Below are 55,471 nucleotides of genomic sequence, written 5' to 3' on the forward strand. Positions count from 1 at the left end.
GCGCGATTGAGCGCGCCCATGTCCGAGAACGGGTGGATGTGGTGCGCGGCGTCGAGCGCGCGGTATTCGGCGGTCGTGCGTGCCTGCGTCGTGCGGGGCGCGGCGGCCGGCGCGGCCGGCTGGATCCAGGCAGATTCGTTGCGGTACGTCATGTTTCCTCCGTATTTCCGTAGTACGTGCGTGCGCGCGCTTACACGTGCAGCAGCAGATGACGGCGTTCCCACGAGCTGATCACGCGGAAGAACGCTTCGTATTCGGTTTCCTTCAGCGCGAAATACGCCTTCAGGAACTTGTCGCCGAGAATGCCGGCTAGCGGCTCGCACGCGGCCATCAGCGTGAGCCCTTCCTCGAGATTGCGCGGCAGCTGGTACGGCAGGTTGTAGCCGTCGCTGACGAGCGGCTCGGTCGGCTCGAGGCGCTGCGTCATGCCGAGGTAGCCGGCCGCGAGCGTCGCCGCGAGCGCGAGGTACGGGTTGCAGTCGACGCCCGGGATCCGGTTCTCGATGCGGCGCGCGGCCGGGCCCGAGTGCGGGATGCGAAAGCCGACCGTGCGGTTGTCGTAGCCCCACTGCACGTTGATCGGCGCGGCCATGAAGCGCGACAGCCGGCGGTACGAGTTGATGTACGGCGCGAAGATCGGCATCAGCGCCGGCGTGTACTTCTGCAGCCCCGCGAGGTAGTTGTAGAACAGCGACGTCGCGCCGCCCGTCTCCGGCGACGTGAACAGGTTGCGGCCCGTTTCCTCGTCGACGATGCTCTGGTGCACGTGCATCGCGGAGCCCGGTTCGCCTTCCATCGGCTTGGCCATGAACGTCGCGTACATGTTGTGACGCAGCGCGGCTTCACGCACCGTGCGCTTGAACAGGAACACCTGGTCGGCCAGCGACAGCGCGTCGCCGTGCATGAAGTTGATCTCCATCTGCGCGGCGCCGACTTCGTGGATCAGCGTGTCGATGTCGAGGTTCTGCATTTCGCAGTACTCGTAGATATCCTCGAACAGCGGATCGAACTCGTTGACGGCCTCGATCGAATACGACTGGCGGCCCGTTTCGGGGCGGCCCGTGCGGCCGACCGGCGGACGCAGCGGCAGGTCCGGGTCCTTGTTCATGTCGACCAGGTAGAACTCGAGCTCCGGCGCGACGACGGGCTTCCAGCCCTTCGCCTTGTACAGGTCGAGCACGCGGCGCAGCACGTAGCGCGGCGAGATCTCGACCGGCGAGCCGTCGAAGTGCACGCAGTCGTGGATCACCTGCGCGGTCGGGTCGACGGCCCACGGGATCAGGCGGATGGTCGACGTGTCGGGCACGCACACCATGTCGGGATCGGTCACGCCGGTCAGCGAGCCGTCTTCCGGATACTCGCCGGTGACGGTCTGCACCATCACGGCCTGTGGCAGCCGCATCGATTCGCCGGACGTGAACTTGTTGCGCGGCGTGATCTTGCCGCGCGCGATGCCGGCCATGTCGGGAATGATCGCTTCGATCTCGGTGATCCGGTGCTGCTTCAGAAAGTCTTCGATGTCTTGCATGTCTGTTCTCGTTATGTGGGTCGGCGCGCTCAGGCGAGCGCGGCGGCGGCCGTGGCGCGCGTGCGGGCGTTGCGGCGCGCGCGGCAGGCGTCGCCGAACGCGCGGAAGATCGCGCTCGACAGCGGGTCATGCGCATGCCGCCATTCCGGATGCCATTGCACGGCGAGGGCGAAGGCCGGCGCGTCGACGACGCTGACGGCCTCGATCAGGCCGTCCGGCGCGACGGCTTCGACGGCGAGGCCGGAACCGAGTTGCGCGATGCCCTGCTTGTGCAGCGAGTTCACGTGCACGTCGTCGCGGCCGCCGGCGAGCGTGTGCAGCACGCCGCCGGGCGTCAGGCGCACGACGTGCGCGGGGCCGTATTGCGTGTCCGTCGGCGCGTCGTCGTCCTCGCGGTGATCGGCGAGGCCCGGCACTTCGTGCACGCGCTGATGCAACGTGCCGCCGCACACCACGTTCAGCTCCTGGAAGCCGCGGCACACGGCCAGCACGGGCACGCCCGCCGCGATCGCCGCGCGCAGCAGCGGCAGCGTCGTCGCGTCGCGTGCGGGATCGTGCTTCGTGCCGGGCGCGCTCGGCTCGCCGCCGTACCGATGCGGCTCGACGTTCGAGTAGCTGCCGGTAAACAGCAGGCCGTCGACCGTGCCGAGCACGTCGTCGACCGACTGGCGATCGCCGAGCGCGGGCAGCACCATCGCGAGCGCGTGTGCGCCGTCGACGATCGCCGCGACGTACTTGTCGCCGACCGTGTGCGACGCGTGGGCGCCGATCTGCGTGAAGTCGGCGGTGATGCCGACGAGGGGTTTCCTTTCCATGACGTCAATCAGTTGTCCGTAGGGCTGATGCGTGCGTCGTGCGGAAAAAGCGCAAAACGCGGGCGCGACACGGCCCCGCAGCCTGGCGAAACGCGCAAGGCCGCTGGTGAATGGGCGCAACGGGGTCGCATGGCGATCCGCGCTGCGCGCGACGGTCAGGCCATCGTCCGTTTCGTTGCGATGCGCGACGCGGCAATCGATGCGCGAACGCGTTCCGTCACCGCGCAGACGACGCGGCTGACGGACAGGCAGTTGAAACGAACGACGAGAAAAGGAGGAGAGGCGCTATGGCAGCAGCGACGCGACTTCGTCCGTGTCGACGGCCACGAACGCGCGTGCGGAAACGGCGTTGTGACGCCTGACGGAACGACGGGACAGGATGGTGTAGATCGACAGATGCAGCAGGCGAGGACTATGCCAGCCGCAACTGCCATCGGAAGCGGGGGCAGCGCTGCGCAAACTTCGCACATCGCCTCGATCCCACCTCACCAGAGGGCCACGGACTCTCACGATTACACTCGACTGGTTTGTTGAAAGTATTGAACACCTGATCGTTTCGGCGCGCTGGGCGTTTAAAATAATCGAGGTGCCGGGCCTGCGTCATTTACATCGATGGGCATCAATTTTTGCGTTGCGATAACGTTTTCTGGTGCCGATGAATGGCCAATGACGCTGACCTGAGAGCCAGCATATACGAGTCAAAAACGGCGTCAAATGTTTTTTGACGGTCCCGTGTCAGGGCTTTCCCGAAGCACTGCGAACAAAAGATTCGTAAATGGAATGACTCGCGGGGTGTTCATTATTTCGATCGCCTTTCAGGGTTTTCCCCGCTGATGCGCGGCATAAAGTGATTAGAATATTCAACGGCTGCCCAACACGCCGTTTCACTTTTTCACCGCACTACTATCGTGTCCGAAACCGAATCGATGTCCACCGAAGTCGCCGAGCGCCTGCGTTTCGTGCGCAACAAGCATGGCCTGTCGCAGCGCGAACTCGCGAAGCGGGCCGGCGTGACCAACGGCACGATCTCGTTGATCGAACAGGGCCGCGTGAGCCCGTCGGTCGGCTCGCTGAAGAAACTGCTCGAATGCATCCCGATGAGTCTCGCGGAGTTCTTCACGTTCGAGCTGGTCGAATCGCGCTCGGTCGTGTCGCGCCGTGACGAGATGCCGAACCTGGGCAACGACGCGCTCGCGTTTCACCTGGTCGGCGCGGGCGTGAAGGACCGCAACATGTGCATCATGCGCGAGGTCTACCAGCCGCTCGCCGATACGGGGCCCGAGATGCTCGTGCACGCGGGGCACGAGGGCGGCGTGGTCGTGTCGGGCCGGCTCGAGCTCACCGTCGACGGCGCGACCTGGCTGCTCGACCCCGGAGACGGCTACTACTTCGAAAGCCGCTTGCCGCACCGTTTTCGCAATCCCAGCGCGGAACAGCTCTGCGAGGTCGTGTCGGCCAATTCGCCGGCCACCTTCTGACCCGCCGCGCATCACCGCATTCGCCGCCGGCAGCGTTGCCGTTGCGCGGCGTGCCGCAGCGCGAATGCCACGACAATTGAGGCATCCTGATGAACAAGTTGACTTTGGCTGACTGGCAGGACAAGGCGGCGTCGCTCGAGATCGAAGGGCGCGCATTCATCGACGGCGCGTCGTGCGACGCGCACGGCGGCAGGACGTTCGACTGCGTGAGTCCGATCGACGGCCGCGTGCTCGCGAAGGTGGCCGATTGCGGCGAAGCCGACGTGAATGCCGCCGTCGCGGCCGCCCGCCGCGCGTTCGACGCCGGGGTGTGGGCCGGACTGAACCCGCGCGCGCGCAAGGCCGTGCTGCTGCGCTGGGCTGCGCTGATGCGCGAGCATCTCGATGAACTGTCGCTGCTCGAGACGCTCGACGCGGGCAAGCCGATCGGCGACACGACGACGGTCGACGTGCCGGGCGCCGCGTATTGCGTCGAATGGTTCGCCGAAGCGATCGACAAGGTCGGCGGCGAAGTCGCGCCGGCCGACCACCATCTCGTCGGTCTCGTCACGCGCGAGCCGGTCGGCGTGGTGGCGGCCGTCGTGCCGTGGAACTTCCCGATCCTGATGGCCGCATGGAAGTTCGGCCCGGCGCTGGCTGCCGGCAACAGCGTCGTGCTGAAGCCGTCGGAGAAGTCGCCGCTGACCGCGATCCGTGTCGCGCAGCTCGCATGCGAGGCCGGCATCCCGGCCGGCGTGTTCAACGTCGTGCCGGGCGCGGGCGAACCCGGCAAGCTGCTCGCGCTGCATCGCGACGTCGACTGCATCGCGTTCACCGGCTCCACCGCGGTCGGCAAGCTGATCATGCAGTACGCCGCGCAGTCGAACCTGAAGCGCGCGTGGCTCGAACTCGGCGGCAAGTCGCCGAACATCGTGCTGCCCGATTGTCCGGATCTCGACCGCGCCGCGCAGGCCGCGGCCGGCGCGATCTTCTACAACATGGGCGAGATGTGCACGGCCGGCTCGCGCCTGCTCGTGCATCGCGACATCAAGGATGCGTTCATCGGGAAGCTGGTCGCGGCCGCGCGCGCGTACGTGCCCGGCAACCCGCTCGACCCGTCGGTATCGATGGGCGCGATCGTCGACGGGATCCAGCTCGAGCGCGTGCTCGGCTACATCGACGCCGGGCGCAAGGAAGGCACGCTCGTCACGGGCGGCGCACGCGTGAAGCAGGAGTCGGGCGGCTTCTATGTGGAGCCGACGGTGTTCGAGGTGAAGCCCGATGCGAAGATCGCGCGCGAGGAGATTTTCGGTCCCGTGCTGTCGGTGATCGTGTTCGACGATGTCGACGAGGCGGTGCGGATCGCGAACGATACCGAGTACGGGCTCGCGGCGGCCGTGTGGACGTCGGACCTGGCGACCGCGCACGACGTGTCGCGCCGGCTGCGTGCGGGCACGGTGTGGGTGAACTGCTACGACGAAGGCGGCGACATGAACTTCCCGTTCGGCGGCTACAAGCAGTCAGGCAACGGCCGCGACAAGTCGCTGCACGCGCTGGAGAAGTACACCGAGCTGAAGTCGACGCTGATCCGGCTGCGCTGACGCGGCCGCTGCACGGGCGCGGTGCCGGGTGGCGCCGCGCCCGTGTGCGTCAGGCCGAGCGCAGCGCCGGGTGGAAGCCCGCGGCTTCGATGATCGATTGCACGCGTTCGGCGCCTTGCGCCGATTCGACCTTCACGGTCTTCGCGGCCACGTCGATGTCGAGCTTTGCGGCCGGGTCTGCTGCCGTCACCGCGCGCGTGATCGCGTTGGCACAGCCGCCGCAGGTCATGTCCTGGACTTCGAATTCCATCGTGTTCTCCTGAGTTGACGATTGACGAGTACGTTCAGCATGAAGCTTGCCATGGTGGGAAGGTCAAGCGCGCCCGCAGCGTTCGGTATCGCACAAGCTGTTTGTAAAGACGAGGTCAGACGAATCGCAACTCGTCGGCATGCGTCAGTCGGAATTTTTCCCGATTGACGGCCGCGCATTGTCGGCGAAATCTGGCGGAGCCTTGTGCGGCAAGGGCCACTTCATGTCGATGATGCTCGATCTCCCTGATTGCGGTAAGGGTACTCCGAGGTGAAAATGCGAATCGATCTTAGTATCAATCCCCTTCGATATTTCATTTCATTACGCACATGACTCGTTTCGCTATCGGTTTCGCACTGGCCCTGCTGGGCGCTTCGGCAACGTCCGCATTCGCGGCAGACGATGTCGTCAACCTGACCTTGAAGGACCACAAGTTTTCGCCCGACGGCGTGACGATCCCGGCCGGCAAGAAGGTGAAGTTCGTCGTGAAGAATCTCGATTCGACGCCCGCGGAATTCGAAAGCGACGACTTCAAGGCGGAGAAGGTCGTGCCGGCCGGCAAGTCGGTCGAGATCCTGGTCGGGCCGCTGAAGGCCGGCACCTACGAGTTCCACGACGAGTATCACGAAGCGCAGTCGAAGACGCACCTGAGCGTCAAGTAAGCGGACATCGCCATGCTGTCTACCGCCCTGATCGTCTTTCGTGAAGTGCTCGAGGCCGCGCTGGTGGTCTCGATCGTGATGGCCGCCACGAAGGGCGTGCCGCGGCGCGGCTGGTGGGTCGGCGGCGGGCTCGTCGGCGGCGTGATCGGCGCCGGCCTGATCGCGGCATTCGCGGACGTGATCTCGCAGTGGGCGTCCGGCATGGGCCAGGAAGTCTTCAACGCGGGCGTGATGTTCGTCGCGACGCTGATGCTCGCGTGGCACTGCATCTGGATGAGCAGCCACGGGCGCGAGATGGCGCTGCACATGGGCGAAGTCGGGCGGGCCGTCGCGGCCGGCAGCCGGCCGCTGACCGGGCTCGCGATCGTGGTCGGCGTCGCGGTATTGCGCGAGGGCTCCGAGGCCGTGCTGTTCCTGTACGGCATCGCCGCGGGCGATCCCGGGCAGACGCCGCAGATGATCGCAGGCGGGCTGCTCGGCGTGTTCGGCGGAGCCGGGCTCGGCTATGCGATGTACGCGGGCCTGTTGCAGATTCCGCTGAAGCGCCTGTTCTCCGTCACCAACGCGCTGATCGTGCTGCTCGCGGCGGGGATGGCGAGCCAGTGCGTCGGCTTCCTGCTCGCGGCCGGCCTCGTGCCGTCGTGGGGCGATGCGGTGTGGGACACGTCGTGGCTGCTCAAGGAATCGAGCATCGTCGGCAAGGCGCTGCATACGCTGATCGGCTATACCGCACGTCCGGCGGGGATCCAGATCGCCGCGTACGTCGTCACGCTGGTCGCGATCGTCGTGCTCACACGGCTCGTCGGCCGGCCCCGGACGGCCATGCGGCCGCCGCGGCCCGCAGCCTGAGTGTTTCCCGATTTTTTCCCGATTCGAACGAAACGAGGGGCGTCATCGACGCCCCTTGTCTTTTCATGCACGGTTCACGGTCGTTCAGCGATGACCGTCGATCCACGCGCGGGCCCATTCGAGCCCCGCTTCGCGCGCTTCGTCCTCGGTATCGAACACGCCGAGCACGCCCGACGCTTCGACGAGCCGGTTGTTCTGCGTGATCGTGCCGCTCGCCGCGAAGCGTTCGGGCTGCAGGATCTCGTCCTGTTGCAGGATCGCATGGCCCCAGATCTGGTAGCCGTGATAGGTCTGCGCTTCCATTATCGCGTCACCTCCGCGGAGCGGTTGCCCGTGCCGACTCGCAGCACGTTGCCGTCCGGCGTGAATTGCCTCGGAATGTCGGAGAAATTGAGCGCGTGCGGCGTGTCGGGCGCGGCCGGCTGCATCACCGTGAGCCGGCCCGGCGCGGGCTGCGCGACCGGGCGTGGCGCGACCGGCGCGTCGACCGTCGCGGCGGGCGGGCGATGCGGCGCGGCCTTCACGGCTTGCGCGACGCGGCGCTTGTGCGGCTTCACGGCGGCCTTCGGCTGCACGCTCGCATGCTTTTCCACGGCCTTGCTGCCGGCGTGCGCGTCGGCACCCGTGCGCGCGGCCGGCATATGGGCATCCGGCATACGGGCGCCCGGCGTACGCGCCGCCGGCAGCCGTGCTTCGGGCGGGTTCCAGACTTCGACGTAGTGCTCGGCCGCCCAGCCCGTCGACACGAACGTCAGCGCCAGCAATCCGCATCCAAACAGTCTTACCATGGTCTCTCCGTCATCTTGCTTGCGGCTCGCGTCGCGTTGCGGTGCCCGGTGCGGGATCGGCCGCCCGTGAGCATTCGGGGAAGGCGGTTCAGGAGAACACCTCGAGCCCGTGCTTCTCGACGATCTGCAGCATACGCGCGGCGATGCCGCTCGGACGCTTGTCGCCCTGTTCCCACTGGCGGATCGTCGATGTGGTCGTGTTCAGATAGAGCGCGAACACGCTCTGGCTGACGTTGACCGACTTGCGGATACGGGCGATCGCCTCCGGATCGAACTGCGGTGCAGCTTCGATGCAGAGCGCGTCGTATTCGCGCATCGTCTTCTTGTCGATCAATTGCGCGCGATAAAGGCCCGACGCGGCGCTGTGGACCGCCTCCGTCGCGTCGCTCTTGAATCGACTCTTAGCCATTGCAAATCTCCACCCACTCGTTCAGTGCGACCAGCGTCGCGATGTCGACGTCGGTGTGTCGACCGACATCCGCGGCGAGCTTCCTGAAGGCGCGCAGCTCGCGTGCATCGATGTTGTCGCGGTCACGTTTCGCGAACAGGAACACGAACACCCACGTATGCCCGACCTTGCCCAGCACGATGCCTCGCTGGCGATTGTCGTCCAGGCGCTTCTTCCAGACGTTCCCGCCGAGATCGATGCCCTGGCCCCGCGCCAGTTCCCGCACCGCCCGGCACAGTTCGCGATCGCCGATTCCCGCTTTTCCTGCTGCCTTGTGAAACCACTTCGTCTTGAACACGCGTCGTACGGAAGCAGACATGTCGAGCCAGTCGAGTTAGCACAGGATTATATACCACTACGTGGTACATATTTCGACCTGGCCGAACGGCCTGCTTCGTGCGCTGCTTCGTGCCGATACGTGGTCTGGACGGGGCGGCGACGGCCCGTCCAGGGGACCTGCGTTACTCCACCGTCACCGACTTCGCGAGATTCCGCGGCTTGTCGACGTCGGTGCCGCGCGCGCACGCGGTGTGATACGCGAGCAGCTGCAGCGGCACGACGTGCAGGATCGGCGACAGCGGCCCGTAGTGTTCCGGCATCCGGATCACGTGCAGGCCGTCGTCGTTGACGATCTGCGTGTCGGCATCCGCGAACACGTACAGCTCGCCGCCGCGCGCGCGCACTTCCTGCATGTTCGACTTCAGCTTCTCGAGCAGCGTGTCATTCGGCGCGACCGTGACGACGGGCATCGCTTCCGTGACGAGCGCGAGCGGCCCGTGCTTCAGCTCGCCGGCCGGATAGGCCTCCGCGTGGATGTACGAGATTTCCTTCAGCTTCAGCGCGCCTTCGAGCGCGATCGGGTAGTGCAGCCCACGGCCGAGGAACAGCGCGTTTTCCTTGCGTGCGAATTCCTCCGACCACGCGATGATCTGCGGCTCGAGCGCGAGCACGCTGTTCAGCGCGGCCGGCAGATGGCGCAGCTGCTTCAGGAATTCCGCTTCCTGCGCGGCGTCGACGTGCCCGCGCAGCTTGCCGAGCGTCGCCGCCAGCACGAACAGCGCGACGAGCTGGGTCGTGAACGCCTTCGTCGACGCGACGCCGATCTCGGTGCCCGCGTGCGTCAGGAACTGCATCTCGGTGAGGCGCACCATCGCGCTCGTCGCGACGTTGCACACCGCGAGCGTATGCGTGTGGCCGAGCGACTGCGCGTGCTTGAGCGCGGCGAGCGTGTCGGCCGTCTCGCCCGACTGCGAGATCACCAGCACGAGCTGGCGCGGGTTCGGCACCGACTCGCGGTAGCGGTATTCGCTCGCGATCTCGACCTGGGTCGGGATCTTCGCGATCGACTCGAGCCAGTACTTCGCGGTGAGGCCCGAGTAGTAGCTCGTGCCGCACGCGAGGATCAGCAGGCTGTCGATGTCCGCGAACGCGGCGGCTGCGGCGTCGCCGAACAGCGTCGCGTCGAATGCTTCGGTCTGCGGCACCGTGTCGCTGATCGCGCGCGGCTGCTCGAAGATTTCCTTCTGCATGAAGTGGCGATACGGGCCCAGCTCGACCGCGCCGCCGTACGCGCTGACGACGCGGATCTCGCGCTGCGCGAGCGCGCCGTGGCGGTCGACGATCTTCACGCCGTCGAGCGACAGTTCGCACACGTCGCCTTCCTCGAGGAACGTGAAGCGGTCGGTGCTGCCGGCCAGCGCCAGCGCGTCGGAGGCCAGGAAGTTCTCGCCGTCGCCGTGACCGACGACGAGCGGCGAACCCTGGCGCGCGCCGACGACGGTGTGCGGCTCGTCCTTGTGGGTCACCGCGATCGCATACGCGCCGTGCAGCTGCTGCACGGCTTCGCGCACGGCCTCGAACAGGTTGCCGCGATACAGGCTGTGCACGAGGTGTGCGATCACTTCGGTGTCGGTCTGCGACACGAATTCGTAGCCCTTCGCGCGCAGCGTGTCGCGTAGCGTCTCGAAGTTCTCGATGATGCCGTTGTGCACCAGCGCGAGCGCGTTCGACGAGAAGATCGGGTGCGCGTTGTGCGTGACGGGCGCGCCGTGCGTCGCCCAGCGCGTGTGCGCGACGCCGGTCGCGCCTTCCAGGTGCGATTCGCGCACCTGTGCGTCGAGATCGGCGACGCGCGCGACGCTGCGCGCGCGCTTCGGCGCGCCCGGCTCGAGCACGGCGACGCCGCACGAATCGTAGCCACGGTATTCGAGGCGCCGCAATCCTTCGATCAGCACCGGAACGATATTACGCTGCGCAACTGCGCCGACAATGCCGCACATGAAATCTACCCTCTATGTGGAAACGGGCGCCGTGCGGTGCCCGCAAGACGTTAATTTTTCTTCTTGACCGGGCGGACGTAGCCGCTCTTCGCGGTCTGCGTCTTCTCGTTCAATGCGAGGACGCCCTCGGCGACGTCCTTCCAGATCGTCGTGCCGGCCGCGATCGTCACGCCGCGGCCGATGCGCACCGGCGCGACGAGCTGCGTGTCCGAGCCGACGAACACGTCGTCCTCGATCACGGTGCGGAACTTGTTCGCGCCGTCGTAGTTGCAGGTGATCGTGCCCGCGCCGATGTTCACGCGCGCGCCGATGTCGGCGTCGCCGATGTACGTCAGGTGATTCGCCTTCGAGCCGTGGCCGATCACCGCGTTCTTCACCTCGACGAAGTTGCCGACGTGCGCTTCGTCCGCGAGCTGCGCGCCCGGGCGCAGCCGCGCGTACGGGCCGATCACGGTGTGCGCGCCGAGCTCGGCGCCGTCGATGTGCGTGAACGCGTCGATGCGCGTGCCGGCGCCGATCGACGCATTGCGGATCACGCAGTTCGCGCCGATCGTCACGTTGTCGGCGAGTGTCACGTTGCCTTCGAACACGCAGTTCACGTCGATCGACACGTCGCGGCCGCAGCGCAGCGTGCCGCGCACGTCGAGGCGCGCCGGATCGGCGAGCGTGACGCCGTCGGCGAGCAGCGTATCCGCGACGTTGTGCTGGTGGATGCGCTCGAGCTCCGCGAGCTGGGCCTTGCTGTTCACGCCGAGCGTTTCCCACTCTTCGTCGGGCTGCGACGTGACGATCTCGAAGCCGGCCTCGATCGCGAGCTCGACGACGTCGGTCAGGTAGTACTCGCCTTGCGCGTTCTCGTTCTTCAGCGCGCCGAGCCACATCGACAACTGGGCCGTGGGCGTGACGATGATGCCGGTGTTGATCTCGGCGATCTTCAGCTGCTCGGGCGACGCGTCCTTCTGCTCGACGATGCGCGTGACGAAGCCGGACGCGTCGCGCACGATGCGGCCGTAACCGGTCGGATCGTCGAGCGTGACGGTCAGAATCCCGTAGCGGCCCTCGCGCGCGGCGTCGACGAGGCGCCGCAGCGTCGATGCGCGGGTGAGCGGCACGTCGCCGTACAGCACCAGCGTCGGTTGCGCGGGATCGAGCAGCGGCAGCGCCTGGCGCACCGCATGGCCGGTGCCGAGCTGTTCGGCCTGTACCGCGAACTGGACGTCGGGCGCGGCGACGGCGGCCTGGACCTGCTCGGCGCCATGGCCGACGACGACGACGAGCCGCGACGGCTGCAGCGTGCGCGCCGTGGCGATGACGTGGGAGAGGAGCGGCCTGCCGGCCAGGGGATGGAGCACTTTCGGCAGCGCGGAACGCATGCGCTTGCCGGTGCCTGCCGCCAAAATCACGATATTCATGGCGAGCTTGTCAGAGGAGTTCGAAGCTGTTCATTTTAGCATGCGGCCCCTGGCGTTCCGGGCCTGTCGCGGCGGGGCGACAGCGCCGGAAAGAGGGGCTTGCGCCCCGTTCCGGCGGGTGTTGGGACCCTGCTTACAGGTCGTCGAACTGGACGATCGAGATCGGCCGGACCGCGTTCGGCCGGGCGGCGCCCGGAGCGGCGGTGTCGTCGCCGGACGCGCACGGCTCCTCGTCGAACGCGATGTCGCCCTGCGGATCGGCTTCGCCCGTCGCGCGCAGCGACGCGAACGGGAACTGGGCCGTGTCCATCAGGTGCGACGGCACGACGTTCGAGAGCGCGCTGAACATGTTGTCGACGCGGCCCGGGAAGCGCTTGTCCCATTCGCGGATCAGCGCCTTCATTTCCGCGCGCTTCAGGTTCGGCTGGCTGCCGCACAGGTTGCACGGGATGATCGGGAATTCGCGCAGCTCAGCGTATTTCTCGAGATCGGTTTCCTTCACGTACGCGAGCGGGCGGATCACGACGTTCTTGCCGTCGTCCGACTGCAGCTTCGGCGGCATCCCCTTCAGCTTGCCGCCGTAGAACATGTTGAGCAGCAAGGTCTGCAGGATGTCGTCGCGGTGGTGGCCGAGTGCGATCTTGGTCGCGCCGAGCTCGCCGGCCACGCGGTACAGGATTCCGCGGCGCAGCCGCGAGCACAGCGAGCAGGTCGTCTTGCCTTCGGGCACGAGCCGCTTGACGATGCTGTAGGTGTCCTGGTTCTCGATGTGGAACGGCACGCCGACCTGCGTCAGGTACTCGGGCAGCACGTGCTCGGGGAAGCCCGGCTGCTTCTGGTCGAGGTTGACCGCGACGATGTCGAAGTCGATCGGCGCGCGCTCGCGCAGGCGCAGCAGCACGTCGAGCATCGCGTAGCTGTCCTTGCCGCCCGACAGGCACACCATCACCTTGTCGCCCTGCTCGATCATGTTGTAGTCGCCGATCGCCTGGCCGACCTGGCGCACGATCCGCTTGAACAGCTTGTTGTTCTCGTACGCTTCCTTCTGCTCGCGGCGTGTCAGCGCGCGGCGGCCGGTGTCGGCGACGGTGGCTTCGATGGCGGCGCCGTCGGCCGCCGTGTCATTCATGTGGGGGGCGTTCATGCCTCGTCCTTGATGCGAAAGACTTCGACGCCGACGGCGTCGCAGTCCGGATAGGCGTCCGGTTTCTCGGTACAGACGCGTACCGCGCGCACGGCGTCGTGCGCCAGCAGGTTCGCGGCGATCGCGTCGCACAGCGTTTCCTGCAGGTGGATGTGGCCGCGCGCCACGCTCTGCGCGACGCTCTGCTTCATCAGGTCGTAGTCGACGACTTCATGCAGCCGGTCGTCGACAGGGGTGGACAGCGCGAGCGGCACGAACAGGTCGACGTTGATGACGACGCGCTGCTCGCCGCGCTTCTCGTGTTCGAAAGCCCCGATGTTGATGTGCACCTCGTAGTCGCGCAGGTAGAGCCTGCGGCAGTCCGCGAGGCGGGGGTGCAGGAGAGCGGAAAACATGGTCGTCCCAGTCAAATTGGCGTGCGTGCACGCAAAGCGGCGCGGGCGGCGGTATCAGGCCGCGCGATCCGCGCGTTCATTCAATTCAGGCCGGCGGCGGGCGGCACGAGGTGCTCGCCGCCGTCGACGGTCAGCGTCGCGCCCGTGACGCCGGGCGCGCTCGCGAGATAGCAGGCTGCCGCCGCGATGTCGTTCGCGTGCGGCGCGTGGCCGCGCACCAGCGCCGCGACGCGTACCTTCGGCGCGAGGGCGAGCGCCAGCGCCGAGGTCGCGCGGTTCAGCGCGGCCTGCATCAGCGCGTGCGACAACTGCGCGGGCGCCGGGTGAAACAGGGCCTGATCCAGCACGTGGATCGCGCACGCACGCAGCGATTCGTCGTCGCGCGCGGCGTCGGGCGTCGCATCGGCGAGCGCGCGGGCCAGCGCGAGCGGTGCCGTCACGTTGCGCGCGAGCGCGGCAGCGAGCGATGCGCCATCCACCGTATGCGCGTCGTCGGTGCCGGCGCATGCGCTCACGAACACCACGCACGCGGGCCGGCCGAGCGCGTCGCCGCACGCGGCGACGAGCGCGGCAGCGTCGGCTTCCAGGGCCAGATCGACGTCGAGCACGGCCGCGCGGCGGCCGCGTGCGGCGACTTCGGCGACGAGCGCGTCGGCGGCCGCGCGCGGCGCGCCGGGGCTGCGCTGCAGCGCGACGTCCCAGCCGCGCTGCGCGAATCCGGTCGCGAGCGCACGACCGAGCGACGCCGCGTCGGCCGCGCTGCCCAGCGCGCCTGCGACGAGCGCGATGCGCGCGGTCGACGTATCGGCTGAAACGGTCATTTACAATGCCGGGATGAACCCGAAAGCTCACGAATCCGCTAGTTTACCTGCTCCCGGCCCTGACGCGCTTGCGCAGTCCGAAACCCTCGCCGCGCAACTGCGCGACGAGATCGCGGCGGCCGGCGGCTGGCTGCCGTTCGACCGCTTCATGGAGCGCGCGCTGTACGCGCCCGGCCTCGGCTATTACAGCGGCGGCGCGCGCAAGTTCGGACGCCGCGCCGACGACGGCAGCGATTTCGTGACGGCCCCCGAGCTGTCGCCGCTGTTCGCGCAGACGCTCGCGAATCCCGTGGCGCAAGCGCTCGCGGCAAGCGGCACGCGCCGCGTGATGGAATTCGGCGCGGGCACGGGCAAGCTCGCGGCCGGGCTGCTCGCGGCGCTCGATGCGCTCGGCGTCGAGCTCGACGAATACCTGATCGTCGACCTGTCCGGCGAGTTGCGCGAACGGCAGCGCGACACGATCGCGGCCGCCGCGCCGGCGCTCGCCGCGAAGGTGCGCTGGCTCGACGCGCTGCCCGAGCGCTTCGACGGCGTCGTCGTCGGCAACGAGGTGCTCGACGCGATGCCGGTGCGCCTGTTCGCGAAGGCGGGCGGCGCGTGGCGCGAGCGCGGCGTCACGCTCGACGCGCGGCACGCGTTCGTGTTCGACGACCGGCCCGCCGGCGCCGCAGGCCTGCCGCCGGTGCTCGCGACGCTCGACGTCGACGACGGCTATGTGACCGAGACGCATGAAGCCGCGCTGGCGTTCACGCGCACCGTGTGCACGATGCTCGCGCGCGGCGCGGTGCTGCTGGTCGACTACGGCTTTCCCGCGCACGAGTACTACCATCCGCAGCGCGACCGCGGCACGCTCATGTGCCACTACCGCCACCACGCGCACGACGACGCGTTCCTGTACCCGGGGCTGCAGGACATCACCGCGCACGTCGAATTCACCGGCATCTACGACGCGGGCGTCGCTGCCGGCGCGGACCTGCTCGGCTACACGTCGCAGGCGCGCTTCCTGTTGAATGCGGGCATCACCGACGCGCTGGCCGCGATCGATCCGTCCGACATCCACCAGTTCCTGCCGGCCGCGAACGCGGTGCAGAAGCTGATCTCGGAAGCCGAGATGGGCGAGCTGTTCAAGGTGATCGCGTTCTCGCGCGGGATCGACGGCACGCTCGACGCGTTCGCGCGCGGCGACCGCTCGCACGCGCTCTGACGGGAGCCAGGGATGCTGCGCTGGCTGCTGACGTCATTCGTCGCGGTGATGATCCTGACGCGCTGCTGGCCGTGGCTCGGCAAGTTCGGCATCGGGCGGATGCCGGGCGACGTCACGCTGACGCTCGGCGGACGGCGCTACCCGTTCCCGTTCATGTCGACGCTGGTGCTGACGATGCTGGTGTCGATGGTGGCGCGGCTGCTCTGACGGCGGGTGTCGATGATGGCGCGGTTGTCTCGAACCGCGCCGAAGGCGGCGCGTCGCGCTCAGGCCGCGGCGCACGCGTGATGGTGCGGCGCACTACAGCTCGATTTCGCCGAGGATCCGGTGTGCGAGCGCCTTCGCCTCGTCGAACGCTTCCTCCTCGCTCGGACTCGTCGTGTGGACGTCGTAGCGCATGTTCTCCATCTCGTCGCCGTCGTCACGGGCGAGGATCACGTAGCCCTGGAACTGCCCGTTGGCGGCGTGCTGCGTATGCGCCTTGGCCGTGTAGATGCCTTTCGTGAACGTGTTCGTGTCCATCGTGCCTCTCCCGCAATAGGACTCTTCATCGTAGCACTGCGGCGCAGCATGTACAGCGCCGCTAATCGGCGACCGATCAGCGCGCCGTCGTCATCCCGTCATTGTTCGAGCAGCGCGACGACCTCGTCGAGCGTCGGCGCGTGCGCACCCGTGTGCCGGCATGCGGCGGCGCCCGCCGCCAGCGCGAACGCGAGATGCGCGCGCCACGACCGTTGCGGCGCGGCCATCAGGCTGAACAGCATGCCGCCGATCGACGCGTCGCCCGCGCCCACGGTGTCGACCACCTCGACGCGCGGCGGGCTGGCCTCGAGCACGTCGCCGTCCGCATAGAGCGTCGCCGCCTGCGCGCCGCGCGTGACGAGCACGGCCGCGCGCGGATTCAGCGCGCGCACCGCGGCCACCGCGTCGGGGCCGTCGCCGCCGAACAGGTGGCGCAGGTCTTCGTCGGACACCTTGATCAGGTCGGCGAGGCCGGCCATCTTCGCGAGCGTTGGCCGGTACGCGGCCGTCATCAGGTTCCGGTAGTTCGGATCGAAGCTGATCTTCACGCCGCGCGCGTGCAGGTCGGCCGCGAGCGCGACGAGCGTGCTCGCGAGCGGTTCGCGCACCAGGCTGATGCAGCCGAAGTGCGCCCATTTCACGTGTTCGGTCCAGCCGGCCGGCAGCCGGGCCGGGTCGAACGCGAGATCCGCGCTCGCGTCGCCGATGAAGAAGTACGCGGGCGGCCGCGTCTCGTGGACGATCGCGAGCAGCGGCGCACGCGGGACACGCTGCAGGAAGCGCAGGTCGAGCCCGGCCGCGTCGCTGGTGCGCCACAGCACGTCGGAGAAGCAATCCTCGCCGATCGCGCCCGCGAGCGCGCTCGGCATGCCGAGCCGCGCGACCGCGCGCGCGACGTTCCAGCCGGCGCCGCCCGGCACCGACGTCCACTGCGCGTCGCCCGCGCGCACCATGTCGGTCAGGATGTCGCCCGCCGACACGAATGCCGGAAACGTGCCGCCGCTCATTGCGTCGGCTCGCTGCGCGCCGCGCGAGCGAGGGTCGCGAGCACGTCGTAGCACGCGCCCATCGTGTGATAGTCGGTCTTGCCGGCCGGGCTCTTCTCGTCGCTGTACTTGCGGTTGTCGCAGGTGAGGATCCGGTACCACGCGCCGTAGCGGTGATCGACGAAATGCGCCCAGCTGTAGCGCCAGATCTCGTCGTACCAGTCCCAGAAGCGCTCGCTGCCGGTGCGCGCGCCGAGCATCGCGGCCGCCGCGAAGGTTTCCGCCTGCACCCAGAAATACTTGTTGTGGTCGCAGATCGTGAAGTCGGGGCCGAAGCCGTAGCAGAGGCCGCCGTGATCGGCGTCCCATGCGTGCGTGAGCGCCGCGTCGAACAGCTCGGCCGCGCGCGGCACGAGCCAGTCGAGCGGGCGGTGCCGCTCCAGGATCAGCAGCAGCTTCGCCCATTCGGTCTGGTGCCCGGGCTGGAAGCCCCACGGACGGAAGATGTTCGAGCTGTCTTCCTTGTTGTAGTCCCAGTCGACCGACCAGTCCGCATGGTAGTGCTCCCACACGAGGCCGCCCGACAGCTCGGCCTGGCGCTGCGTGACGTGGGTCGCGAGCTTCTCCGCGCGGTCGAGGTAGGTGAGGTGGCCGGTCGCCTCGTAGGCCGCGAGCAGCGCCTCCGTCATGTGCATGTTCGCGTTCTGGCCGCGGTACGACGATACGTTCCAGTTCGGCGTCGCGTCGTCCGCATAGAGGCCCGCGGCAGCATCCCAGAAGCGGTGCTCCGCGAGCTCGTAGGTCGATGCGATCAGCGCGCGGGCTTCGTCGATGCCGGCCATCGTCGCGTGCGCGGCGGCCAGCAGCACGAACGCGAGCCCGTAGCAGTGGCGCGTGCCGTCGAGCGTCGCGCGCTTCGCGCCGTCGCGCCAGTCGAGTTCCCAGTCGTAGCCTTGCAGCGCTTCATCCCAGTGCGCGTCGCGCAGGAAGCGCAGCCCGTGGCGCGCGTAGTCGAGATGGCGCGGATCGCCGAAATGCCGGTACGCCATCGCGTAGTTGAAGACGAACCGGCAGCTGCTCACCAGGTGCCGCGACGTGCGGTTGTAGATGCTGCCGTCGTCGCGGAAGTAGTGGTAGAAGCCGCCCGTCGGGTCGAACGCGTTGGCCGCGTAGAAGCGCAGCGTGTCCTCGACGTGCGACAGCAGGAACGATGGATCGCGGAAGCTCGCGACGAACGGTGCCGCTTGCGCGTGATTGGCCGGCGTGGCCGTGCGGGATTGGACCGGGGGCATGTTCATGATTCGGTGAGCGTGGCGGTATCGAATGCCGGCGAGCCGGCGGGCAGGCTGCTGGCCCGCACGATCAGCTCGACGGGCAGGGAGATCTCGGTGTGCTCGGGTGCTTCCGCGAGCAGCAGTTCGACGCCGCGGCGGCCGAGCGCTTCCTTGTCGACGGCGAGCGTCGTGAGCGGCGGGTTCGCGTGCGCGGCGGCCGGGATGTCGTCGAAGCCGACGATCGCGATGTCTTCCGGAATCCGCACGCCGCGCGCGATGCACACGCGCTGTGCGGCCAGCGCGGCGGCGTCGTTGTACGCGAACACGGCGTCGGGGCGCGGGCCCGGCGCGTCGAGCAGCTGCTGCATCGCGCGCGCGGCGCCGGTGTCGGGGTCGAGCCCGGCGTCGATCGTCACTTCGTACGCGGGATCGAACAGCCGCCCGGCCTCGAAGAACGCGCGCCGGTAGCCGATCGCGCGCTGCGCGATGCTGTAGTGGGCGGCCGATCCGCCGATGAACGCGATCCGCGAGCGGCCGGTGGCGAGCAGATGGCGCATCGCGAGCGCCGCACCCGTCGCGTTGTCGATGTTCACCGAGCGCAGGCCAGGCGCCCACAGGTCGATCAGCACGAGCGGCCGGCCGGTCGCGGCGAGCGCCTCGATCGTCTCGGGCTCGATGAAGCCGGCCACCGCGATCGCGTCGGGCGCGTGCGGGCGCATCTGGCGGAGCACGTCGTCGTTCGGGCCCACCGTGAGCAGCGTCGGCACGATGCCGCGCTCGCGGCACGCGTCCTCGACGCCGTGCAGCACGTGCGAGAAGAACGGGCTGGCGGGAAAGCGGTTGTGCTGGCGGTGCAGCAGGAAGGTGAGCCGGCGGATGCGCGGGCGCAACTGGGCCGGGTCGTAACCGAGCCGCTGCGCGATCTCGACGATGCGCGCGCGCGTGGCTTCGGACAGGCCCGGCTGGTTTTTCAGCGCGCGGGAGACGGTGCCGATCGAGACCTCTGCCGCCCGCGCTACGTCGCGAATGGTGGTGCCCATCGTTCGGGGTCCGGTTTGTTTAGGATGACAGCGATTGTATAGTAAAACACTGCGCCTAATTCGGGCCGGATTACCGGGGAATACCCGGAAATAACGCGTTTTTACGCGCTAATCTGCGAAAACGCCGTTACTAAAAATACTAAACAAAACGCGGAAAAGGCAAGGTGATCGCGCGGAACGGGGTGGCGTCGGGAGGCGGCGCGTCACATGCATCCGGATGTTCGATGCAAAGGGGCCGGGCGCTCGACGGGCCGTCACCGGGGATCGGGGCGGCAGGGGGCAGCACCGGCAATGACGTTCGGGCAGCCGACGGCCTGCCTGCGGCCGGCAACCCGCCTGCGGCCGCTGGCGGCCCGCCGTGTCAGCCTGCCGCCGCGTGCGGCGGCTCGCCGCGCTCGCGCAGCGCCGCGCGGCCTGCGTCGAGATCGACGATCGCGAGCCCGCCCGGCTGCTGTTTCGCGCGCCGTTTCGCGAGCGCCGCGACCGACGCAATCTCGTCGCTGCCATAGCGCATCGCGCCGTTCGCGCCGGCCGGCACGCCGACCGCGCCGATCGCCATCGTCACGAAGCCGAAGAACGCGGGGTTGCCGTGGCGGTCCTCGCCGCGCAGCCCGCCCGCCAGCCGGTCCGCCTGCGTGTAGAAGCGCCGTGCGCCGTCGTTGAAGCGTGCGATCGCGTCGGCCGCGCGCGTGCGCCAGTCGTCGCGCTGGAACAGCACGAGGAAATCGTCGCCGCCGACGTGCCCGAGAAAGTCGCGCTGCGGATCGCACACGCCGGCCAGCACCGTCGCCGCGAACTTCAGCACTTCGTCGCCCTGCCAGTAACCGTACTGGTCGTTGAATGGCTTGAACTGGTTCAGATCGACGTAGCACGCGTGGAAGCCGGCGTCGCGCGCCAGCAGTCGCTCGATATGCGCGCTGATCGGAATGTTGCCGGGCAGGAACGTCAGCGGATTCGCGTAGCGCGCGGCCTCGATGCGCATCTCGGTCACCGCGCGCACGAGGCTTTCGCCGGTGCCGAGCCCGACGTAGCGGCCGTGTTCGGTGATCACGAAACCGTCCGCGAGATAGCGCTGGTCGTGGCTCGCGAGCAGCATCGCGAGCTGTTCGACGGGCGTCGCGTTGTCGATCATCAGCGGCGCGTCGTTCGCGAACTGCAGGCACGGCTTCTTGCCGAACACCTCGCGGTGGTACGGCAGCGCGAAGCGGTCCATGAAGCCGCGCCGGTTCACGAGCGCGACCGGCCGCCCGCGTTCGACGAGCGCGACCGCGTGCAGGCCGGGCATCCGGTTGAACAGGTCGAGCACGTCGTTGCTGGTCGCATCGCGCGGCAGCGCCGGCGCGGGGACGAGCATCTTCGCCGCGATCGTGCCGGCCGGTCGCGCGGTGCGCGTCGCGCCGGGGAACACCGCGATGTGCGGGGTGCGGATCGCGTCGCGCGCGGCCGGCGCGACGACCGGCGACGGTTGCGCATCCGGCCGGCCGAGCAGGAAGCCCTGCACGCAGCAGATACCCATGTCGCGCACGACGATCAGGTCGCACTCGTTCTCGATCCCCTCCGCGATCAGCAGCGCACCGCTCGCGCGCGCGAAGTGCTGCATTGCCCTGACCGCCTCGAACTTGAGCGGGTCGCGCGCGATGTCGTGGATGAAGAAGCGGTCGATCTTCACGACATCGGGGTGCAGGCGCAGCCACAGGTTCATGCTCGCGTTCGCGGTGCCGTAGTCGTCGAGCGCGAACTGGACGCCCGCGTCGCGCAGCGACGCGACCGCCGGCTCGATGCGCGCGACGTCCGGCATCGCGGTCTGCTCGGTCAGCTCGATCACGATGCGCTCGGCGCCGACCCGCGCGCGGCCGAGCAGTTGCCGCGCGCGCTCGCGTTCGCGCGCGAGCTGCAGGATCGTGTCCGCGCTGAAGTTGAGGAACAGCTTGCCGTCGCAACCGAGTGCCGCGAACGCATCGAGGCACGTGAGCGCGGCCGCCTGTTCGAGCGCGACGGTCGCGTCGTCGCGGGCGGCCTGCGCGAACAGCGCGTCCGGCTGCTCGAGGTCGGTGCCGCTCGGGCCGCGGATCAGGCCTTCGTAACCGACGACCGTGCCCGACCCGAGGTCGACGATCGGCTGGAACACGGCCGCGAGCGCGTGCTCGGCGATCAGGCGCGTGGTGGGGGCGGCGGACGAGTCGGGATGGGGCGCGGGCATGGGTGAGGGCGGCCGAGGCGACGGGACGCCCGACTTTAACGGCACCGCACGCGGAGAATTGAATGAAGATTTCGTGACGCGATGCGCGTCGATGGTGCATGCGTCGCGTCGGGCTGAAGGGGCGCGGAAGGCGGAAGGCGGAAGGCGGAAGGCGGAAGGCGGAAGGCGGAAGGCGGAAGGCGGAAGGCGGAAGGCGGCGGGACCAGAACGGCGAATAGCCCCGCGCGGGCCAGCCATGCCGGCCGCGCCCGTCCCGCGTCAGCGCTTGCCCGCGTTCAGCGCACCCTGCGTGCGCGCGGCCCCGGCCGCGGCGCCTTCGCCGTCGCGCTCGCCGCTCATGTCGCGCGCGCCCCAGCGCTGCGCGAGCGCCGCGCACGCCATCAGCTGGATCTGGTGGAACAGCATCAGCGGCAGCACGATCGCGCCGACCGCCTGCGCGGAAAAGATCACCTTCGCCATCGGCACGCCGGCCGCGAGGCTCTTCTTCGATCCGCAGAAGATGATCGTGATCTGGTCGGCCCGGTTGAAGCCGAGCCGCTTGCTGACGACCGTGGTCAGCACCAGCGCGATCACGAGCAGCACGACGTTGACGACCAGCAGGCCGCCGAGCGCGCGCGCCGGAATCTGGTGCCACAGCCCCTGGTTCACGGCCTCGCTGAACGCGACGTAGACGACGAGCAGGATCGAGCCCTGGTCGACGAAGCGCAGCACGCCGCGGTTGCGTTCGATCCAGCCGCCGATCACGGGCCGCAGCAGCTGGCCCGCGATGAACGGCACGAGCAGCTGCATCACGATGCTGCCGACGGTGCTCCACGGCGATGCGGCCGCGGCCGACTGCGACGTGATCATCAGCCCGACGAGCGCGGGCGTCACGAAGATCCCGAGCAGGCTCGACGCGGACGCCGCGCACACGGCGGCCGGCACGTTGCCCTTCGCGATCGACGTGAACGCGATCGACGACTGGACCGTCGACGGCAGCGTGCACAGAAAGAGCACGCCCGCATAGAGCGTCGGCGTGACGAGCGGCTGCAGCACGGGCTTCAGCGCGAGGCCGAGCAGCGGGAACAGCGCGAACGTGCTGAGCAGCACGACTGCATGCAGCCGCCAGTGGGTCGCGCCCGCGACGACGGCTTCGCGCGACAGCTTCGCGCCATGCAGGAAGAACAGCAGGCCGACCGCGATGTTGGTCGCCCAGTTGAACGCATGGGCGGCCGGGCCGCGGCACGGTAGCAGGCTCGCGAGCACGACGGTGCCGACGAGCGCGAGCGTGAAGTTGTCGGGAAGGAAACGGGGGCGGGCCATCGGGAACTCGAGTCGGAAACGGCGGGCGCGCATGTCGCGCGCGCGAAGCCGATATTGTCCCGGTTGGTCATTCAATAAACAAATTCATTGTGGTAATCGATTGATGAGTCGATTGCATGCAACAGCGGGCATCCGCGAAGGCCCGCCGTTGCGCAAAACGGCAGAAGAATGTTCTGCCGCGATTGCGCCCTGAAGTGAAAAAACCTAGCAGTAACATGGTGTTACACCGGTGCCCGCGACCTAACACTTTTTGGCTCGACACCGTTTCGGACCGCTCATAAATTACTGCTGAAAGGCTGGCGTTGGCTGGAAACGGCCGGCGGCGAGCGGTAACAGGCACTGAATGATGACGGAACGGGTGAAACTGAAGGTCGGACGATGGGTGGCAGGCGTGCTCGGCGCGCTGCTGATGCCGCTCGCGCTCGCGCAACCGCCGCACGGCGGTCAGGCGTTCGGCGGCCACGGTTTCGGTCACGGTTTCGGCGGCGGCGACATGCGCGCTTACGGCCAGCCGGCCCGCAACGCGCAGGTCTGGCGCCGGGCGCTGCCGCAGGGCGGCGCGCGTGCCGGCGGCGTGAGCGGCTATGGTTCCCGCTGGGGCCTGCGGCCGACGCCGTCTTACGGCCATTACGCCGCGCAGAGCCCGTATCGCCCGATCAGCGCCGACTCCCGCCAGATGCCGCGGCCGCCAGGCGGCGGCAACGTGCCGCTGCGTGCCGGCTCGATCCGCGCCGACGTCGCGCGCTACAACGAGGAGCGCGGCGGCCGTCCGATGCCGCCGCCTCGCGCGCAGGAAGAACCTGGCCACTCGCCGTCTTTCTCCCCGTTCTACCGAAACTGAGCGCCCGACGCGTTCGCTGAGCGCCCCGCGCGTTCATCCTCCCGCCGGCTGTGATGCGAATTCGCCACAGTCGCGCACAGATTTCCGCTGATTTTCCCGTCGCATTGCGCTATCTTTCGCGCCCGGCACGCGCACCCCGCGGCCGTCCCGTCGCGTGCCCGCTCCGCGCGGGGCCGCTGACGCGCGCCCGGCCACGTGTCGATTCCGCGAAGTTAATGCCCCCGCTATACCCGCAATAAGCGCGCGCAATTTTGACCGGACAAATGATCCGTAAAGATGGCTGCGCCCCATACGACGCAAGCAATCGGCTCCCAAAAACAACGCTCGCGCCACATATCGACCATTCGACAAAACCTGGAGATCCCATGAAAGCATTCGCTCGCCGTGCGTCGCGCACGTCCGTCAAGCTGATCGCCGCGGCCGCCTGCGTGGCGGCAACCGCACCCGTCCACGCGCAGTCGAGCGTCTCGCTCTACGGTCAGGTCGACGAATGGGTCGGCGCAACCAAGTTCCCGGGCGGCAATCGCGCATGGAACGTGTCGGGCGGCGGGATGTCGACGTCGTACTGGGGCCTGCACGGCGCCGAGGATCTTGGCGGCGGCTACAAGGCGATCTTCACGATGGAAAGCTTCTTCCGCGCGCAGAACGGCCAGTTCGGCCGCTTCCAGGGCGACACGTTCTTCGCGCGCAACGCGTACGTCGGCGTCAGCTCGCCGTACGGCACGGTGACGGCAGGCCGCCTGACGACGCACCTGTTCCTGTCGACGATCCTGTTCAACCCGTTCTACGACTCGTACACGTTCTCGCCGATGGTGTACCACGTGTTCCTCGGCCTCGGCACGTTCCCGACCTATCCGAGCGACCAGGGCGCGGTCGGCGATTCGGGCTGGAACAACGCGCTGTCGTACACGTCGCCTTCGTTCGGCGGCCTGAATTTCGCGGCGATGTACGCGCTCGGCAACACGGCCGGCGACAACCGCTCGAAGAAGTGGAGCGCACAGTTCAACTACGCGAACGGGCCGTTCGCGGCGACCGCCGTCTACCAGTACGTGAACTTCAACAACGGCCCGCAAGACCTGAGCTCGCTCGTGACCGGCATGAAGAGCCAGGGCATCGGGCTGGTCGGCGCGACCTACGACCTGAAGTACGTGAAGCTGTTCGGCCAGTATATGTATACGAAGAACGACCAGGTCGCGGGCAGCTGGCACGTGAATACCGCGCAGGGCGGCGTGTCGGTGCCGCTCGGCGTCGGCAACGCGATGGCGTCGTACGCGTACTCGCGCGACGCGGGCGGCCTCGACCAGACGCGCCAGACCTGGGCCGTCGGCTACGACTACCCGCTGTCCAAGCGCACCGACGTCTACGCCGCTTACATGAACGACCACATCAGCGGCCTGTCGAGCGGCAACACGTTCGGCGCAGGCATCCGCGCGAAGTTCTGACGAATCATCGGCAGCACGCACCCGCACCGCGCGTCCTGCCTGCCGGCTTTCCGCCCCGAAACGGCGCTGCATTTTTCGCAGCGCCGTTTTGCCATTGTTGACCTTTTTGTATCCTCGCCTTTGTTACCCTATCTCGTAATTGCATGATTCCCAGGAATTGCGAGCTAGTTCGATGGATACCCTCGTCAGCATGAATGTGTTTCGCTACGTCGTCGAAGTGGGCAGCTTCGTCGGCGCGGCGGAGCGCATGCAGATGTCGGCCGCGATGGCGAGCAAGCACGTGATGCATCTCGAGCAGCAGCTCGGCGCGCGCCTGCTGCATCGCACGACACGACGTGTCGCGCCGACCGAGGCGGGGCGCGAATACTATGAGCGCCTCGTGCAGGCGCTGTCGGAACTCGACGAAGCCGGCCAGGCGGTCGGCGCCGCGAGCGTCGTGCCGCAGGGCCGTCTGCGCGTGACGTCGCTGTCCGCGTTCGGATTGCGGCACGTGATGCAGGCCGTCACCGATTATGCGGGGCGGTTCCCGGACGTGACCGTCGACATGACGCTGTCCGATCGCGTGGTCGACCTGATCGAGGAAGGCTACGACGTCGCGGTGCGCGCGGCGCCGAACGGACTGAAATCGTCGTCGCTGGTCGCGCGGCAGATCGCGACCGCGCACCTCCTGCTGGTCGCGTCGCCCGCATATCTCGAGAAGCACGGCACGCCTCAGACGATTGCCGACCTCGCGCACCACAACTACCTGCGCCGCGATTCGAATTCGTCGATGCTCGATTCGCTCGTGATCGACGCGGCCGCCGCGTCGCGCGTGAACCTGAACGGCAACCTGATCGTGAACCATCTCGAGGGGCTGCGCGCCGCCGTGCTCGCGGGCGCGGGCATCGCGCTGCTCGGCACCGAGGTGGTCGGCGACGACATCGAATCCGGCCGGCTCGTGCCGGTGCTGCTCGATTCGGTGCCGCCGCACGAGGCGCCGATCTATGCGGTGTACGCGAGCCGCCGCCACGTGTCGGCGAAGGTGCGCTCGTTCGTCGACTTCCTCGCCGCGCGATTCGAAGGGCAGTCGCTGTGCCCGTCGATCGAGTCGCGCCTGCGCGTGCTGCCGATCACGCGGATCAAGCGCGCGGGCTGACCGGCGCCGCCCGCCCGCGGGCGGACGTGAGAAAAGCGCGAGCCCGGTGCGGTTCGCGCTTTTTTGTTGGGTCCGGCATCATGCGCGGCGGTGGACCAACCCGCCGCCTGCTTCAGCGTGCGATGCCGAGCCGTGCCTTCGCGTCGTCGTACTCGCGCTTCAGCCGCTCGACGAGCGCGCCGACGCTCGGCAGGTCGTCCATCAGGCCGACCCCCTGGCCGGCACCCCAGATGTCCTTCCACGCCTTCGCCTTGTCGCCGCCGAAATTCATCTTCGACTTGTCCGATTCCGGCAGCGCGTCCGGATCGAGGCCGGCCTTCTCGATGCTCTCGCGGATGTAATTGCCGTGCACGCCGGTGAAGAGGTTCGTGTAGATGATGTCGGACGATTTCGCGTTGAGGATCGCGTGCTTGTAGTCCTCGACCGCGTGCGCCTCCTGCGTCGCGATGAAGCGCGTGCCCATGTACGCGAGGTCGGCGCCCATCGCCTGCGCGGCGAGGATCGAGCCGCCGTTCGCAATCGAGCCGGACAGCACGATCGGGCCGTCGAACATCTTGCGCACCTCGCCGACGAGCGCGAACGGCGAGGTCGTGCCCGCATGGCCGCCGGCGCCGGCCGCGACGAGGATCAGCCCGTCGACGCCGGCTTCGAGCGCCTTCTGCGCGTGGCGCAGGTTGATCACGTCGTGCAGCACGATGCCGCCGTAGCTGTGCACCGCGTCGACGATCTCGCGCGCCGGCGCGCGCAGGCTCGTGATGAAGATCGGCACCTGATGGTCGACGCACACGCGCACGTCGTGCTCGAGGCGCCCATTCGACTGGTGGACGATCTGGTTGACCGCGATCGGGCCGATCACCGCGTCCGGGTGCTTCGCCTTGTGGTCGGCGAGCTCGGACTGGATCTGCGTGAGCCACTCGTCGAGCAGTTCGGCCGGACGGGCGTTGAGCGCGGGGAATGATCCGACGATACCCGCCTTGCATTGCGCGAGCACGAGTTCGGGATAGCTGACGATGAACATCGGCGACGCGATGACGGGCAGCGTCAGGTTCTGCAGGACGGCGGGCAATGCCATGTGTTGTCTCCAGTCTCGAGGGGCGGCCGGACCCGGCGCGATCGCGCCGACGCCGGCATCCATGCTTGGCGGTCGAACGGTGCTTCGAGTGTAGCCGCGCATCGGCGTTTCATATTAATACGAACGGTCGTGCGATTCTACGCGAGCTTAGCAAACCGCGCGGCGTGGCGGCAATCGAGTGAGTGTTCTCTTTCTACACATTCGGGCATCTGCCGCGCGCAGCAGTCGGCCGGGCGCTCCTACAATACCCGCCATAACAAACCAACGAGAAACAAACCATGTCGTTTGAGGCGTTTGTACCGTTTCGCGTGACGGTGCAGGACACCGACATCTTCGGTGTCAAAGGAGGCGCGGGGCCGCCGCTTCTGCTGCTGCACGGCCATCCGCAGACCCACATGATCTGGCATCGCGTCGCCGCGACGCTGGCGAATCACTTCACGGTGATCGCGACCGACCTGCGCGGCTACGGCGCGTCGGGCAAGCCGCCGAGCGACGCACGGCATGCGCCGTATTCGAAACGCGCGATGGCGGCCGACCAGGTCGCCGTGATGCGGCATTTCGGTTTCGCGCAATTTCACGTCTGCGCGCACGATCGCGGCGCACGCGTCGCGCATCGGCTCGCGCTCGATCATCCGGCGGCCGTCGAGCGGATGATGCTGCTCGACATCGCGCCGACGCTCGCGATGTACGAGCAGACCGATCGTGCGTTCGCGACCGCGTATTTCCATTGGTTCTTCCTGATCCAGCCGGTGCCGCTGCCCGAAACGCTGATCGAAGGCCGCACCGATGCGTACATCGAGCGCGTGATGGGCAATCGTTCCGCCGGGCTCGCGCCGTTCGCGCCGGAAGCGCTCGCCGCGTATCGCGCCGCGCTCGCGCAGCCGGGCGCCGTGCATGCGATGTGCGAGGACTATCGCGCGTCGGCGACGATCGATCTCGAGCACGACCGCGCGGATCTCGAGCGCGGCAACAAGATCGCGTGCCCGCTGCGCGTGCTGTGGGGCGAGAACGGGATCGTCGGCCGCTGCTTCGATCCGCTCGACGAATGGCGGCGCGTCGCGCGCGACGTCAGCGGCCGCGCGCTCGATTGCGGGCACTACATCCCGGAAGAGGCGCCCGTCGCGCTGATCGACGAGCTGCTCGCGTTCTTCGAAGCGCGCGACGCGGCCGCGTGAGCGGCGCCGGCCGCGGCGGGTAGCGCGCCGGCGGTCAGCGGCGCGCGGCGTCGTCTTCGACGAGCGGCGGCAGGCGGCGCGGCACGGGCGTCGACTTCACGATCGCCGTGCTCGTTTCCGCGCGCTCCGTCACCTTCGACAGGATGTCGTCGAGATGCTCGATCGAGCGCAGGTAGAGCCGGCAGATGAAGCAGTCCTCGCCGGTCACCTTGTCGCATTCGACGAATTCCGGGATCCGCCGCAACACCTCCTCGACGAGATGCAACTGCCCCGGCAGCGGCTTCACGCGGACGATCGCCTGCAGCGTGTAGCCGAGCGCGCGCGGGTCGAGCTCGACGGTGAAGCCTGCGATCACGCCCTGTGCTTCGAGCCGCCGCACGCGGTCGGCGGTCGCGGGCGCCGACAGCCCGATCTGCCGTGCCAGTTCGCTGGTGGCGATGCGCGCGTCCTCGGCGAGCGCCGCGAGGATCGCGCGGTCGGTCGCGTCCAGTGACGCGACGGCGGGCGGGGAAAGGCGTTTCGACATGATCGCTTTGCTTTCGAAGGTGAATCGGTGGTTTCGCTTCAGTTTAGCCGTGGATGCACGGAAAGCAAGTTCCTAGAATCGAAGTCATTCCCTCTCGTCAAACGGAGTCCATGATGGCCTCGAACGAAATCCGCCGCGGTGCCGCCGAGATGGTCGTCGCGATGATGATGTCCGGCACGATCGGCTGGCTCGTGATGTCGTCGCAGCAACCGCTCACCAACGTCGTGTTCTTCCGCTGCCTGTTCGGCGCCGCGACGCTCGCGATCGTCTGCGCGGCGCTCGGCTTGCTGCGCCGCGCGCTGTTCTCGCCGCGCATGCTCGCGCTCGCGGCGCTCGGCAGCGTCGCGATCGTCGCGAACTGGCTGCTGCTGTTCGCCGCGTATTCGCGCGCGTCGATCTCGATGGCGACCGCCGTCTACAACACGCAGCCGTTCATGCTCGTCGCGCTCGGCGCGATCGTGTTCCGCGAACGGATCAGCGCGTCGACGATCGCGTGGCTCGCGCTCGCCTTCGTCGGGCTCGTGTGCGTGGTGCGGGTCGAGCCGGCCGTGCTCGCGGTGCCCGGCGAATATCTCGAAGGCGTCGCGCTGTCGCTCGGGGCGGCATTCCTGTACGCGGTGTCGTCGATCGTCACGAAGCACCTGAAGGGCACGCCGCCGCATCTGCTCGCATTGCTGCAGGCCGGCCTCGGCATCGTGCTGCTCGCGCCGTTCGCGCACTTCGGCACGTTGCCCGCGACGGCCGCGCAATGGCTCGATCTCGTCGTGCTCGGCGTCGTGAACACCGGCCTGATGTATGTGCTGCTGTACGGCGCGATCCAGAAGCTGCCGGTCGCGACGACGGGCGCGCTGTCGTTCGTCTATCCGGTCGTCGCGATCATCGTCGATCGCGTCGCGTTCGGGCAGACGCTCGCATGGACGCAGGTGCTCGGCGCGCTCCTGATCCTGCTTGCGGCGGCCGGCGTGAACCTCGGCTGGCGCATCGTGCCCGCGCGTCGCGCGGCGGTCGGCAACTGAAACGGTCGTGCGATCGTTCGCCGCTACGGCGCGTCGCCAACGCGCGTCGGCGCCGCGTCCGGGAACGAAGGTTGCGCGTGAAACATGCTGTAAGAAGCTGTAGGGAAACACCCGATGCGACGCTGCGGCGTCGCTCGTATGATGCGGGCTGTGACGTTGATCACGTTCACAGGATTCCGATCTCATGCCGTTCGCCAGACTGGTCGAACGGCATTTTTTTATGCGCCGCTCCTGGCGAGCAGGCGCCGCCGCGCGTCGAGCCGCGCGAGCAACGCGCGCCTCGCATCGTCGTCCGACGCGCGCCATCCCTTGATCTCGTCGCGCGTGCGCAGGCAGCCCGCGCACCAGTCGGTGCGCGGGTCGATCCTGCATACGTCGGTGCACGGCGATGCGACCGTGCCGACCGGCACCGGCACGCCGCTCATGCGTCGTTGCGCAGCGCGACGTCGGCGACGGGCGCGCCCGTCAGCGTGACGAGCTCCTGCGGAGACAGGTTGAACACCGCGTGCGGATGGCCGGCGGCCGCCCACAGGCTGTCGAGCTCGAGCAGGTCGGCATCGATCAGCGTGACCGGTTCGACGAGATGGCCGATCGGGCAGACGCCGCCGATCGCGTAGCCGGTGTGGTCGCGCACGAACTTCGCATCGGCGCGGCCGACCGCGCCGACCTGAGCGGCGACCTTCTGCTCGTCGACGCGGTTGACGCCGCTTGCGACGACGAGCACCGGCAACCCGTCCGATTCGCGGCGAAACAGGATCGACTTCGCGATCTGCGCGACCGAGCAGCCGAGCCCGGCCGCGGCCTCGGCGGAGGTCTTGCCGGTTTCGGCGAGCATCACGATCCCTTTCGCATGCCCGCGTTCGCGCAGCAGCAGCGCGACGCGTCGCGCGGAATCGGGGAGGGAGTCGAATGAAGCAGGTGTCGTCATGGGGAATCCGTGAGTGTCGGGGTCAGACGCAGCTCGGCGTGTCGGCCGCGCTCTGCGCCTTGGCGAGCAGCGCGCGGCCGGCGCGCGATGCGTTCGCGCGGCCGATCGCGGTCGAGATGAAGTCGCCGGCGGCGACCACCTGCGCGAGGTCGATGCCGGTGTCGATGCCGAGGCCCTGCATCAGGTACAGCACGTCCTCGGTCGCGACGTTGCCGGTCGCGCCCTTCGCGTACGGGCAGCCGCCGAGGCCGGCGACCGACGCGTGGAAGATCTCGATCCCTTCGAACAGCGCCGCGTAGATGTTCGCGAGCGCCTGGCCGTAGGTGTCGTGGAAGTGGCCCGACAGCCGTTCGCGCGGAAACACGCGCGTGACGGCCGCGAGCACTTCGCGCGTGCGCTTCGGCGTGCCGACGCCGATCGTGTCGGCGATGTCGATCTCGTCGCAGCCGAGCGCGGCGAAGCGCTCGACCACGTCGACGACCGATGCGACCGGCACGTCGCCCTGGTACGGGCAGCCGAGCGTGCACGACACGCTGCCGCGCAGCCGCAGGCCGGCATCCTTCGCGGCCTTCGCGACCGGCTCGAAGCGCGCGATGCTCTCGGCGATGCTGCAGTTGATGTTCCGCTGCGAGAACGCCTCGCTCGCCGCGCCGAAGATCACCACTTCGTCGGCGCGTGCGGCGAGCGCATTCTCGAAGCCTTTCAGGTTCGGCGTGAGCACCGAATACACGGTGCCCGCGCGACGCTCGATGCCGGCCATCACGTCGGCGCCGTCGGCCATCTGCGGCACCCATTTCGGCGACACGAACGACGCGGCCTCGACGTTGCGGAAGCCGGCGCGCGACAGCCGGTCGACGAGCGCGATCTTCACGTCGGTCGGCACGAAGGTCTGTTCGTTCTGCAGCCCGTCGCGCGGGCCGACTTCGACGATCTTGACGGCGGTGGGGAACGTCATGGTTGTCTCCAGTTTTGTGTAGGGCGGAATTCAGTAGCCGCGCGCGTAGTCGACGACGCCGCCGATACGCTCGCCGCGCTCGAGCGCGCGGATCTTGCCGGCGATCTGTTCGACGGCTTCGTCGCGCAGCGTCTCGGCCGAGCAGTGCGGCGTGATCGTGATGCGCGGCGCATGCCAGAACGGGTGGTCGACCGGCAGCGGCTCGTGCTGGAACACGTCGAGCGTCGCGGCGGCGACCTGGCCGCTCGCGAGCGCGTCGAGCAGGTCGGCTTCGACGAGATGCGCGCCGCGTGCGACGTTCACCAGGTACGCGCCCGGCGCCAGCTTTGCGAAGGTGCGCGCCGACAGGATCCCGTCGGTGTCGCGCGTGCTCGGCAGCAGGTTCACGAGTACTTTCGCGCCGTCGATGCAGGCGTCGAGTGCGTCGTCACCCGCGAAGGTCTCGATCCCGTCGAGCCGCTTCGGGCCGCGGCTGTAGCCGCGCACCGGCAGCCCGAGCGCCGCGAGCGCCTGCGCGACCTGTGCGCCGAGCACGCCGAGGCCGAGCACGGCGACGGTGAAGCGCGCGCGCGGATGCGGCTCGAGCACCTGCCAGCGGCGCTCGCGCTGCAGCGCCTCGTATTCGTCGAAGCGGCGCAGGTAGCGCAGCACCGCGTGCGTCACGTATTCGATCATCTGCCGCGCCATGCCCGAATCCTCGAGGCGCACCAGCGGCACGTCGCGCGGCAGCGTGCCGGGATGCGCGCGGTCGAGCGCGAGCAGCGCGTCGACGCCCGCGCCGAGATTGAAGATCGCACGCAGGCCGTCGCGCGGCGCGAACAGCTCGCGCGGCGCGCGCCACACGAGCGCGTAGTCGGCGGCGGCCGTGTCGCCCGGCTGCCACGCGCGCAGCTCCGCGTCGGGCAGTGCCTGCGCGATCGCGTCGCGCCACGCGCCGGCTTCCTGCTGCGGCGAGTAGAACAGGATCTTCATGCGCTTACTTGGCGAACAGCTGGCCGATGTCGGCGAACGCCTTGAACTCGAGCGCGTTGCCGCACGGATCGAGGAAGAACATCGTCGCCTGCTCGCCGACCTCGCCCTTGAAGCGGATGTGCGGCTCGATCACGAAGCGCGTGTGCGCGGCCTTCAGTTTGTCGGCGAGCGCATGCCATTCGTCCATCGACAGCACGACGCCGAAGTGGCGCACGGGCACGTCGTCGCCGTCGACCGGATTCACCGCGCTTTTGCCGGTTTCGTCCGGCGCGAGGTGCGCGACGAGCTGGTGGCCGAAGAAATCGAAGTCGACCCAGTGGTCCGAGCTGCGGCCCTCCGGGCAGCCGAGCAGGCCGCCGTAGAACGCGCGCGCGCCGGCGAGGCTCGACACGGGAAAGGCGAGATGGAACGGGCGCAGCGCGCCGGCGGGCGTAGCGGACATCGGACGTCTCCTGTCGATCGAACCCGGCGCGGCGGCGCCCGGTTCGATCCGATGCATGGCAAGCGGGAAGCCCACATTCTACGGTTTCGCGGCGCGTTGCGCCGCCGCGAGGCTGCCGGCCCGTGCCGCGCGGCCGTTCCCGGTGGCCGTCCCGCGCAAAAGCAAAGCACAAAATATTGGTTCGGCCGCCGCGCGCGGCGCGCCACAATCGAACCTCGTCTCCAAGCAAAGCAAGCGAGGGCAATCATGCGCGCATGCAGCAAATCGGCGTGGCCGCCGCGGCTCGTGACCGTTCCGGGCCTGCACGGGAGTGAAGGCGCCCACTGGCAGAGCTGGCTGGAGCGGCAGTTCCCGCGTTCGCTGCGGGTCGAGCAGGCCGACTGGGACGCCCCCGACCTCGCGCGCTGGGCGCAGTCCGTGCGCGCGCTGCTCGAGCGCGAGCGCGGCCCGTTCGTGCTGGCCGCGCACAGCTTCGGCTGCCTCGCGGCCGCGCATGCGCTCGCGCAATGGCCGCAGGCGGCCGACGTCGCGGGCGTGCTGCTCGTCGCCCCGGCCAGTCCGCAGAAATTCACGTTCGCGGGGCCGTTCGACGCGCGCCGGCTCGCGGTGCCGTCGATCGTGATCGGCAGCGAGACCGATCCGTGGATGCCGCTCGCCGATGCGCGCACGCTCGCGCAGCGGCTCGGCAGCGCGTTCGTGAACCTCGGCGACGCGGGACACATCAACACCGCGGCCGGCTTCGGGCCGTGGCCGCGCGCGAAGTACTTCATCGACACGCTGGTGCATTGCGCGGCGCCGCTGCGCTTTCGCGACGCGGACGACGGCTTCGACGCCGCGCTCGTCGACCGCGCGCTTGCGCACGCGATCTGACACCATCAGGCACGCGCTGCGCGGCGAGCGCCGCGCAACGTCGTGCCGCCGCGCTTACGACGCGGAGACGGGCCGCACCGCGGCCGGATCCGAGTAGCTCGACCGGCCGTTCTCGACGTGGCCCGCGAAGCGGCGCGAGAACGTGCCGTTCGCGCCGTCGCTCACCGTCACGTCATACCAGTGGTGGCTCGACGCGAGCGCCCATTGCTCGACGTGTTCGTCGCCGCCGTGCAGCGTCACCTGGCGCGCGGGCGTGCCGTACGCGTTGTCGGCCAGCGTCAGCGTGACGTGACCCGCGCCATGGTTGCGCAGCTTCAGGTACAGGTTGCCGTTCGCGATGTCGTAGCCGGCCTTGACCTCCGGTTGCGCCTGGTTGCGGCGGCGCGCGGTCGCGGCCGACACGTTGCCCGCGAACATCCGCACGAAGCCGTTCGGCCCGTACACCGAGAACGCGTACGCACCGTTCGTCTCCGCCAGGTCGAAGTCCGCGTGCAGCACGCGGCGTGCGCCGACCGTGTAGCGCCACGGGCCGTCGGTGCGGTTCGTCGCGTACACCTGGAAGTGCGCACCCTGGTTGCCGCGGTTCGCGAACTCGATGCGCAGCGTGTTGCCGCCATAGAGGCTCGCATTCACATGCAGTTCGTAGGGCAGCGCGCGTGCGGGCCGCACGCCGGGTTCCTGCGGGTCGATCGGCGACGGCGTCGCGGGCACGGTCGGCGCGGGCTGCGACGTGCATTGCTGGTCGGCGGTCGAACGGTACTGGCTCGTATCGGGCAGCGACGGGAACGTCGCGTCGGATGAGCGGAAGTCGAATGCGGCGGTGAGGTCGCCGCAGACGGTCCGGCGCCACGGCGTGATGTTCGGCTCGTCGACGCCGAAGCGCTCGCCGATGAAGCGGATCACCGACGTGTGGTCGAACACCTGCGAGCACACGAAGCCGCCTTTCGACCACGGCGACACGATCGTCATCGGCACGCGCGGCCCGAGGCCGTACGGCAGCCCGTCGGCGGTGTAGCTGCCGCCGCGGCCGGGGTTCACGACGGTATGCAGCTCGCCGTCGGTCGTCACGGTCGAGGCGCCCTGCGCGGCCGACGTCGGCGGCTGCGGCGGCACGACGTGATCGAAGAAGCCGTCGTTCTCGTCGTACATGATGAACAGCACGGTCTTCGCCCACACGTCCGGATTCGACGTCAGCGCGTCGAGGATCTGCGACGTGTAGTTCGCGCCGTACGCGGGCGTGTATTTCGGATGCTCGGAGAACACGGCGGGCGGCAGCAGCCACGACACCTGCGGCAGCCGGTCGTTGATCACGTCGTCCTTCAGGTTGTCGAGCGTGCGCACCGTCTGCGCACGCTGGTACAGCGACGAGCCCGGCTTCGCGTTGATGAAGTTCGTGAAGTTCTGCAGGATGTTCGTGCCGTAGTTGCCGTTGTACGGATCGGCCCAGGTGAGCCCCTGCTGGTAGATCTGCCACGACACGCCGCGCGCCTCGAGCCGTTCGGGGAAGGTCGTCCACGACAGCAGCTGGTACGCGGGCGGCAGGTCGCCGTCGACGTAGTCGGCGTTGTCGAGCAGCGGGCCGCCGAACTTGCCGGTCGGATCGACCGTGCCCGTCATCAGGTACGAGCGGTTCGGGTGCGTCGGCCCCGGCAGCGAGCAGAAGTAGTTGTCGCACACGGTGAACGCATCGGCGAGCGCGTAGTGGAACGGGATGTCCTCGCGCACGTGATAGCCCATCGTCATGTCGGTCTTGTTCGCGGGCCACTGGTCGTAGCGGCCGCCGTCGATCGCCGCGTGGGTCTTCGCCCACGAGTGGTCGAGCGCGCCGAGGCACTGTGCGCTGGTCGTCTTCGTGTCGAGCCGGAACGGCAGCACGGGTTTCGCCGGGTCTTCCTTCGACGGCTGGTACCACACCGGCTTGCCGTCCGGCAGCGGGATCGGGAAGCGGTCGTTGTAGCCGCGCACGCCGCGCAGGTGACCGAAGTAATGGTCGAACGAGCGATTTTCCTGCATGAACACGACGATGTGCTGGACATCGCGGATCGTGCCGGTGCCGCGCGCGGCCGGAATCGCGAGCGCGCGGCGGATCGATTCGGGGAACGCGTTGAGCGCGACGGCCGCGCCCGCGGATTGTGCGACGGTATGCAGGAAACGCCGGCGGCTGGATGACGTCATGTTATTTCACCTCGGTTCTGCGATCGGGGACAGGAACAGGTGCGGCGGGATCAGTGCGGCGATGATGCGGCGACGCCGGACGCGCCCGCGTTCGTCGCGGGCTTGGCGTCGTCGTCGTCGTCGGGCGGGTAGTGGACGACGGGCGGCGCGAGCGGCGCGGCCTCGGACGCGGCGGCGTTCGGGTTCGCGCTTGCGTCGCTGTTGAACGCACTCGCGGAACCGGACGATGCGCCAGCCTGCTGCGAGGCGTCGGCCGTATGCGCGTCGTGCGGCGCGTCGTCGCTGCAGGCGGCGACGAAGGTGGCGGCACACAGAACGACGACGAGGGCAACGCGACGCATGACTTCTCTCCTGGCAGGCGGATCGGGAAACGTTTTCGAGTATGCCGCTGCGATGCGACGATTCGGTGAATCGTTTGCGACCGGAGCATGATCGCGAATGGCTTTCGTCGAGCCGACCAAATGCTTTCGCGCGCTTCGACGCGCATGCGAGTGCCGTGTCTCAGCGTCGCGGCGTCCTGCGCCGCACTTCGCTGCGCAGCCAGTCGAGCCACGTGCGGATCGCCGCTTCGTGCGGATGACCGTGACGCCACGCGACGTAGTGCGCCTACTCGTCGGGCACGCGCGCGGTCGACACGCGCACGAGCGTGCCGGCCGCGAGTTCGGGTTCGATCCGCGAGCGGCGCGCGAGCGCGACGCCGCGTCCTTTCAGTGTCGCGTCGATCAACGCGTTCGCAGCGGTGAAGCGCGGCGCGCGCGCCGACCCGGTGAGGTCGAGCCGCGCGGCCTGGAACCACGGTTCTCACCGCTGCGCGGGATGACGCAGCAGCGTCGCGCGCACGAGACCGGCCGGCGCGCGTTGGCGCGCGAGGGCGGCTGACGCGGCGGTCCGGCGGCATGGCCGTTTCGTTCGGCGGTTCGTTCGGATCACGAAGTTCGGACGTGTCCAATTGCCATGTCGAGCCCATTCCATTTGAATGAGAATCATTCTCATTAATGGAGTGGAGTGAACATGAGTCGTTGCATTCTGTCGAGCGCGACGCCGCCGCGCCGCGCGACCGCGTCCGTCGCATTCGCGATGATGACCTGTGCGGCCGGCACGGCATGCGCGGAAGAGGGCGATCCGCGGCAAGCGCCGCACCTGAGCCCGATCTTCGTTCACGGCGATCGCGACGCCGGTTCGCGCGTCGACCGGTCGGGCTCCGCGAAATACGCGACGCCGCTGCTCGACGTGCCGCAGACCATCACCGTCGTGCCGCGCGCGGTGCTCGACGAACAGCAGGCGCTGAGCCTGCGCGAAGCGCTGTCGAATGTCGCGGGCATCACGTTCAACGCGGGGGAGGGCGGCGGCGGGTCGGGCGACATGTTCAACATCCGCGGCTTCGGCGCGAGCGCGAACCTGCAGCTCGACGGCCTGCGCGACAGCGCGCAGAACAATCGCAGCGACCTGTTCAACATCGAGGCGGTCGAGGTGATCAAGGGGCCGAACTCGGTGTTCGGCGGCGCGGGCACGACGGGCGGCTCGGTGAACCTGGTCAGCAAGGCGCCGAAGGCCGCTGCATTCACCGAGGCCGGCACGATGCTCGGCACGTCCGACTATCGGCGCGTGACGCTCGATGCGAACCGGCCGCTGCCGGGCACCGACGGCAGGGCCGCGTTCCGCCTGAACGCGATGGCGCACGTCAACGACGTGCCGGGCCGCGACGACATCCGCAAGCGGCGCTGGGGCGTCGCGCCGTCGCTCGCGTTCGGCCTGGGTACGCCGACGCGCGTCACGCTCGGGTATTTTCACCAATACGACAACAACCTGCCCGACTACGGGCTGCCCGCGCGCAATGGCCGGGTGCTGGCCGGCGTCGCACGCGACAGCTATTTCGGCTGGCGCAACCTCGACCGCGAACGCATCACGGCCGATGCGTTCACCGTGAAGGCCGAACACGACGTATTGTCGAACCTGAAGCTGCAGAACCTGAGCCGCTATGCGCACCTGAATCGCGACACGGTGATCTCCGCATCGCACGTGAACCTGCAGGGGCTGCCGCCCGGGCGCTACAAGCCGGCCGGGCCGCAGGGCTACGGCCGCGATGCATCGACGGCGATGTGGGCGAACCAGACGAACCTCACGAGTACGTTCGGCACGTTCGGGATCGGGCACACGCTCGTCGCCGGCTTCGAGATCTCGCGGGAAACGTACGGCCGCACGACCTATTCGTACGGGCTCAACCGGTTCTATCCGGCCGGTGGCTTCCCGCTCGCCGCGCCGCCCGGCGAGTGGCGCGGCCCCGCGCGGCGCCAGGACAGCGCGCGCAACGATACGGCGCTCATCGTGAAGGCGCTCTACGCGTTCGACACGATCGCGCTCGGCCGATACTGGGATGTCGACGTCGGGCTGCGGCACGACTGGATCGACGGCCGCTCGGAAGGCACGCCGGCCGGCAAGCCCACCGAGCGCGCGGACAGCGCCGACCGGCACCTGAGCACGCGCGCGGGGCTCGTGTTCAAGCCGACCGACAACAGCCGCGCGTATTTCGCGTACGGCACGTCGTTCAATCCGTCCGCCGAGTTTCTCGTGACCACGGGCTCCGGTGTGAGTGCGGCGACGGGCGCGCTCGCGCCGGAGAAGAACGAGAGCTTCGAACTCGGCGCGAAATGGGAGGGGCTCGCGGGCGTCGCGCTGAACGGCGCGCTGTTCCAGACCGAAAAGAAGAACGCGCGCGAACGGATGGCCGACGGCAGCTACGCGCTCGCGGGCCGGCAGCGCGTGCGCGGCGTCGAGTTCGGCGCGGCCGGCAAGGTGACGCCACGCTGGGACGTGTTCGCGAACTACACGTATCTGGCGAGCGTCACGCTGAGTTCGCCGTCTTCGCCGCGCCGCGACGGGCAGGCGCTCGGCAACACGCCGCGGCACGCGTTCAATCTATGGACGACCTATCGGTTGCCGGCCGGCTGGACGGTGGGCTACGGCTCGCACTTCGTCGGCCGGCGCAACGTGACGTCGCAAGGCGACGGCAAGCTCGGCGCGTACTGGGTGCACAACCTGATGGCCGGCTACGACGTGAACCGCCGGCTGCGTTTCCAGTTGAATCTCGACAACCTGTTCGACCGCGCGTATGTCGAGCGTGTGCGACAAGTGTCGGGAAGCGAATCGCGATCGTCGGCCGTCGAGTTCGGCGACGGCCGCTCGGCGATGCTGTCGGCCGTGTACAAGTTCTGACCGTGTCGCGCGGCTACGGCAATCGGCAGAAGTGCTCGCGCGTCATCGCGCAAACAGCGGGTAGGTCGCGGCGGCGATCAGCGCGGTCGCGAGCCATACCACGCTCCACGAACTGACGGCAAGCAGCGGCGGAATCGCGAGCGGCGTGGCGAACAGCCCGAGATAGACGACCGTGTTCGCCATCCCGAGCGCGGTGCCCGCGTGGTTCGTGCCGGCGAGCGTCGCGAGTTCGGTGTACGCGACGCCGTGCCATGCCGATACGCAGACGCCGGCGAACACGAGAATCGCGACGATCGCGGCGAGCGGCACGTGCGGGCTGCCGGCGGTGGCGGCCGCGAGCAGCGCGAACGATCCGGCCGCAACGCAGACCGACCCGCGCAGGTATGCACGGCGGTTGCCGTGCCGGTCGGTATGGCGGCCGCTCCAGACCCGCATCACCATTGCGCCGAGTTGCAGCGCGACCATCGCCGCGCTGATGCCGGCGAGACCGAGCCGGCCGAAATCGTGCAGGAATACGGTCGCGAACGTGAGTACCGCGAACTGCGGCGCGCATAGCGCGCCGATGCCGAGCACGATGCGCCAGACGCGGCCGCTCGCAAGGGGGCTGCGCGTGGGCGCGGCAGGCGGTTGCTGTCCGGACAGGCGGCTCGCGGTGGCAGTGGCGGTGGCGGTGGCGGGGGCGGGGGCGGGAGCGGGAGCGGGAGCGGGAGCGGGAGCGGGAGCGGCGGCCGGCGCGTCGGGCGGTTCGTGCAGCCAGCGCCACGTCAGCGCGGCAGAGCCGGCGCATAGCAGCATCAGCGCGCCATACACGGCCGCGAAGCCCGCATGCGACGCGAGCGACGGCAGCAACGCCGCGCCGACGCCGCCGCCGAGCGGCACGGCCGTCTGGCGGATGCTCATCGCGAGCCCGCGTTCGCGCTCGCCGAACCAGCGCATCACCGCGCGTCCGCTCGATCCGTTTACGCTGCCGCCGAGCAGGCCGACGCAGCACATCGCCGCGACGACGCGCATGAGCGGCGGCGCCGCATGCGCGGTCGGGACGATCGTGGCCACCATCAGCGCCAGCATCGCGGCCGTCGCGACGAGGCCGGTGAGCAGCACGCGGCGATCGCCGAAGCGGTCGGCGGCGATCCCCCACGGCAGCTCGGATAGCGCGACACCGAAGCCGAGCGCACCGAGCACGAGGCCGAGCGTGCCGTTGTCGAGGTGATAGGAAGCGCGCATCCACACGGCGGTGGTCGGAATGCCGGCCGCGGCCGCGGAAAAGCTCATGTTCGCGGCGACGCCGGCCGCGAGCACGCGCCAGCGATGGGCCGGGCCGCGCGCGTCGCGCGCGGGCGAGGACGGGGAAGCGAGGCAGGAGGTATCCATGACGACAGAGCCCGTTCGGAAATTGACATCGTCAGTGTGCGGACCTACATTCATCCTGAAAATCGGAAAGTTTTTGATAAATCGTTCGATAAAACGGGATGATCGAGATGTCCGGACAAGACAATGCCCATGGCGCGGCGCCCGACGCCACACTGGCCCGGCCGAACTTCGACGTTGCGGCGTTGCGCAGTCTGGTCGCGGGCGTGGATCTCGGCAGCTTCGCGAAGGCGGCCGATCGCGTCGCGCGTTCGTCGTCGGCGGTGAGCGCGCAGATCCGCAAGCTCGAGGAGCAGGCCGGCACGCCGCTGTTCGTGAAGTCCGGGCGCGGACTCGCGCTGACCGACGCCGGCGACGCGATGCTGCGCTATGCGCGGCGGATGATCGAGCTGAACGACGAAGCGGCCGCGGCCGTGCGCGGCGTGAATCTCGACGGCTGGGTGCGGGTCGGCCTGCAGGAGGATTTTGGCGAAGCAATCCTGCCCGGCGTGCTCGGGCGTTTCGCGCGTGCGCATCCGAAGGTGAGGATCGAGGCGCGCGTCGCACGCAATGCCGAGTTGCTCGAGCGGCTCGACGCGAACCAGCTCGATCTCGCGCTCGTCTGGGGCGACCCGGCGTCGGCGACGCTGGTGTCGCGCGCGGGCATCGACAGCGACGCGATCGCGCAGGTGCCGATGCAGTGGATCGCGGCGGTGGGCGCGGGCGGCTTTGGCATGCCGGACGGCGGCGAACAGGCGGAGGCGGCCGACGACCGCGACGCGGGCATGCAGGCGGCGCGCGCGTCCGGCGAGCCGCTGCCGCTCGTGGTGTTCGACCGGCCGTGCCGGTTCTTCGGCGCGGCGACCGACGCGCTCGACCGCGCGGGCGTGCCGTGGCGCGTCGCGTTCACGACGCCGAGCCTGGCCGGGCTGTGGGCCGCGGCGGCGGCCGGCCTCGGGCTGACCGTGCGCTCGCACTACGGGTTGCCCGCGTCGGTGCGCGTGCTCGACGCGGCGTCGTTTGGGCTGCCGGCATTGCCGAGCCTGCCGCTGATGCTGCTGCGGCGTACGTCGTCGGCGACGCCGACCGTCGAGCGGCTCGCGCGGATCGTCACGCAGGCGGTGCGGGACGCGACGGCGGGGGAGGTGGCGGGGCTGGCGGCGTGATATCGATCGACACGCGTGCGGTTGGCTGGACGTTCGGCCTATTGGAGGGATGGGGCGAATGTCGTGACAATGGTGGATCACTCAATGGAGGCCATCATGCAAGTTGCCACTGTGCCCGAAGCCACGCTCGATCTTCAGCGGCTTCTCGACGCCGCGATCGCCGGCGAACGCGTCGTGATTACGCAGCATGGCAAGCAGTCGGTCCGGCTCGTTCCGCTCAGGCCGATTCATCCGTACGGCGCGCTTGAGGGGCAGATATGGATTGCGGATGATTTCGACGCACCGCTTTCTGCCGAGGAACTCGCCGAATTCGAAGGGAAGTCATGCGGCTTTTGTTCGATACGCACATCTTTCTCTGGATGGTTGCGAATAATCCGAAGCTGAGCGCTCGCGCTCGCAGGCTGATTGATTCGGCTGACGAAGTGTTCGTCAGCAGCGCAAGCATATGGGAAGTGGCGATCAAGGCCGGGAAGGGGAAGCTGGACGTCGATGTGGACCGGTTGGTCGACAAGATCAACGCGAGCCAATATCGCGAACTGCCGGTTCGGGCCGCACATGGTGCGGCCGTACGTCATCTTCCCCATTACCATGGCGACCCGTTCGACCGCCTGCTGGTCGCGCAGGCCTGGAGCGAACCGATGCTGCTCGTCACCGCCGACGGCCATCTTGCTCAGTATGGCTCGTCGAGAATTTTGACGGTCTGAAACAGTTTCGGGAGCGAAATCCTACGCTGCCGCGACAACGTGCGCGGACGCCTCCAGCGCCGCACACAGCTTGCCCAGCCGCTCCCGCAGCCCCTCGCTCGCCGGCACGAACGGCAACCGCAACCCGTCCTCGCACCACCCCTGCGCAGCCAGCACCGCCTTCACCGGTGCCGGATTCGGCTCCGCGAACAGCGCTGCAACCAGCGGCTGCAGCGCGACCGACAGCCGTCGCGCGTCGGCGAGCCGGCCGTCGCGCAGCAGCGCGTGGATGCGCACATGCCATTCGGGCAGCACGTGCGCGCTGCTGGCGATCGCGCCATGCGCGCCGGCACACAGCGCGGCGAAGTTCTGGTTGTCGTCGCCGGAGAGAATCGCGAGCGGCGTGTCGTGCACGAGCCGGCTCATCCGCTCGAGCGTGCCGCCGCATTCCTTGATGCCTGCAACGCGCGGGTCGCGCGCGAGCGCCTGCAGCGTTTCCAGCTCGACGTTCACGCCGGTGCGATACGGGATGTTGTAGACGAGGACCGGCAGGTCGGCCGCGTCGGCGATCGCCTCGACGTGGCGGCGGATGCCGTCCTGCGTCGGCCGAACGTAGACGGGCGGCGTGACGAGCAGCCCGTCGGGTCGCAGCGCGGCGAGTTCGCGTGCGCGGGCGGCCGCGAAGTGCGTCGCGCTCGCGGTGAGGCCGACGACGATCGGCAGGCCGGGCACCGCATCGCGCAGCGTCGCGAACACGGCGTCCTGTTCGCGCGCGTCGAGCAGCACGCCTTCACCGGTCGTCGCGCCCGCGACGAAACCCGCGATGCCGGCCGCCGCATAGTGACGCGCGAGTCGCGCGAGTGCGCCGTGGTCGACCTCGCCGTCGTGGAACGGCGTGATGAGCGGCAGCCAGATACCTTCGAAACGTGTGTGCATGCAAAGCCTCATGGTGGAAACGGAGTGGGAAGGAACCGTTCCGCCGGCGGAGTGCCGGAGCGAGGCGTGCGAGCAAGGAGAAAGAAACGACCTGCGGGCATCCCGTCCGGCATTCGCCTGACGGGACGCGACGTCCCCGTCAGTCGAGGAGTCGTTTTTTCAGTTTCAGCCCGGCCGCGCGCGCACCTGCCGCGATGGCGGCAAGGATCGAGGGCGAGCGCAGGGCAGCGGACATGGATGAACCGTGGAAAGGGCTGAGCGGCGATCTTAACACCGGATCCGGCGCGCACGCGAGCGATGCGCGCCGTTTAGCAGGATTCGAGATTTGCTTTGCACGACAGATTGGAAAGCGTGCCGCGCCCGGCCGCTAGAATGCCCGCTTACGTTTCGATGACAGCGCGTACGCGTGCCGTCACGCACATTCACCACCACTGGAAACGGGGCATATCACGATGGCAAGCATCAAGGGGATCGGCCGCTGGCTTCACACGGGCGCGGCGGCGGCGCTGGTCGTGGCGGCAACGGCCGCGCACGCGGACACGTCGATCCTGAACGTGTCGTACGACGTCACGCGCGAGCTGTACAAGGACATCAACGCGAGCTTCGCCGCCGCGTACAAGCAGCAGACCGGCGAAACGGTGACGATCAAGCAGTCGCACGGCGCGTCGAGCGCGCAGGCGCTGTCGGTGCTGCAAGGGCTGCAGGCCGACGTCGTGACGATGAACCAGCCGAACGACATCGACCTGCTCGCCGAGCGCGGCCAGTTGCTGCCGAAGGACTGGCGCACGCGCTTCCCCGACAGCAGCTCGCCGTACTCGACGACGATGGTGTTCCTCGTGCGCAAGGGCAACCCGAAGGCGATCAAGGACTGGAGCGATCTCGCGAGGCCGGGCGTGCAGGTGATCATCGCGAACCCGAAGACGTCGGGCAACGGCCGCTACGCGTATCTCGCCGCGTGGGGCTACCAGAAGCAGAAGGGCGCGACCGACCAGCAGGCGCTCGACTTCGAGAAGGCGGTGTTCCGCAACGTGCCGGTGCTGGACTCGGGCGGCCGCGGCGCGACGACGACCTTCACGCAGCGCGGCATCGGCGACGTGCTCGTCACGTTCGAGAACGAAGTCGCGCTGATGGACACCGGCGCGTCGGGCGCGGAATTCGACGCCGTGTACCCGTCGGCGAGCATCCTCGCGGAGCCGCCCGTCGCCGTGATCGACAAGGTCGCCGACAAGAAAGGCACGCGCAAGGTCGCGCAGGCGTATCTCGACTACCTGTACACGCCCCAGGCGCAGGAGATCGTCGCGCAGCACCATCTGCGCCCGCGCGACGCGAACGTGCTGAAGAAGCATGCGGCCGAGTTCAAGCCGCTGAAGACGTTCAGCGTCGAGCAGGTATTCGGCAGCTGGGCGAACGCGCAGAAGACCCACTTCGCCGACGGCGGCACGTTCGACCGCGTGATCGTCGACCGCAAGTAGGCACGGCGCCCGCCGCGGGCCGGCAGGATGACCGCGAGGCCGGCCCATGCGGTCGGCTTCCGGTTTCCGGTTTCACGCCGCGCGGCGGAGGTTCGCATCGCGGCGTGAAAACGGCCGCCGCCTCCGCGTGCTACGCTCATCGCCTCCCTGCTTCCGGCCTCGCGCGATGAACGTCGATTCGTCCTCCCCCGTCTCCCGTGGCCGCGGCCGCAAGCTCTGGTCGGGCACCCGCCCCGTGATCGCGTACGGGATGCCGCCGCTCGGCTGGCGCGATCTCTATCATCGTGCGCTGACGGTGAGCTGGCCCGTGTTCTTCCTGTCGCTCGCGGTGCTGTTCCTGCTGCTCAACGGCGGCTTCGCGGCGCTTTACCTGCTCGGCGACGCGCCGATCGCGAACCAGTCGCCGGCCGGGTTCGGCGGTGCGTTCTTCTTCAGCGTCGAGACGCTCGCGACGGTCGGCTACGGCGACATGCATCCGCGCACCGTCTACGCGCACCTCGTCTCGACCTTCGAGATCTTCATCGGGATGTCGGGCATCGCGCTGGCCACCGGCCTCGTGTTCGCGCGGTTCTCGCGGCCGCAGGCGAAGATCCTGTTCGCGCGCTATGCGATCGTGCGCCCGCTGAACGGGCGGATGACGCTGATGGTGCGCGCCGCGAACGCACGCCAGAACGTGATCGCCGAAGCACAGGCGAAACTGCGGCTGATGCGCGTCGAAGGCACGCACGAGGGCTATACGCTGCGCAAGATCCACGACCTGCCGCTCGTGCGCAACGAGCATCCGATCTTCCTGCTCGGCTGGAACCTGATGCACGTGATCGACGAAACGAGCCCGCTGTTCGGCGAGACGGCCGAATCGCTCGCCGCGCGCGACGCGTCGCTGCTGATCACGATCGAGGGTTCCGACGAGACGACCGCACAGGTCATGCAGGCGCGCTACTCATGGGCGCATGCGGAGATTCGCTGGCGTCACCGCTACGTCGACCTGATGCACGACGAAGGCGGCATTACGCACATCGACTACACGCATTTTCACGAGGTCGTGCCGGTCGACGCCGATACCGACGAACGCGGTTCGCCGGGCGTGGTGGTCGACGCCGGCCCGGCCGCGCAGGCGCCCGGGCCGGCTGCATGATGTGGGCGACCGGCTGCGGGCGACCGGCGCGAACGGGCGCCGGCAATCGGGCGCGACCGCCGCCACCGGCTGCCGCGCCGTTCACGCATCACGCATGCAGCAGACGCGCCGCTTCGCGCTGTTCGACGGCAACCGCGCGGCGGTAGCCGTCGCGGTCCTCGGCGCGCGCGACATAGTCGCCGAGCACGCCTTCGTGCGGCAGCAGGTGCGCGTCGAACGCGATCTTCAGCGTGCTGGCGAGCAGCAGGTCGGCCGCGGTGAAGCGGTCGCCGACGAGCCAGCGGCTGTGGGCCAGCGTCTGCGCGAGTGCACGCTGCACGCGCGTGATGTTGCCCCAGCCGAATGCGACCGGATTGCCCGACGCACCGGTGAATTTCTCGGCCATCGCGGGCTCGAGGCAGGAGGGCGTGAAGAACATCCACTGCAGGAAGCGACCGCGCAGCGGATCGTCCGGGGCGATGCCGAGCCCGGCGCCCGGGCAGCAGTCGGCGAGATAGAGCAGCACGGCGCCGGATTCGGCGAACGGTTCGCTGCCGTCGTCGAGCGCGGGCAGCTTGGCCATCGGATTGACCTGGATGAACGCGTCGCTGCCCTGTTCGTGCGAACGCAGGTCGATCGGCACGAGCTCGTAGACGGCGCCGATTTCCTCCAGCATCCACAGCGCCCGGAAGGCCCGGGTCTTCGGCCAGTAGTAGAGCTTCATCGCGCCTCCGCGTAGGGGTGTGCGTGTCGGTTCGGTGGATGCTCAAGCGTACCCGAGCGGGAGAGGTTCGGACAGGGGCGCGCGGCGAAAGCGGCGAATCGTGGCACGGTGACGGGCGGCGCGTAGCGTGTGTTCGGCCGGATGCGGAGGGAGCGTTTCCCGCCAAGCCAGGCGCGACGGATGTTCATTACCTTACTAGTTATATGCTAACTAGTTTGAAATCGATGTATGAATGCTCGGCTGAAGCGGACACGACGACACTGTTCCGCCGACTGTGCGGCAGCGTCGCCGGCCGGCTGCCAGGGTCCCGGACGATGGTCGTCGACGGGCCGCGAGACGCGGAAACCGGGTTGCCCCGCGCGGGTCGCCCGAATGATTGAATTCAAGGCGATGCGATCGCATGCGGCGAACCAGGCGCTGCCGTCATGCGCCGCGTGCCGGTTCGATCGCGCACGGAGAACAGCAACGAATGGCGAACGACGAACGCACCACGATCATTCCCCGGCGCACGCCGGAATCGGCCGCGATGCGCGCCGAGCTCAAGCGGGCGATGGCGATCACCGCGCGGCTCAACCGCCTGACGTTCGACGATGCGGATGAAGTCCGGACCTTGTTCGGAGAACTGATCGGCAAGCCGATGGACGACGGCTTTCTGCTGATCCCGCCGTTCCATGCGACGGGCGGCGCCGATACGCGGATCGGCCGCAACGTGTTCGTCAACCAGAACTGCACGTTTTATGACCTCGGCGGCCTCGACATCGGCGACGACGTGATGATCGGGCCGAACGTCAGCCTCATCACGTCAGGCCATCCGGTCGAGCCGTCCCGTCGCCGCGACGCCGTCGTCGGCCGCCCGATCGCGATCGGGAACAACGTCTGGATCGGCGCGGGCGCGACGATCATCGGCGGCGTGACGGTCGGCGAGAACGCGGTCGTTGGCGCGGGTTCCGTCGTGACGCGGGACGTTCCGCCCAATACGCTGGTCGGCGGAAATCCGGCGCGGATCATCCGTTCGATTGCCGAGTGAGGGCGCTTGCAGGCGCCGCCCGCTGCGGAGCGGATGTGGACAACCGGCCCTCGCACCCACTCGAAACGCTGTGAATGCGAACGGTGAGTGTGCGGCCGGAGGCCGAATCTACGGGGCTTCCCGGCATTGGACACCGGTTGGGGCAGGCGCATGCACCGAGGTTGCCGACGCGCTGGCGGTGAATTTCCGCGCGGCGCCGGTTGTGGATATCCCGGCCCCAAATCACTCGGCGCGCTGTGCCTTGCACCGGTGAGCGTGACCGCATGCGGCCGGATGCGCGATGCAGCGTGTGGACAACCGGGGCCGGCAACGACGAAAAATGCTGTGCCTTCGAAGGGTGAGCCGCCGACGTCCGGTTGCGCGCGGGGCTTGCCTGGCGCGGACTTCCGGGCATCGCGCGAGATTCGCGGCGCCGCGCATTCTAACGGCACGCGCGGATCGGCGATAGATCGGCACGCGTATCGCGATGTGGATATCTTGCAACCGAATGCACTCGAAGCGCTGTGTCTTTCAATGGTGAGCGTCGGCGGCCGCTCGACCCGTGTGCCGGCTCGCGTGCCCGTTCCCGGTCTTCGATCGCGGCTTCGAGGGTCGCGCATTCTAACCGCACTTGCGATGGTGCGTTCCGTTCGAGTCCGTGCACCGATGTGGATATCCGGTCGCCGAAACCAGTCGACGTGCTGTGTATTCCAGCGGTGAGAGCGCGTGCATGCTGCCCGGCTGCGTCTGCGCGAATCCAGCTGCACGAGGCGCCGGGCGGTTGCGGGCGCCTGCCGTTCACGCCGAATCGGTGTCTTCGTGCGATGGCACACCCACGCTCACCGTTGAGTTTCACAGTGTCTTGAGTGGTCGTGGGTTGCGTTATCCACACCCGCATCAGCGCCCTCGTCCGATCGCCGTTCCGTCGCTCACCGTTGGCATTCACAGTGTTTTGAGTCGTCGTGGGTCGAGCGATTCGTACCCGGGTCGGGGCGCATTCGTTTGACCGCATGCCATCGCTCACCGTCGAAATTCACAGGGTTTCGAGTCGTCGTGGGTCGCGCTGTCCACACCCGAATCGGCATCCTGGTTCGATCGCGGGCCGGTGCTCACCGCCGGAATTCACAGGGTTTCGAGTGTCTGCGGGCGGCGATATCCACACCCGTGCCGGCGCTCCGGAACGTCGCGAAGGCGGGCAGGGATGTGGATATCGTGCTGCCGGATCGACTCACAATCCTGTGCATCCGCAAGGTGAGTGCGAACGTCGCATCGGTGAGGCAGCGATCCGGCGGTGTGGATATCTCCCGCCGACATTGACTCTTCGCGCTGTGGATTTCAACGGTGAGTGCCGGAATCCGCTAAAACGGCGGACCGGTTGCGGTGTGGACATCCCGCGTCCGATGCCACTCGAAACCCTGTGCAATCGAACGGTGAGTGCGTCGGCCCGCCCGGCCGGCAGCCCCCGGCATTGTGGACATCCCCCGCCCGCAACCAATCCGAACGCTGTGTATTCCATGGGTGAGCACGCGCCGTTTCCCCGCCCAAACCCTTGTCGCACGGGCCGCGAGCGCCTGCCGCCGCGCCCGCGGTTCGCCTTCCGCTCATCCCCGCCTGTTCGACGCGGCGCGCCCGCCCATCCCGACACGCGCCGACAGCTGCCCACCACCCCGCGCGAAAACTCTCTCAATTCCCGGCCAAAACCTGCGCAGTTTTGCTCACTCCGGTGCGGTCTCAGCAAGATGAGAAAAAACTTTCTCGTCTCCCCGCGAAAAAATAGAGCCATCCAGCCGCCCCGGCCGGCGTCGCCCGACGCCCCGGTGTGCGGCCCAGAACAGCACAATCAGGAGACATCCCCATGACTGCCCGCCTGCCCGTCGACGGCACGCCCGCTCTATCCGACTACCGCCTGACCGACAACCTGACCGCCACGCGCGGCCGGATCTTTCTGACCGGCACGCAGGCGCTGGTCCGCCTGCTGCTGATGCAACGCGCGTCCGATACCGCGCAGGGCCTGAACACGGCCGGCTTCGTCAGCGGCTACCGCGGCTCGCCGCTCGGGATGGTCGACCAGCAGCTGTGGAAGGCGAAGAAACTGCTCGACGGCAGCGGCGTGCGCTTCCTGCCCGCGATCAACGAGGAACTCGGCGGCACCGCGGTGCTCGGCACGCAGCGCGTCGAGGCCGACCCGGAGCGCACCGTCGATGGCGTGTACGCGATGTGGTACGGCAAGGGGCCCGGCGTCGACCGCGCCGGCGACGCGCTGAAGCACGGCAACGCGTACGGTTCGTCGCCGCACGGCGGCGTGCTGGTGGTGGCGGGCGACGACCATGGCTGCGTGTCGTCGTCGATGCCGCACCAGAGCGACTTCGCGATGATCGCGTGGCACATGCCGGTCGTGAACCCGTCGAACATCGCCGACATGCTCGAGTTCGGGCTGTACGGCTGGGCGCTGTCGCGCTTCTCGGGCGCCTGGGTCGGCTTCAAGGCGATCTCGGAGACCGTCGAGTCGGGCTCGACCGTCGATCTCGACGCGCTGCAGACGCAATGGCCGGCGCCGGCGGGCTTCACGCCGCCGGCGGGCGGCCTGCACAACCGCTGGCCCGACCTGCCGAGCCTCACGATCGAGGCGCGCCTCGCCGCGAAGCTGGACGCGGTGCGCCATTTCGCGCGCACCAACAGCATCGACAAGTGGATCGCGCCGAGCGCGCAGGCGAACGTCGGCATCGTCACCTGCGGCAAGGCGCACCTCGACCTGATGGAGGCGCTGCGCCGCCTCGACCTGACGGTCGCCGATCTCGACGCGGCCGGCGTGCGGATCTACAAGGTCGGCCTGTCGTATCCGCTCGAGATGACGCGCATCGAGACCTTCGTCGACGGGCTCGCCGAAGTGCTCGTGATCGAGGAGAAGGGCCCCGTCATCGAGCAGCAGATCAAGGACTACCTGTACAACCGCGCGGACGGCGCGCGCCCGCGCGTGTTCGGCAAGCACGACGGCGCCGGCGCCTGCCTGCTGTCCGAACTCGGCGAATTGCGGCCGTCGCGGATCCTGCCGGTGTTCGCCGAATGGCTCGCGCGGCACAAGCCGGCGCTCGATCGCCGCGAACGCGTCGTCGATCTCGTCGCGCCGCGGATCCTGTCGAACGAGGCGGACGCGGTGAAGCGCACGCCTTACTTCTGCTCGGGCTGCCCGCACAACACGTCGACCAAGGTGCCGGAAGGCTCGATCGCGCAGGCCGGCATCGGCTGCCACTTCATGGCGTCGTGGATGGAGCGCGACACGACGGGCCTGATCCAGATGGGCGGCGAGGGCGTCGACTGGGCCGCGCACGCGATGTTCACCAACACGAAGCACGTGTTCCAGAACCTCGGCGACGGCACCTACTTCCACTCGGGCATCCTCGCGATCCGCCAGGCGGTCGCCGCGAACACAAACATCACGTACAAGATCCTCTACAACGACGCGGTCGCGATGACGGGCGGCCAGCCGGTCGACGGCAGCATCTCGGTGCCGCAGATCGCGCGGCAGGTCGAGGCGGAAGGCGTGTCGCGCTTCGTCGTGGTGTCCGACGAACCGGAGAAGTACGACGGCCATCACGGGCAGTTCCCGCCGGGCACGACGTTCCATCACCGCAGCGAACTCGACACGGTGCAGCGCGAGCTGCGCGAGATACCGGGCGTCACCGTGCTGATCTACGACCAGACCTGCGCGGCCGAGAAGCGCCGCCGCCGCAAGAAAGGCGAATTCCCCGACCCGGACAAGCGCCTGTTCATCAACGACGCGGTGTGCGAAGGCTGCGGCGATTGCGGCGTGCAGTCGAACTGCCTGTCGGTCGAGCCGCTCGAGACGCCGCTCGGCCGCAAGCGCCGCATCGATCAGTCGTCGTGCAACAAGGACTACTCGTGCGTGAACGGCTTCTGCCCGAGCTTCGTGACGGTCGAAGGCGCGGCGCTGAAGAAGGCCGCGGGCGCGGCATTCGACGAAGCGGCGCTTGCCGTGCGCGTCGACGCGCTGCCGGTGCCCGCGACGCATCTCGATGCGGCGCCGTACGACATGCTCGTGACGGGTGTCGGCGGCACGGGCGTCGTGACGGTCGGCGCGCTGATCAGCATGGCCGCGCACCTCGAAGGCAAGAGCGCGTCGGTGCTCGACTTCATGGGCTTCGCGCAGAAGGGCGGCTCGGTGCTGTCGTTCGTGCGGATCGCGTCGAGCGACCGGTGGCTGAACCAGGTGCGCATCGACACGCAGCAGGCCGACGTGCTGCTCGCGTGCGACATGGTCGTCGGCGCGAGTGCCGAGGCGCTGCAGACGGTGCGTCACGAGCGTTCGCGGATCGTCGTCAACACGCACCGGATTCCGAACGCATCGTTCGTGCAGAACCCCGACGCGAACCTGCATGCGGATGCGCTGCTGGAGAAGATGCATCACGCGGCCGGCGACGGCTACCTGTCGAGCTGCGACGCGCAGGCGCTCGCCGCGAAGTTCCTCGGTGACCCGATCGGCGCGAACATCCTGATGCTCGGCTACGCGTGGCAGCTCGGTCTCGTGCCGGTATCGCTCGCCGCGATGATGCGCGCGATCGAGCTGAACAACGTCGCGGTGCCGATGAACAAGCTCGCGTTCTCGATCGGCCGGATGGCGGCCGGCGACGCCGCAGGCCTCGACGCATTGTGGAACGCGCGTCACGCGGTGGCCGCGCAGGTCGTGCCGGAGACGCTCGACGAGCTGATCGCCGATCGCGAGGCGCGCCTCGACGCATACGGCGGCACGCGTTACGTCGAGCGCTACCGTGCGCTGGTGAACGCGGCGCGCGCGAAGGGCGACGATGCGTTGACGCGCGCGGTCGCGACGACGTTCTACCGGCTGCTCGCGGTGAAGGACGAATACGAGGTCGCGCGGCTGTATGCGGACGGCGCGTTCCGCACGGCGCTCGAAGCGCAGTTCGAAGGCGTGCCGGGGCAGGACTATCGCGTGAAGTTCAACCTTGCACCGCCGACGGTCGCGAAGGCGGGCCGCGACGGCAGCGTGCCGAAGAAGCGCGTGTTCGGCCAGTGGATGTGGCCGGTGCTCGGCGCGCTCGCGCGCGTGCGCGGCCTGCGCGGCACGTGGCTCGATCCGTTTGGCCGCACGGCCGAGCGCGGGATGGAGCGCGCGCTCGCGGACGACTACGAGACGACGCTCACGCGCGCGCTCGCCGCGACGACCGCCGGCAATGCGGCGCAGGTCGCGCAGCTGGCCGACCTGCACGCCCGCGTGCGCGGCTTCGGTCACGTGAAGGTGCGCAACCTCGCGGGCGTGAAGCGTGCGGAGCGCGAGCTCGCGCTGCAACTCGGCATCGATGCGGCGACGAGCGCGGCCGTGCAGCACGCGCTCGACGAGATGAAGGGCGCGGGGATGCTGAAGGGGATTCCGGTCGTCGTCGCGAAGTAACGCGAACCCGCGCGGATGTGACAACGGCGACGCTCGCGCGTCGCCGTTTTTTTTGCGGGAAGCCGTGCCGCCGCGTCAGATGATCCCTTTCTTGCGCGTCGACAGCGCCGTTTCCGACAGGTCGATCTCGCGGATCAGCTTCGTCAGCGTCTCGTCGGAAATCTTGCTCTCGCCGCGCAGCCGGTACAGCACCGAACGCTCCGCGCGCACGGCCGCGATCCGCATCTGCAGTTCCATCGTCTCGGTCTGCTGCGCTTGCGCACGCGGTGTCGGGCCGTCCTCCGCGAGCGCGGCGAGGCGGCGGCGGTACTGGTCCATCACGCGTGCCGAGATGTCCGCGCAGCGCGCGGCGCCCGATTCGTCGAGATCGGCCGAGATCGCGTCGTGCGACGAGTCGATCGCGCGGATCGCGGCCTGCGCGGCGGCCGCGCGCGCGGTGCGCTCCTCGTCGGCGAGCGGGTTGCGTGTCGAGCGCACGCCGCGCAGCAGCAGCGGCAGGCCGATCACCGCGACGATCAGCGAACCGAGAATCACCGCCGACGCGACGAAGATCGCGGTGTCGCGCCCGGGCAGCGGCGCGCCGTCGGACAGCGCGACGGGGATCGACAGCACGCCCGCGAGCGTGACCGCGCCGCGCACGCCGCCCACCGTCATCACCGCGATCGTGCGCACGCCGGCCATCGTGCCCGCGAGGCCGTGGCGCGCGGCGCGGCGGCTCGCGATCCAGCGCAGCAGCCAGACCCACAGGAAGCGGATCGCATACAGCGCGAGCATCATCGCGCACACGTTGAAGATCATCCGGCCGACGAGCGCGTCGCTCGTGTGGTGCGCGTCGACGAGCGCGCGGCCGATGATGTGCGGCAGCTGCAGCCCGAGCATGATGAACACCATGCCGTTGAACACGAACTCGATCATCGCCCACGTGCTTTCGGCGCGCACGCGCGACGCGACGGTGCTTTTGCGGGAGAAGCTCGTGTAATTCATCATCATCCCGGCCGACACGGCCGCGAGCACGCCCGACAGTTCGAGGTGCTCGGCGAACAGATAGGCGGCGAACGGCACGAGCAGCGTCATCACGATGCCGGGGGCCGGGTCGCCTTCCTGCTCGGCGTTCAGGAAGCGCGTCGACAGCGCGCTGAACAGCCAGGCCACGATCGCGCCCGTGGCGAGCCCGCCGGCGGCGACGATCACGAACGTGATCGACGCGTCGCGCAGCGAGAACATGCCCGTGAGCGCGGCCGCGACCGCGAACTTCAGCGCGACGAGGCCCGACGCGTCGTTCATCAGCGCCTCGCCTTCGAGGATGTGCATCAGCTGCGGCGGAATCCTTCCCTTGCCGGCGATGCCCGACAGCGCGACCGCGTCGGTGGGCGACAGCACGGCCGCGAGCGCGAACGCGATCGGCAGCGGCAACTCGGGTATCAGCCAGTGCGCGAAGTAACCGACTGCGAGCACCGTCATGAACACGAGCCCGAACGCGAGCATCAGGATCGCGCGGCGCTGCAGGTACAGCTCGCGTTTCGGAATCCGCCAGCCGTCCGCGAACAGCAGCGGCGGAATGAACAGCAGCATGAAGATCTCGGGATCGAACGTGACGTGCAGGTTCAGCTTCGGCCACGCGAGCATCGCGCCGAACGCGATCTGCATCAGCGGCAGCGGAAGCCGCAACGGCAGCAGGCGCGTGACCGCGCCGGACAGCGCGACGGTGAGCAGCAGGATCAGGACGGTGAAGACGATTTCCATCGATACGGCAATTGTGGAGAATGAAACGAGCGTACGGAGTTTAGCGTGACGGCGTGACGGGTGCGTTCGAGTGCGCCGGTGCGCGTGCACGAAAACGGTGCATCCGCCTGCGC

General features: G+C 68.5%; 52 protein-coding genes and 2 pseudogenes. 20 read left to right on the forward strand and 34 right to left on the reverse strand.

What is annotated here, in order from left to right; translation table 11 throughout:
• The 4 genes and pseudogenes from DIE22_RS15500 to DIE22_RS38780 all read right to left on the reverse strand — a co-directional run.
• A pseudogene (locus DIE22_RS15500) lies at positions 1-152 on the reverse strand (aspartate aminotransferase family protein); the annotation flags it as partial.
• Positions 153-190: 38 nt separating this feature from the next.
• A complete protein-coding gene (locus tag DIE22_RS15505; RefSeq protein ID WP_124496464.1) occupies positions 191-1,528 on the reverse strand; it encodes a glutamine synthetase family protein in 1,338 nt (445 codons plus the stop codon).
• Positions 1,529-1,557: 29 nt separating this feature from the next.
• The gene (locus DIE22_RS15510; protein WP_124496465.1) at positions 1,558-2,343 is read right to left on the reverse strand and encodes a gamma-glutamyl-gamma-aminobutyrate hydrolase family protein; all 786 of its coding nucleotides are present in this window, start codon (positions 2,341-2,343) and stop codon (positions 1,558-1,560) included.
• A 285-nt stretch (positions 2,344-2,628) separates the two neighbouring features.
• Entirely contained in the window at positions 2,629-2,811 is a 183-nt protein-coding gene (locus tag DIE22_RS38780; RefSeq protein WP_006402789.1) for a hypothetical protein, read from the reverse strand.
• A 458-nt stretch (positions 2,812-3,269) separates the two neighbouring features.
• On the opposite strand from DIE22_RS38780, the gene DIE22_RS15520 reads away from it, so the two are divergent.
• Together DIE22_RS15520 and DIE22_RS15525 are read left to right on the forward strand one after the other, a co-directional pair.
• Positions 3,270-3,821, forward strand: coding sequence for a cupin domain-containing protein (locus DIE22_RS15520; protein WP_044849101.1), 552 nt, complete (start codon positions 3,270-3,272; stop codon positions 3,819-3,821).
• An 89-nt stretch (positions 3,822-3,910) separates the two neighbouring features.
• Positions 3,911-5,401 (forward strand): aldehyde dehydrogenase, encoded by a 1,491-nt coding sequence (locus tag DIE22_RS15525; protein WP_124605457.1) that lies wholly within the window; start codon positions 3,911-3,913, stop codon positions 5,399-5,401.
• A 49-nt stretch (positions 5,402-5,450) separates the two neighbouring features.
• On the opposite strand, the gene DIE22_RS15530 is transcribed toward DIE22_RS15525, so the two are convergent.
• The gene (locus DIE22_RS15530) at positions 5,451-5,651 is read right to left on the reverse strand and encodes a heavy-metal-associated domain-containing protein (RefSeq protein ID WP_006754615.1); all 201 of its coding nucleotides are present in this window, start codon (positions 5,649-5,651) and stop codon (positions 5,451-5,453) included.
• Positions 5,652-5,980: 329 nt separating this feature from the next.
• On the opposite strand from DIE22_RS15530, the gene DIE22_RS15540 reads away from it, so the two are divergent.
• Positions 5,981-6,313 (forward strand): cupredoxin domain-containing protein, encoded by a 333-nt coding sequence (locus tag DIE22_RS15540; protein ID WP_124496469.1) that lies wholly within the window; start codon positions 5,981-5,983, stop codon positions 6,311-6,313.
• A gap of 12 nt (positions 6,314-6,325) precedes the next feature.
• Positions 6,326-7,162 carry an FTR1 family protein gene (locus tag DIE22_RS15545; protein ID WP_124496471.1) on the forward strand — a complete coding sequence of 279 codons (837 nt, stop codon included), beginning with the start codon at positions 6,326-6,328 and terminating at the stop codon, positions 7,160-7,162.
• A gap of 84 nt (positions 7,163-7,246) precedes the next feature.
• Here the strand turns inward: DIE22_RS15545 and DIE22_RS15550 are convergent, their stop codons facing one another.
• From DIE22_RS15550 to DIE22_RS15590, 9 genes are all read right to left on the reverse strand, one after another.
• A complete protein-coding gene (locus DIE22_RS15550) occupies positions 7,247-7,465 on the reverse strand; it encodes a hypothetical protein (protein ID WP_124496473.1) in 219 nt (72 codons plus the stop codon).
• The gene (locus tag DIE22_RS15555) at positions 7,465-7,950 is read right to left on the reverse strand and encodes a hypothetical protein (RefSeq protein WP_124496475.1); all 486 of its coding nucleotides are present in this window, start codon (positions 7,948-7,950) and stop codon (positions 7,465-7,467) included. The genes DIE22_RS15550 and DIE22_RS15555 overlap by 1 nt, the downstream gene beginning before the upstream one ends.
• Before the next feature lie 88 nt (positions 7,951-8,038).
• Positions 8,039-8,359 carry a helix-turn-helix domain-containing protein gene (locus DIE22_RS15560; RefSeq protein WP_006760978.1) on the reverse strand — a complete coding sequence of 107 codons (321 nt, stop codon included), beginning with the start codon at positions 8,357-8,359 and terminating at the stop codon, positions 8,039-8,041.
• Positions 8,352-8,717, reverse strand: a complete 366-nt coding sequence (locus DIE22_RS15565; protein ID WP_124496477.1) for a type II toxin-antitoxin system RelE/ParE family toxin — start codon at positions 8,715-8,717, stop codon at positions 8,352-8,354. Before DIE22_RS15565 ends, DIE22_RS15560 begins: the two co-directional genes overlap by 8 nt.
• A gap of 142 nt (positions 8,718-8,859) precedes the next feature.
• Positions 8,860-10,677, reverse strand: coding sequence for a glutamine--fructose-6-phosphate transaminase (isomerizing) (gene glmS / locus DIE22_RS15570; protein ID WP_124496479.1), 1,818 nt, complete (start codon positions 10,675-10,677; stop codon positions 8,860-8,862).
• Between the two features lie 50 nt (positions 10,678-10,727).
• Complete coding sequence (gene glmU, locus DIE22_RS15575; protein ID WP_124496481.1) at positions 10,728-12,089, reverse strand: bifunctional UDP-N-acetylglucosamine diphosphorylase/glucosamine-1-phosphate N-acetyltransferase GlmU; 1,362 nt, start codon at positions 12,087-12,089, stop codon at positions 10,728-10,730.
• Between the two features lie 133 nt (positions 12,090-12,222).
• Entirely contained in the window at positions 12,223-13,233 is a 1,011-nt protein-coding gene (gene ttcA / locus DIE22_RS15580; RefSeq protein WP_124496483.1) for a tRNA 2-thiocytidine(32) synthetase TtcA, read from the reverse strand.
• Positions 13,230-13,628 (reverse strand): dihydroneopterin aldolase, encoded by a 399-nt coding sequence (locus tag DIE22_RS15585; RefSeq protein ID WP_124496485.1) that lies wholly within the window; start codon positions 13,626-13,628, stop codon positions 13,230-13,232. Before DIE22_RS15585 ends, ttcA begins: the two co-directional genes overlap by 4 nt.
• 80 nt (positions 13,629-13,708) lie before the next feature.
• Positions 13,709-14,449 (reverse strand): SDR family oxidoreductase, encoded by a 741-nt coding sequence (locus tag DIE22_RS15590; protein WP_124605458.1) that lies wholly within the window; start codon positions 14,447-14,449, stop codon positions 13,709-13,711.
• A gap of 13 nt (positions 14,450-14,462) precedes the next feature.
• On the opposite strand from DIE22_RS15590, the gene DIE22_RS15595 reads away from it, so the two are divergent.
• Both DIE22_RS15595 and DIE22_RS15600 read left to right on the forward strand, forming a co-directional pair.
• Positions 14,463-15,653: a class I SAM-dependent methyltransferase gene (locus tag DIE22_RS15595; protein WP_124605459.1), complete on the forward strand. Its 1,191-nt coding sequence runs from the start codon at positions 14,463-14,465 to the stop codon at positions 15,651-15,653.
• Between the two features lie 12 nt (positions 15,654-15,665).
• The gene (locus DIE22_RS15600; RefSeq protein WP_124496491.1) at positions 15,666-15,860 is read left to right on the forward strand and encodes a DUF2905 domain-containing protein; all 195 of its coding nucleotides are present in this window, start codon (positions 15,666-15,668) and stop codon (positions 15,858-15,860) included.
• 93 nt (positions 15,861-15,953) lie between these two features.
• Here the strand turns inward: DIE22_RS15600 and DIE22_RS15605 are convergent, their stop codons facing one another.
• From DIE22_RS15605 to DIE22_RS15630, 6 genes are all read right to left on the reverse strand, one after another.
• Entirely contained in the window at positions 15,954-16,175 is a 222-nt protein-coding gene (locus tag DIE22_RS15605; RefSeq protein WP_124496493.1) for a hypothetical protein, read from the reverse strand.
• A gap of 98 nt (positions 16,176-16,273) precedes the next feature.
• Positions 16,274-17,182, reverse strand: coding sequence for a carbohydrate kinase (locus tag DIE22_RS15610; protein ID WP_124605460.1), 909 nt, complete (start codon positions 17,180-17,182; stop codon positions 16,274-16,276).
• Entirely contained in the window at positions 17,179-18,459 is a 1,281-nt protein-coding gene (locus DIE22_RS15615) for an AGE family epimerase/isomerase (protein WP_124605461.1), read from the reverse strand. Before DIE22_RS15615 ends, DIE22_RS15610 begins: the two co-directional genes overlap by 4 nt.
• Positions 18,456-19,475, reverse strand: a complete 1,020-nt coding sequence (locus DIE22_RS15620) for a LacI family DNA-binding transcriptional regulator (RefSeq protein WP_124605462.1) — start codon at positions 19,473-19,475, stop codon at positions 18,456-18,458. The genes DIE22_RS15615 and DIE22_RS15620 overlap by 4 nt, the downstream gene beginning before the upstream one ends.
• 361 nt (positions 19,476-19,836) lie before the next feature.
• Positions 19,837-21,675, reverse strand: a complete 1,839-nt coding sequence (locus tag DIE22_RS15625; RefSeq protein WP_124605463.1) for a phosphodiesterase — start codon at positions 21,673-21,675, stop codon at positions 19,837-19,839.
• A 258-nt stretch (positions 21,676-21,933) separates the two neighbouring features.
• On the reverse strand, positions 21,934-22,977 hold the full coding sequence (locus DIE22_RS15630; RefSeq protein ID WP_124496503.1) for a bile acid:sodium symporter family protein: 1,044 nt from the start codon (positions 22,975-22,977) through the stop codon (positions 21,934-21,936).
• 346 nt (positions 22,978-23,323) lie between these two features.
• On the opposite strand from DIE22_RS15630, the gene DIE22_RS15635 reads away from it, so the two are divergent.
• From DIE22_RS15635 to DIE22_RS15645, 3 genes are all read left to right on the forward strand, one after another.
• Complete coding sequence (locus tag DIE22_RS15635; RefSeq protein WP_124605542.1) at positions 23,324-23,818, forward strand: peptide-binding protein; 495 nt, start codon at positions 23,324-23,326, stop codon at positions 23,816-23,818.
• 365 nt (positions 23,819-24,183) lie between these two features.
• Positions 24,184-25,260, forward strand: a complete 1,077-nt coding sequence (locus tag DIE22_RS15640; protein ID WP_057928618.1) for a porin — start codon at positions 24,184-24,186, stop codon at positions 25,258-25,260.
• A gap of 172 nt (positions 25,261-25,432) precedes the next feature.
• Positions 25,433-26,395, forward strand: a complete 963-nt coding sequence (locus DIE22_RS15645; protein WP_124496507.1) for a LysR family transcriptional regulator — start codon at positions 25,433-25,435, stop codon at positions 26,393-26,395.
• A gap of 112 nt (positions 26,396-26,507) precedes the next feature.
• Here DIE22_RS15645 and DIE22_RS15650 read toward each other — a convergent pair whose 3' ends face one another.
• A complete protein-coding gene (locus tag DIE22_RS15650; protein WP_124496509.1) occupies positions 26,508-27,467 on the reverse strand; it encodes a nitronate monooxygenase family protein in 960 nt (319 codons plus the stop codon).
• A gap of 278 nt (positions 27,468-27,745) precedes the next feature.
• Here DIE22_RS15650 and DIE22_RS15655 point away from each other — a divergent pair, with 278 nt between their 5' ends.
• Entirely contained in the window at positions 27,746-28,642 is an 897-nt protein-coding gene (locus DIE22_RS15655) for an alpha/beta fold hydrolase (RefSeq protein ID WP_124605464.1), read from the forward strand.
• Positions 28,643-28,676: 34 nt separating this feature from the next.
• Here the strand turns inward: DIE22_RS15655 and DIE22_RS15660 are convergent, their stop codons facing one another.
• A complete protein-coding gene (locus DIE22_RS15660; RefSeq protein WP_057928614.1) occupies positions 28,677-29,168 on the reverse strand; it encodes an Lrp/AsnC family transcriptional regulator in 492 nt (163 codons plus the stop codon).
• Between the two features lie 113 nt (positions 29,169-29,281).
• Between DIE22_RS15660 and DIE22_RS15665 the strand changes: the two genes are divergently transcribed.
• On the forward strand, positions 29,282-30,184 hold the full coding sequence (locus DIE22_RS15665; RefSeq protein WP_124496513.1) for a DMT family transporter: 903 nt from the start codon (positions 29,282-29,284) through the stop codon (positions 30,182-30,184).
• 218 nt (positions 30,185-30,402) lie between these two features.
• On the opposite strand, the gene DIE22_RS15670 is transcribed toward DIE22_RS15665, so the two are convergent.
• The 5 genes from DIE22_RS15670 to DIE22_RS15690 are packed head-to-tail and all read right to left on the reverse strand — an operon-like array spanning position 30,403 to position 33,481.
• Positions 30,403-30,609 (reverse strand): DUF1289 domain-containing protein, encoded by a 207-nt coding sequence (locus DIE22_RS15670; RefSeq protein WP_124496515.1) that lies wholly within the window; start codon positions 30,607-30,609, stop codon positions 30,403-30,405.
• Positions 30,606-31,112: a YbaK/EbsC family protein gene (locus tag DIE22_RS15675; protein ID WP_124496517.1), complete on the reverse strand. Its 507-nt coding sequence runs from the start codon at positions 31,110-31,112 to the stop codon at positions 30,606-30,608. Before DIE22_RS15675 ends, DIE22_RS15670 begins: the two co-directional genes overlap by 4 nt.
• 22 nt (positions 31,113-31,134) lie before the next feature.
• Positions 31,135-32,067 (reverse strand): hydroxymethylglutaryl-CoA lyase, encoded by a 933-nt coding sequence (locus DIE22_RS15680; protein WP_124605465.1) that lies wholly within the window; start codon positions 32,065-32,067, stop codon positions 31,135-31,137.
• Positions 32,068-32,097: 30 nt separating this feature from the next.
• The gene (locus tag DIE22_RS15685; protein ID WP_124496521.1) at positions 32,098-33,039 is read right to left on the reverse strand and encodes a 2-hydroxyacid dehydrogenase; all 942 of its coding nucleotides are present in this window, start codon (positions 33,037-33,039) and stop codon (positions 32,098-32,100) included.
• A gap of 4 nt (positions 33,040-33,043) precedes the next feature.
• Positions 33,044-33,481, reverse strand: coding sequence for a VOC family protein (locus DIE22_RS15690; RefSeq protein ID WP_185640620.1), 438 nt, complete (start codon positions 33,479-33,481; stop codon positions 33,044-33,046).
• A 246-nt stretch (positions 33,482-33,727) separates the two neighbouring features.
• Here DIE22_RS15690 and DIE22_RS15695 point away from each other — a divergent pair, with 246 nt between their 5' ends.
• Complete coding sequence (locus DIE22_RS15695) at positions 33,728-34,351, forward strand: alpha/beta hydrolase (protein ID WP_124496523.1); 624 nt, start codon at positions 33,728-33,730, stop codon at positions 34,349-34,351.
• A 54-nt stretch (positions 34,352-34,405) separates the two neighbouring features.
• Here DIE22_RS15695 and DIE22_RS15700 read toward each other — a convergent pair whose 3' ends face one another.
• The 3 genes and pseudogenes from DIE22_RS15700 to DIE22_RS15710 form a co-directional block, all read right to left on the reverse strand.
• Positions 34,406-36,526 (reverse strand): phosphocholine-specific phospholipase C, encoded by a 2,121-nt coding sequence (locus tag DIE22_RS15700; protein ID WP_124605466.1) that lies wholly within the window; start codon positions 36,524-36,526, stop codon positions 34,406-34,408.
• Between the two features lie 50 nt (positions 36,527-36,576).
• Positions 36,577-36,867 carry a hypothetical protein gene (locus DIE22_RS15705; RefSeq protein ID WP_124496527.1) on the reverse strand — a complete coding sequence of 97 codons (291 nt, stop codon included), beginning with the start codon at positions 36,865-36,867 and terminating at the stop codon, positions 36,577-36,579.
• A 160-nt stretch (positions 36,868-37,027) separates the two neighbouring features.
• Positions 37,028-37,384: pseudogene (locus DIE22_RS15710) on the reverse strand (LysR substrate-binding domain-containing protein); the annotation flags it as partial.
• Between the two features lie 153 nt (positions 37,385-37,537).
• On the opposite strand from DIE22_RS15710, the gene DIE22_RS15715 reads away from it, so the two are divergent.
• Positions 37,538-39,739, forward strand: coding sequence for a TonB-dependent receptor (locus DIE22_RS15715; protein ID WP_124605467.1), 2,202 nt, complete (start codon positions 37,538-37,540; stop codon positions 39,737-39,739).
• Between the two features lie 42 nt (positions 39,740-39,781).
• On the opposite strand, the gene DIE22_RS15720 is transcribed toward DIE22_RS15715, so the two are convergent.
• Entirely contained in the window at positions 39,782-41,110 is a 1,329-nt protein-coding gene (locus DIE22_RS15720) for an MFS transporter (RefSeq protein ID WP_124605468.1), read from the reverse strand.
• A gap of 107 nt (positions 41,111-41,217) precedes the next feature.
• Between DIE22_RS15720 and DIE22_RS15725 the strand changes: the two genes are divergently transcribed.
• The 3 genes from DIE22_RS15725 (at position 41,218) to DIE22_RS15735 (ending at position 42,956) form a co-directional block, all read left to right on the forward strand.
• Positions 41,218-42,252, forward strand: coding sequence for a LysR substrate-binding domain-containing protein (locus tag DIE22_RS15725; protein WP_124496533.1), 1,035 nt, complete (start codon positions 41,218-41,220; stop codon positions 42,250-42,252).
• Positions 42,253-42,348: 96 nt separating this feature from the next.
• Positions 42,349-42,636, forward strand: a complete 288-nt coding sequence (locus tag DIE22_RS15730; RefSeq protein WP_409364616.1) for a type II toxin-antitoxin system Phd/YefM family antitoxin — start codon at positions 42,349-42,351, stop codon at positions 42,634-42,636.
• The gene (locus DIE22_RS15735; RefSeq protein WP_124605469.1) at positions 42,576-42,956 is read left to right on the forward strand and encodes a type II toxin-antitoxin system VapC family toxin; all 381 of its coding nucleotides are present in this window, start codon (positions 42,576-42,578) and stop codon (positions 42,954-42,956) included. Before DIE22_RS15730 ends, DIE22_RS15735 begins: the two co-directional genes overlap by 61 nt.
• 21 nt (positions 42,957-42,977) lie before the next feature.
• On the opposite strand, the gene dapA is transcribed toward DIE22_RS15735, so the two are convergent.
• Positions 42,978-43,871 carry a 4-hydroxy-tetrahydrodipicolinate synthase gene (dapA, locus tag DIE22_RS15740; RefSeq protein ID WP_124496538.1) on the reverse strand — a complete coding sequence of 298 codons (894 nt, stop codon included), beginning with the start codon at positions 43,869-43,871 and terminating at the stop codon, positions 42,978-42,980.
• 452 nt (positions 43,872-44,323) lie between these two features.
• Here dapA and DIE22_RS15750 point away from each other — a divergent pair, with 452 nt between their 5' ends.
• Together DIE22_RS15750 and DIE22_RS15755 are read left to right on the forward strand one after the other, a co-directional pair.
• Positions 44,324-45,343: a sulfate ABC transporter substrate-binding protein gene (locus DIE22_RS15750; protein WP_124496540.1), complete on the forward strand. Its 1,020-nt coding sequence runs from the start codon at positions 44,324-44,326 to the stop codon at positions 45,341-45,343.
• 166 nt (positions 45,344-45,509) lie between these two features.
• The gene (locus DIE22_RS15755) at positions 45,510-46,478 is read left to right on the forward strand and encodes an ion channel (protein ID WP_124496542.1); all 969 of its coding nucleotides are present in this window, start codon (positions 45,510-45,512) and stop codon (positions 46,476-46,478) included.
• Positions 46,479-46,566: 88 nt separating this feature from the next.
• Here DIE22_RS15755 and DIE22_RS15760 read toward each other — a convergent pair whose 3' ends face one another.
• Positions 46,567-47,181 carry a glutathione S-transferase family protein gene (locus DIE22_RS15760; RefSeq protein WP_124496544.1) on the reverse strand — a complete coding sequence of 205 codons (615 nt, stop codon included), beginning with the start codon at positions 47,179-47,181 and terminating at the stop codon, positions 46,567-46,569.
• Positions 47,182-47,650: 469 nt separating this feature from the next.
• Between DIE22_RS15760 and DIE22_RS15765 the strand changes: the two genes are divergently transcribed.
• Together DIE22_RS15765 and DIE22_RS15770 are read left to right on the forward strand one after the other, a co-directional pair.
• Positions 47,651-48,208: a sugar O-acetyltransferase gene (locus DIE22_RS15765; RefSeq protein WP_124496546.1), complete on the forward strand. Its 558-nt coding sequence runs from the start codon at positions 47,651-47,653 to the stop codon at positions 48,206-48,208.
• A gap of 1,834 nt (positions 48,209-50,042) precedes the next feature.
• A complete protein-coding gene (locus DIE22_RS15770; RefSeq protein ID WP_124605470.1) occupies positions 50,043-53,615 on the forward strand; it encodes an indolepyruvate ferredoxin oxidoreductase family protein in 3,573 nt (1,190 codons plus the stop codon).
• A 75-nt stretch (positions 53,616-53,690) separates the two neighbouring features.
• Here the strand turns inward: DIE22_RS15770 and DIE22_RS15775 are convergent, their stop codons facing one another.
• Positions 53,691-55,358 (reverse strand): Na+/H+ antiporter, encoded by a 1,668-nt coding sequence (locus DIE22_RS15775; protein ID WP_124605471.1) that lies wholly within the window; start codon positions 55,356-55,358, stop codon positions 53,691-53,693.
• Between the last annotated feature and the right edge of the window lie 113 nt (positions 55,359-55,471).

The sequence above is a fragment of the Burkholderia sp. Bp9142 genome, from assembly GCF_003853415.1.
Lineage (GTDB): Bacteria > Pseudomonadota > Gammaproteobacteria > Burkholderiales > Burkholderiaceae > Burkholderia.

Bases quoted from the DNA above. Each gene is read 5' to 3' on its own strand.
- DIE22_RS15615 (WP_124605461.1), bottom strand. From the start codon at position 18,459: ATGAACATGCCCCCGGTCCAATCCCGCACGGCCACGCCGGCCAATCAC.
- ttcA (WP_124496483.1), bottom strand. From the start codon at position 13,233: ATGAACGCCCCCCACATGAATGACACGGCGGCCGACGGCGCCGCCATC.
- DIE22_RS15685 (WP_124496521.1), bottom strand. From the start codon at position 33,039: ATGAAGATCCTGTTCTACTCGCCGCAGCAGGAAGCCGGCGCGTGGCGC.
- DIE22_RS15755 (WP_124496542.1), top strand. From the start codon at position 45,510: ATGAACGTCGATTCGTCCTCCCCCGTCTCCCGTGGCCGCGGCCGCAAG.
- glmS (WP_124496479.1), bottom strand. From the start codon at position 10,677: ATGTGCGGCATTGTCGGCGCAGTTGCGCAGCGTAATATCGTTCCGGTG.
- DIE22_RS15730 (WP_409364616.1), top strand. From the start codon at position 42,349: ATGCAAGTTGCCACTGTGCCCGAAGCCACGCTCGATCTTCAGCGGCTT.
- DIE22_RS15550 (WP_124496473.1), bottom strand. From the start codon at position 7,465: ATGGAAGCGCAGACCTATCACGGCTACCAGATCTGGGGCCATGCGATC.
- DIE22_RS15660 (WP_057928614.1), bottom strand. From the start codon at position 29,168: ATGTCGAAACGCCTTTCCCCGCCCGCCGTCGCGTCACTGGACGCGACC.
- DIE22_RS15565 (WP_124496477.1), bottom strand. From the start codon at position 8,717: ATGTCTGCTTCCGTACGACGCGTGTTCAAGACGAAGTGGTTTCACAAG.
- DIE22_RS15555 (WP_124496475.1), bottom strand. From the start codon at position 7,950: ATGGTAAGACTGTTTGGATGCGGATTGCTGGCGCTGACGTTCGTGTCG.
- DIE22_RS15705 (WP_124496527.1), bottom strand. From the start codon at position 36,867: ATGCGTCGCGTTGCCCTCGTCGTCGTTCTGTGTGCCGCCACCTTCGTC.
- DIE22_RS15610 (WP_124605460.1), bottom strand. From the start codon at position 17,182: ATGAGCGGCGGCACGTTTCCGGCATTCGTGTCGGCGGGCGACATCCTG.
- dapA (WP_124496538.1), bottom strand. From the start codon at position 43,871: ATGCACACACGTTTCGAAGGTATCTGGCTGCCGCTCATCACGCCGTTC.
- DIE22_RS15525 (WP_124605457.1), top strand. From the start codon at position 3,911: ATGAACAAGTTGACTTTGGCTGACTGGCAGGACAAGGCGGCGTCGCTC.
- DIE22_RS15600 (WP_124496491.1), top strand. From the start codon at position 15,666: ATGCTGCGCTGGCTGCTGACGTCATTCGTCGCGGTGATGATCCTGACG.
- DIE22_RS15620 (WP_124605462.1), bottom strand. From the start codon at position 19,475: ATGGGCACCACCATTCGCGACGTAGCGCGGGCGGCAGAGGTCTCGATC.
- glmU (WP_124496481.1), bottom strand. From the start codon at position 12,089: ATGAATATCGTGATTTTGGCGGCAGGCACCGGCAAGCGCATGCGTTCC.
- DIE22_RS15520 (WP_044849101.1), top strand. From the start codon at position 3,270: ATGTCCACCGAAGTCGCCGAGCGCCTGCGTTTCGTGCGCAACAAGCAT.
- DIE22_RS15590 (WP_124605458.1), bottom strand. From the start codon at position 14,449: ATGACCGTTTCAGCCGATACGTCGACCGCGCGCATCGCGCTCGTCGCA.
- DIE22_RS15650 (WP_124496509.1), bottom strand. From the start codon at position 27,467: ATGGCATTGCCCGCCGTCCTGCAGAACCTGACGCTGCCCGTCATCGCG.
- DIE22_RS15665 (WP_124496513.1), top strand. From the start codon at position 29,282: ATGGCCTCGAACGAAATCCGCCGCGGTGCCGCCGAGATGGTCGTCGCG.
- DIE22_RS15775 (WP_124605471.1), bottom strand. From the start codon at position 55,358: ATGGAAATCGTCTTCACCGTCCTGATCCTGCTGCTCACCGTCGCGCTG.
- DIE22_RS15510 (WP_124496465.1), bottom strand. From the start codon at position 2,343: ATGGAAAGGAAACCCCTCGTCGGCATCACCGCCGACTTCACGCAGATC.
- DIE22_RS15700 (WP_124605466.1), bottom strand. From the start codon at position 36,526: ATGACGTCATCCAGCCGCCGGCGTTTCCTGCATACCGTCGCACAATCC.
- DIE22_RS15695 (WP_124496523.1), top strand. From the start codon at position 33,728: ATGCGCGCATGCAGCAAATCGGCGTGGCCGCCGCGGCTCGTGACCGTT.
- DIE22_RS15765 (WP_124496546.1), top strand. From the start codon at position 47,651: ATGGCGAACGACGAACGCACCACGATCATTCCCCGGCGCACGCCGGAA.
- DIE22_RS15605 (WP_124496493.1), bottom strand. From the start codon at position 16,175: ATGGACACGAACACGTTCACGAAAGGCATCTACACGGCCAAGGCGCAT.
- DIE22_RS15735 (WP_124605469.1), top strand. From the start codon at position 42,576: ATGCGGCTTTTGTTCGATACGCACATCTTTCTCTGGATGGTTGCGAAT.
- DIE22_RS15505 (WP_124496464.1), bottom strand. From the start codon at position 1,528: ATGCAAGACATCGAAGACTTTCTGAAGCAGCACCGGATCACCGAGATC.
- DIE22_RS15770 (WP_124605470.1), top strand. From the start codon at position 50,043: ATGACTGCCCGCCTGCCCGTCGACGGCACGCCCGCTCTATCCGACTAC.
- DIE22_RS15670 (WP_124496515.1), bottom strand. From the start codon at position 30,609: ATGAGCGGCGTGCCGGTGCCGGTCGGCACGGTCGCATCGCCGTGCACC.
- DIE22_RS15530 (WP_006754615.1), bottom strand. From the start codon at position 5,651: ATGGAATTCGAAGTCCAGGACATGACCTGCGGCGGCTGTGCCAACGCG.
- DIE22_RS15540 (WP_124496469.1), top strand. From the start codon at position 5,981: ATGACTCGTTTCGCTATCGGTTTCGCACTGGCCCTGCTGGGCGCTTCG.
- DIE22_RS15720 (WP_124605468.1), bottom strand. From the start codon at position 41,110: ATGGATACCTCCTGCCTCGCTTCCCCGTCCTCGCCCGCGCGCGACGCG.
- DIE22_RS15645 (WP_124496507.1), top strand. From the start codon at position 25,433: ATGGATACCCTCGTCAGCATGAATGTGTTTCGCTACGTCGTCGAAGTG.
- DIE22_RS15690 (WP_185640620.1), bottom strand. From the start codon at position 33,481: ATGTCCGCTACGCCCGCCGGCGCGCTGCGCCCGTTCCATCTCGCCTTT.
- DIE22_RS15585 (WP_124496485.1), bottom strand. From the start codon at position 13,628: ATGTTTTCCGCTCTCCTGCACCCCCGCCTCGCGGACTGCCGCAGGCTC.
- DIE22_RS15675 (WP_124496517.1), bottom strand. From the start codon at position 31,112: ATGACGACACCTGCTTCATTCGACTCCCTCCCCGATTCCGCGCGACGC.
- DIE22_RS15725 (WP_124496533.1), top strand. From the start codon at position 41,218: ATGTCCGGACAAGACAATGCCCATGGCGCGGCGCCCGACGCCACACTG.
- DIE22_RS15750 (WP_124496540.1), top strand. From the start codon at position 44,324: ATGGCAAGCATCAAGGGGATCGGCCGCTGGCTTCACACGGGCGCGGCG.
- DIE22_RS15545 (WP_124496471.1), top strand. From the start codon at position 6,326: ATGCTGTCTACCGCCCTGATCGTCTTTCGTGAAGTGCTCGAGGCCGCG.
- DIE22_RS15630 (WP_124496503.1), bottom strand. From the start codon at position 22,977: ATGGCCCGCCCCCGTTTCCTTCCCGACAACTTCACGCTCGCGCTCGTC.
- DIE22_RS15655 (WP_124605464.1), top strand. From the start codon at position 27,746: ATGTCGTTTGAGGCGTTTGTACCGTTTCGCGTGACGGTGCAGGACACC.
- DIE22_RS15625 (WP_124605463.1), bottom strand. From the start codon at position 21,675: ATGCCCGCGCCCCATCCCGACTCGTCCGCCGCCCCCACCACGCGCCTG.
- DIE22_RS15715 (WP_124605467.1), top strand. From the start codon at position 37,538: ATGAGTCGTTGCATTCTGTCGAGCGCGACGCCGCCGCGCCGCGCGACC.
- DIE22_RS15760 (WP_124496544.1), bottom strand. From the start codon at position 47,181: ATGAAGCTCTACTACTGGCCGAAGACCCGGGCCTTCCGGGCGCTGTGG.
- DIE22_RS15680 (WP_124605465.1), bottom strand. From the start codon at position 32,067: ATGACGTTCCCCACCGCCGTCAAGATCGTCGAAGTCGGCCCGCGCGAC.
- DIE22_RS15595 (WP_124605459.1), top strand. From the start codon at position 14,463: ATGAACCCGAAAGCTCACGAATCCGCTAGTTTACCTGCTCCCGGCCCT.
- DIE22_RS15640 (WP_057928618.1), top strand. From the start codon at position 24,184: ATGAAAGCATTCGCTCGCCGTGCGTCGCGCACGTCCGTCAAGCTGATC.
- DIE22_RS15635 (WP_124605542.1), top strand. From the start codon at position 23,324: ATGACGGAACGGGTGAAACTGAAGGTCGGACGATGGGTGGCAGGCGTG.
- DIE22_RS15560 (WP_006760978.1), bottom strand. From the start codon at position 8,359: ATGGCTAAGAGTCGATTCAAGAGCGACGCGACGGAGGCGGTCCACAGC.